The 55,635-nt window shown below is 69.0% G+C and carries 56 protein-coding genes and 2 tRNA genes (1 of these 58 only partly in view); 25 read left to right on the top strand and 33 right to left on the bottom strand.

What is annotated here, in order from left to right; all coding sequences use genetic code 11:
- The first annotated feature begins 8 nt into the window (after positions 1-8).
- Positions 9-85 (top strand) — tRNA-Arg (locus VF592_RS10645).
- Between the two features lie 41 nt (positions 86-126).
- On the opposite strand, the gene VF592_RS10640 is transcribed toward VF592_RS10645, so the two are convergent.
- From VF592_RS10640 to VF592_RS10630, 3 genes are all read right to left on the bottom strand, one after another.
- The gene (locus VF592_RS10640; RefSeq protein ID WP_331005596.1) at positions 127-429 is read right to left on the bottom strand and encodes an SWIB/MDM2 domain-containing protein; all 303 of its coding nucleotides are present in this window, start codon (positions 427-429) and stop codon (positions 127-129) included.
- A gap of 51 nt (positions 430-480) precedes the next feature.
- Entirely contained in the window at positions 481-687 is a 207-nt protein-coding gene (locus VF592_RS10635) for a DUF2945 domain-containing protein (protein ID WP_331005595.1), read from the bottom strand.
- Positions 688-787: 100 nt separating this feature from the next.
- The gene (locus VF592_RS10630; protein ID WP_331005761.1) at positions 788-3,880 is read right to left on the bottom strand and encodes a TonB-dependent receptor; all 3,093 of its coding nucleotides are present in this window, start codon (positions 3,878-3,880) and stop codon (positions 788-790) included.
- Positions 3,881-4,091: 211 nt separating this feature from the next.
- On the opposite strand from VF592_RS10630, the gene folE reads away from it, so the two are divergent.
- The 3 genes from folE to VF592_RS10615 are packed head-to-tail and all read left to right on the top strand — an operon-like array spanning position 4,092 to position 5,816.
- Positions 4,092-4,712, top strand: a complete 621-nt coding sequence (gene folE / locus VF592_RS10625) for a GTP cyclohydrolase I FolE (protein ID WP_331005594.1) — start codon at positions 4,092-4,094, stop codon at positions 4,710-4,712.
- Positions 4,706-5,467: an SDR family oxidoreductase gene (locus tag VF592_RS10620; RefSeq protein ID WP_331005593.1), complete on the top strand. Its 762-nt coding sequence runs from the start codon at positions 4,706-4,708 to the stop codon at positions 5,465-5,467. Before folE ends, VF592_RS10620 begins: the two co-directional genes overlap by 7 nt.
- Positions 5,460-5,816 carry a dihydroneopterin aldolase gene (locus tag VF592_RS10615; protein WP_331005592.1) on the top strand — a complete coding sequence of 119 codons (357 nt, stop codon included), beginning with the start codon at positions 5,460-5,462 and terminating at the stop codon, positions 5,814-5,816. The genes VF592_RS10620 and VF592_RS10615 overlap by 8 nt, the downstream gene beginning before the upstream one ends.
- Here VF592_RS10615 and leuA read toward each other — a convergent pair.
- The 6 genes from leuA to miaA all read right to left on the bottom strand — a co-directional run bounded on the left by leuA (position 5,813) and on the right by miaA (position 12,715).
- Positions 5,813-7,471, bottom strand: coding sequence for a 2-isopropylmalate synthase (gene leuA, locus VF592_RS10610; protein WP_331005760.1), 1,659 nt, complete (start codon positions 7,469-7,471; stop codon positions 5,813-5,815). The two genes, VF592_RS10615 and leuA, sit on opposite strands and share 4 nt — an antisense overlap.
- An 83-nt stretch (positions 7,472-7,554) precedes the next feature.
- Positions 7,555-8,151 carry a YceI family protein gene (locus VF592_RS10605; RefSeq protein WP_331005591.1) on the bottom strand — a complete coding sequence of 199 codons (597 nt, stop codon included), beginning with the start codon at positions 8,149-8,151 and terminating at the stop codon, positions 7,555-7,557.
- Positions 8,152-8,310: 159 nt separating this feature from the next.
- Complete coding sequence (gene ilvC, locus VF592_RS10600; RefSeq protein WP_331005590.1) at positions 8,311-9,330, bottom strand: ketol-acid reductoisomerase; 1,020 nt, start codon at positions 9,328-9,330, stop codon at positions 8,311-8,313.
- Between the two features lie 128 nt (positions 9,331-9,458).
- Positions 9,459-9,974 carry an acetolactate synthase small subunit gene (ilvN, locus tag VF592_RS10595; RefSeq protein WP_331005589.1) on the bottom strand — a complete coding sequence of 172 codons (516 nt, stop codon included), beginning with the start codon at positions 9,972-9,974 and terminating at the stop codon, positions 9,459-9,461.
- Positions 9,974-11,731, bottom strand: coding sequence for a biosynthetic-type acetolactate synthase large subunit (gene ilvB, locus VF592_RS10590; protein ID WP_331005588.1), 1,758 nt, complete (start codon positions 11,729-11,731; stop codon positions 9,974-9,976). The genes ilvN and ilvB overlap by 1 nt, the downstream gene beginning before the upstream one ends.
- A gap of 60 nt (positions 11,732-11,791) precedes the next feature.
- Positions 11,792-12,715, bottom strand: coding sequence for a tRNA (adenosine(37)-N6)-dimethylallyltransferase MiaA (miaA, locus tag VF592_RS10585; protein ID WP_331005587.1), 924 nt, complete (start codon positions 12,713-12,715; stop codon positions 11,792-11,794).
- Here miaA and serB point away from each other — a divergent pair.
- Positions 12,714-13,598 carry a phosphoserine phosphatase SerB gene (serB, locus tag VF592_RS10580; RefSeq protein WP_331005586.1) on the top strand — a complete coding sequence of 295 codons (885 nt, stop codon included), beginning with the start codon at positions 12,714-12,716 and terminating at the stop codon, positions 13,596-13,598. The genes miaA and serB overlap by 2 nt on opposite strands.
- Positions 13,599-13,728: 130 nt before the next feature.
- Complete coding sequence (locus VF592_RS10575; RefSeq protein WP_331005585.1) at positions 13,729-15,342, top strand: methyl-accepting chemotaxis protein; 1,614 nt, start codon at positions 13,729-13,731, stop codon at positions 15,340-15,342.
- A gap of 35 nt (positions 15,343-15,377) precedes the next feature.
- Here the strand turns inward: VF592_RS10575 and VF592_RS10570 are convergent, their stop codons facing one another.
- Positions 15,378-16,391 carry an SPOR domain-containing protein gene (locus tag VF592_RS10570; RefSeq protein WP_331005584.1) on the bottom strand — a complete coding sequence of 338 codons (1,014 nt, stop codon included), beginning with the start codon at positions 16,389-16,391 and terminating at the stop codon, positions 15,378-15,380.
- Positions 16,392-16,545: 154 nt separating this feature from the next.
- Between VF592_RS10570 and VF592_RS10565 the strand changes: the two genes are divergently transcribed.
- Genes VF592_RS10565 through VF592_RS10555 form a run of 3 tightly spaced genes read left to right on the top strand, consistent with a single transcriptional unit; the run spans position 16,546 to position 19,123 of the window.
- Positions 16,546-17,250 (top strand): ParA family protein, encoded by a 705-nt coding sequence (locus VF592_RS10565; protein ID WP_331005583.1) that lies wholly within the window; start codon positions 16,546-16,548, stop codon positions 17,248-17,250.
- Positions 17,247-17,849, top strand: coding sequence for a hypothetical protein (locus VF592_RS10560; protein ID WP_414714204.1), 603 nt, complete (start codon positions 17,247-17,249; stop codon positions 17,847-17,849). Before VF592_RS10565 ends, VF592_RS10560 begins: the two co-directional genes overlap by 4 nt.
- An 8-nt stretch (positions 17,850-17,857) precedes the next feature.
- Positions 17,858-19,123, top strand: coding sequence for an SPOR domain-containing protein (locus tag VF592_RS10555; protein ID WP_331005582.1), 1,266 nt, complete (start codon positions 17,858-17,860; stop codon positions 19,121-19,123).
- 6 nt (positions 19,124-19,129) lie between these two features.
- Here the strand turns inward: VF592_RS10555 and VF592_RS10550 are convergent, their stop codons facing one another.
- Together VF592_RS10550 and VF592_RS10545 are read right to left on the bottom strand one after the other, a co-directional pair.
- Positions 19,130-20,353 (bottom strand): dihydroorotase, encoded by a 1,224-nt coding sequence (locus VF592_RS10550; RefSeq protein WP_331005581.1) that lies wholly within the window; start codon positions 20,351-20,353, stop codon positions 19,130-19,132.
- On the bottom strand, positions 20,350-21,324 hold the full coding sequence (locus VF592_RS10545) for an aspartate carbamoyltransferase catalytic subunit (RefSeq protein WP_331005580.1): 975 nt from the start codon (positions 21,322-21,324) through the stop codon (positions 20,350-20,352). The genes VF592_RS10550 and VF592_RS10545 overlap by 4 nt, the downstream gene beginning before the upstream one ends.
- Positions 21,325-21,490: 166 nt before the next feature.
- Between VF592_RS10545 and VF592_RS10540 the strand changes: the two genes are divergently transcribed.
- Complete coding sequence (locus VF592_RS10540) at positions 21,491-21,775, top strand: helix-turn-helix domain-containing protein (RefSeq protein WP_331005579.1); 285 nt, start codon at positions 21,491-21,493, stop codon at positions 21,773-21,775.
- 3 nt (positions 21,776-21,778) lie between these two features.
- The gene (locus tag VF592_RS10535) at positions 21,779-23,086 is read left to right on the top strand and encodes a type II toxin-antitoxin system HipA family toxin (protein WP_331005578.1); all 1,308 of its coding nucleotides are present in this window, start codon (positions 21,779-21,781) and stop codon (positions 23,084-23,086) included.
- Positions 23,087-23,246: 160 nt separating this feature from the next.
- On the opposite strand, the gene glnA is transcribed toward VF592_RS10535, so the two are convergent.
- From glnA to VF592_RS10500, 7 genes are all read right to left on the bottom strand, one after another.
- A complete protein-coding gene (glnA, locus tag VF592_RS10530; RefSeq protein ID WP_331005577.1) occupies positions 23,247-24,659 on the bottom strand; it encodes a type I glutamate--ammonia ligase in 1,413 nt (470 codons plus the stop codon).
- 58 nt (positions 24,660-24,717) lie between these two features.
- On the bottom strand, positions 24,718-25,056 hold the full coding sequence (locus tag VF592_RS10525) for a P-II family nitrogen regulator (protein ID WP_331005576.1): 339 nt from the start codon (positions 25,054-25,056) through the stop codon (positions 24,718-24,720).
- Between the two features lie 166 nt (positions 25,057-25,222).
- The gene (gene accC / locus VF592_RS10520) at positions 25,223-26,575 is read right to left on the bottom strand and encodes an acetyl-CoA carboxylase biotin carboxylase subunit (protein WP_331005575.1); all 1,353 of its coding nucleotides are present in this window, start codon (positions 26,573-26,575) and stop codon (positions 25,223-25,225) included.
- Between the two features lie 2 nt (positions 26,576-26,577).
- The gene (accB, locus tag VF592_RS10515) at positions 26,578-27,078 is read right to left on the bottom strand and encodes an acetyl-CoA carboxylase biotin carboxyl carrier protein (RefSeq protein ID WP_331005574.1); all 501 of its coding nucleotides are present in this window, start codon (positions 27,076-27,078) and stop codon (positions 26,578-26,580) included.
- 12 nt (positions 27,079-27,090) lie between these two features.
- Positions 27,091-27,525: a type II 3-dehydroquinate dehydratase gene (aroQ, locus tag VF592_RS10510; RefSeq protein WP_331005573.1), complete on the bottom strand. Its 435-nt coding sequence runs from the start codon at positions 27,523-27,525 to the stop codon at positions 27,091-27,093.
- Between the two features lie 11 nt (positions 27,526-27,536).
- The gene (locus VF592_RS10505) at positions 27,537-27,992 is read right to left on the bottom strand and encodes an RES family NAD+ phosphorylase (protein ID WP_331005572.1); all 456 of its coding nucleotides are present in this window, start codon (positions 27,990-27,992) and stop codon (positions 27,537-27,539) included.
- A 10-nt stretch (positions 27,993-28,002) separates the two neighbouring features.
- Positions 28,003-28,413: an antitoxin Xre/MbcA/ParS toxin-binding domain-containing protein gene (locus tag VF592_RS10500; protein WP_331005571.1), complete on the bottom strand. Its 411-nt coding sequence runs from the start codon at positions 28,411-28,413 to the stop codon at positions 28,003-28,005.
- Between the two features lie 88 nt (positions 28,414-28,501).
- Between VF592_RS10500 and thiS the strand changes: the two genes are divergently transcribed.
- The 9 genes from thiS (at position 28,502) to VF592_RS10455 (ending at position 37,441) form a co-directional block, all read left to right on the top strand.
- Complete coding sequence (gene thiS / locus VF592_RS10495) at positions 28,502-29,512, top strand: sulfur carrier protein ThiS (protein WP_331005570.1); 1,011 nt, start codon at positions 28,502-28,504, stop codon at positions 29,510-29,512.
- A gap of 222 nt (positions 29,513-29,734) precedes the next feature.
- Complete coding sequence (locus tag VF592_RS10490) at positions 29,735-30,856, top strand: acyl-CoA dehydrogenase family protein (protein ID WP_331005758.1); 1,122 nt, start codon at positions 29,735-29,737, stop codon at positions 30,854-30,856.
- A gap of 113 nt (positions 30,857-30,969) precedes the next feature.
- Positions 30,970-31,524, top strand: coding sequence for a hypothetical protein (locus VF592_RS10485; protein ID WP_331005569.1), 555 nt, complete (start codon positions 30,970-30,972; stop codon positions 31,522-31,524).
- A 49-nt stretch (positions 31,525-31,573) separates the two neighbouring features.
- Entirely contained in the window at positions 31,574-33,175 is a 1,602-nt protein-coding gene (locus VF592_RS10480) for a carboxyl transferase domain-containing protein (protein ID WP_331005568.1), read from the top strand.
- 110 nt (positions 33,176-33,285) lie between these two features.
- Positions 33,286-33,666 carry an endonuclease domain-containing protein gene (locus tag VF592_RS10475; protein ID WP_331005567.1) on the top strand — a complete coding sequence of 127 codons (381 nt, stop codon included), beginning with the start codon at positions 33,286-33,288 and terminating at the stop codon, positions 33,664-33,666.
- A 9-nt stretch (positions 33,667-33,675) separates the two neighbouring features.
- A complete protein-coding gene (locus VF592_RS10470) occupies positions 33,676-35,607 on the top strand; it encodes an acetyl/propionyl/methylcrotonyl-CoA carboxylase subunit alpha (RefSeq protein ID WP_331005566.1) in 1,932 nt (643 codons plus the stop codon).
- A 67-nt stretch (positions 35,608-35,674) separates the two neighbouring features.
- Positions 35,675-36,130 (top strand): GNAT family N-acetyltransferase, encoded by a 456-nt coding sequence (locus VF592_RS10465; RefSeq protein WP_331005565.1) that lies wholly within the window; start codon positions 35,675-35,677, stop codon positions 36,128-36,130.
- 13 nt (positions 36,131-36,143) lie between these two features.
- On the top strand, positions 36,144-36,617 hold the full coding sequence (locus VF592_RS10460) for a MaoC family dehydratase (RefSeq protein ID WP_331005757.1): 474 nt from the start codon (positions 36,144-36,146) through the stop codon (positions 36,615-36,617).
- A complete protein-coding gene (locus tag VF592_RS10455) occupies positions 36,614-37,441 on the top strand; it encodes a CoA ester lyase (protein ID WP_331005564.1) in 828 nt (275 codons plus the stop codon). The genes VF592_RS10460 and VF592_RS10455 overlap by 4 nt, the downstream gene beginning before the upstream one ends.
- A 147-nt stretch (positions 37,442-37,588) precedes the next feature.
- On the opposite strand, the gene VF592_RS10450 is transcribed toward VF592_RS10455, so the two are convergent.
- From VF592_RS10450 to recJ, 4 genes are all read right to left on the bottom strand, one after another.
- The gene (locus VF592_RS10450) at positions 37,589-39,658 is read right to left on the bottom strand and encodes a TonB-dependent receptor (RefSeq protein ID WP_331005756.1); all 2,070 of its coding nucleotides are present in this window, start codon (positions 39,656-39,658) and stop codon (positions 37,589-37,591) included.
- A gap of 117 nt (positions 39,659-39,775) precedes the next feature.
- On the bottom strand, positions 39,776-40,678 hold the full coding sequence (locus tag VF592_RS10445) for a crotonase/enoyl-CoA hydratase family protein (RefSeq protein WP_331005563.1): 903 nt from the start codon (positions 40,676-40,678) through the stop codon (positions 39,776-39,778).
- Positions 40,679-40,791: 113 nt separating this feature from the next.
- Positions 40,792-40,866: transfer RNA gene (locus tag VF592_RS10440), tRNA-Glu, on the bottom strand.
- A 35-nt stretch (positions 40,867-40,901) separates the two neighbouring features.
- Positions 40,902-42,656: a single-stranded-DNA-specific exonuclease RecJ gene (gene recJ / locus VF592_RS10435; RefSeq protein ID WP_331005562.1), complete on the bottom strand. Its 1,755-nt coding sequence runs from the start codon at positions 42,654-42,656 to the stop codon at positions 40,902-40,904.
- Positions 42,657-42,861: 205 nt separating this feature from the next.
- Here recJ and VF592_RS10430 point away from each other — a divergent pair, with 205 nt between their 5' ends.
- Both VF592_RS10430 and VF592_RS10425 read left to right on the top strand, forming a co-directional pair.
- The gene (locus VF592_RS10430; protein WP_331005561.1) at positions 42,862-43,902 is read left to right on the top strand and encodes a potassium channel family protein; all 1,041 of its coding nucleotides are present in this window, start codon (positions 42,862-42,864) and stop codon (positions 43,900-43,902) included.
- A gap of 65 nt (positions 43,903-43,967) precedes the next feature.
- A complete protein-coding gene (locus VF592_RS10425) occupies positions 43,968-44,312 on the top strand; it encodes a hypothetical protein (RefSeq protein ID WP_331005560.1) in 345 nt (114 codons plus the stop codon).
- A 16-nt stretch (positions 44,313-44,328) separates the two neighbouring features.
- On the opposite strand, the gene VF592_RS10420 is transcribed toward VF592_RS10425, so the two are convergent.
- From VF592_RS10420 to VF592_RS10395, 6 genes are all read right to left on the bottom strand, one after another.
- Positions 44,329-45,021, bottom strand: coding sequence for a 2OG-Fe(II) oxygenase (locus VF592_RS10420; RefSeq protein ID WP_331005559.1), 693 nt, complete (start codon positions 45,019-45,021; stop codon positions 44,329-44,331).
- A gap of 71 nt (positions 45,022-45,092) precedes the next feature.
- The gene (locus VF592_RS10415; protein ID WP_331005558.1) at positions 45,093-46,049 is read right to left on the bottom strand and encodes an RcnB family protein; all 957 of its coding nucleotides are present in this window, start codon (positions 46,047-46,049) and stop codon (positions 45,093-45,095) included.
- Positions 46,050-46,155: 106 nt separating this feature from the next.
- The gene (locus tag VF592_RS10410; RefSeq protein WP_331005557.1) at positions 46,156-46,704 is read right to left on the bottom strand and encodes a (2Fe-2S)-binding protein; all 549 of its coding nucleotides are present in this window, start codon (positions 46,702-46,704) and stop codon (positions 46,156-46,158) included.
- 90 nt (positions 46,705-46,794) lie between these two features.
- Positions 46,795-47,550 carry a class II aldolase/adducin family protein gene (locus tag VF592_RS10405; RefSeq protein WP_331005556.1) on the bottom strand — a complete coding sequence of 252 codons (756 nt, stop codon included), beginning with the start codon at positions 47,548-47,550 and terminating at the stop codon, positions 46,795-46,797.
- A gap of 56 nt (positions 47,551-47,606) precedes the next feature.
- On the bottom strand, positions 47,607-48,728 hold the full coding sequence (locus VF592_RS10400; protein ID WP_331005555.1) for a CaiB/BaiF CoA-transferase family protein: 1,122 nt from the start codon (positions 48,726-48,728) through the stop codon (positions 47,607-47,609).
- Between the two features lie 142 nt (positions 48,729-48,870).
- Positions 48,871-49,995: a CaiB/BaiF CoA-transferase family protein gene (locus VF592_RS10395; RefSeq protein WP_331005554.1), complete on the bottom strand. Its 1,125-nt coding sequence runs from the start codon at positions 49,993-49,995 to the stop codon at positions 48,871-48,873.
- Positions 49,996-50,050: 55 nt separating this feature from the next.
- Between VF592_RS10395 and VF592_RS10390 the strand changes: the two genes are divergently transcribed.
- Entirely contained in the window at positions 50,051-50,683 is a 633-nt protein-coding gene (locus tag VF592_RS10390) for a type II toxin-antitoxin system HicB family antitoxin (protein ID WP_331005553.1), read from the top strand.
- 403 nt (positions 50,684-51,086) lie between these two features.
- Here VF592_RS10390 and VF592_RS10385 read toward each other — a convergent pair whose 3' ends face one another.
- A complete protein-coding gene (locus tag VF592_RS10385) occupies positions 51,087-52,271 on the bottom strand; it encodes an acyl-CoA dehydrogenase (RefSeq protein WP_331005552.1) in 1,185 nt (394 codons plus the stop codon).
- 199 nt (positions 52,272-52,470) lie between these two features.
- On the bottom strand, positions 52,471-53,262 hold the full coding sequence (locus tag VF592_RS10380) for a tryptophan 2,3-dioxygenase (protein WP_331005551.1): 792 nt from the start codon (positions 53,260-53,262) through the stop codon (positions 52,471-52,473).
- A gap of 95 nt (positions 53,263-53,357) precedes the next feature.
- Between VF592_RS10380 and VF592_RS10375 the strand changes: the two genes are divergently transcribed.
- Together VF592_RS10375 and VF592_RS10370 are read left to right on the top strand one after the other, a co-directional pair.
- Positions 53,358-54,233, top strand: a complete 876-nt coding sequence (locus VF592_RS10375; RefSeq protein ID WP_331005550.1) for a dienelactone hydrolase family protein — start codon at positions 53,358-53,360, stop codon at positions 54,231-54,233.
- A gap of 50 nt (positions 54,234-54,283) precedes the next feature.
- Positions 54,284-54,898, top strand: a complete 615-nt coding sequence (locus VF592_RS10370; RefSeq protein ID WP_331005549.1) for a glutathione S-transferase family protein — start codon at positions 54,284-54,286, stop codon at positions 54,896-54,898.
- On the opposite strand, the gene VF592_RS10365 is transcribed toward VF592_RS10370, so the two are convergent.
- Together VF592_RS10365 and VF592_RS10360 are read right to left on the bottom strand one after the other, a co-directional pair.
- A complete protein-coding gene (locus VF592_RS10365) occupies positions 54,895-55,065 on the bottom strand; it encodes a DUF1289 domain-containing protein (protein WP_331005548.1) in 171 nt (56 codons plus the stop codon). The two genes, VF592_RS10370 and VF592_RS10365, sit on opposite strands and share 4 nt — an antisense overlap.
- Positions 55,066-55,073: 8 nt before the next feature.
- Positions 55,074-55,635 carry the 3' end of a DEAD/DEAH box helicase gene (locus tag VF592_RS10360; RefSeq protein ID WP_331005547.1) on the bottom strand. Its footprint extends 842 nt past the window's final position, so only the last 562 of its 1,404 coding nucleotides appear in the window; the start codon falls outside the window, past its right edge; it ends in the stop codon at positions 55,074-55,076.

Raw genomic sequence — 55,635 nt, 5'->3', positions numbered from 1 at the left:
TTGGGTGTGCCCCCGTAGCTCAGCCGGATAGAGCAACGGTTTCCTAAACCGCAGGTCGGAGGTTCAAGTCCTCTCGGGGGCACCACGCGCCGCACATGGCGGGGCACCCCCGGCGAGGACCGATCGTCAGGCCTTGAGATGCGCCGCGATATACTTGTTCATCTCGAACATCGTCACGCGATCCTTGCCGAACACCTTTTTCAGATTTTCGTCGGCGACGATCTCGCGTTTGTTCTCCGGGTTCTGCAGGTCGTTGGACTTGATATAGGCCCAGACCTTGCTGATCACTTCGCTGCGCGGCAGCCGGTCGTCGCCGACGACGGCGCCGAGTTCCTTGGACGGCTGCACGGGCGCGTGGATGCCGGTGCCTTCCTTGGTCTGCTTGGTGGCGGCCTTCTTGGCGCCCTCTTCCTGCTTGGCGGTAGCCATGATCTTCCTTCCCCGTATGAACGCCGCCCGTGGAACCGGGCGACCATGTGATCACGCCTTTTTCAGCGCTTCGCGTTTGTGCGCCGCTTCGCCGCCATTGTCACTCTTGACGAGATATTGCGGCTCTTCCTTCGACGCACGAACCTGATGATCCTTGATCTTGATGTCGCTGGTCAGCTTGCGCTCGACGACGCCGTGCGCGGTGCCGCCATGCGAGTGCCAGCTGACCTTGTCGCCCTTCTTCAACTCGTCCGCCACGGCGCTTCCTCCAGGATGAACGATCGAAGCGCGCGAGCCGTCACTTGGTTGCACCCGAAACGGTCGGCCGCGGGCGACCGTCCCGGGACCGGACGACCCGTCAGAATTTGAACCCCGCGGCGATGCCGTAGCGGCGAGGCTCCACGGTGAAGATGTTGGTGAACAGGCCGGACGACTGGTCGGTCACATATTGGCCGGTGATGGCGTCGTTGCTCGTCAGGTTGGACACGAACGCCCTGGCGTAGAAACGCTCATCGGGTCCGTTGACCTGAAGCTGGGCGTTGACGATCTCATAGCCTTGCACCCGATCGATATTCTGGTTGAAGACCGACGCGGTGAAGCCACCCGTATAGTTGAGATCGGCGCGGGGGACGACCGTCCAGCCGCTCGATCCCAGATCGACCGTATATTGCGCGCCGACCGACACCTTGTAGGTAGGCGCCTGGGGCAGGCGGTTGCCGCGGATGTTCACCTCCACGCCGGAGCCCAGCACGGCGAACGGCAATGCGCCCGTGGGTACGCCGAAGAGCGCGCGAAGGGGCGCGGGCGGCGCGGCGGCGGCGCCCTGCAGCGCCGAGCAGACGCTGAACGCGCCCGTCGTGTTGGTGCCCGGCACCGGCGTCGGCGCACGCAGGCCGATGCTGGAGTTGATCGCGCCCACAAAGGTGTTCACCCCCACCACGTTCCCCGCCGTCGTCGGCACGACCGCGCAGTTGGACGCGTTGGTGATGTCCTTGATGATCACCGCATCGGACCGGCCGCCCGACGGATCGCGCGGATTGGCGAGGAACTTGTCGTCTGATACCTTGGTCTTCAGATAGCTGGCATTCATGTTGACGATCAAGGCGGGCACCGGGCTGATGATCGTTTCCGCCTCGACGCCGTAAATGTCCGCGTTGACATTGTCGTTCACCGACGTGCGCGACACGATCCGGCTGAGCTGCAACCCCTGATATTTGTAGTAGAATCCCGTGAGATTGAAGCGGAAGCTACCGTTGCCGAAGGTGTTCTTCGAGCCGATCTCGAAGGAGTCCACCTTTTCGGGCGCGAAGGTGGTCGGCACCGTGAACACGGCCGACAAGGGAGGATTGATGCCACCCGACTTGTAGCCGCGCGAATAGGACGCGTAGAGCAGGTTGTCCGACGTGATCCTGAAGTCGATCACGGCCCGGCCGGTCAAGCGATCGAAGCCTACCCGTCCCTCGGCGAACTCCTGGATTCCGGGGGTGCTGGCGTCGTAATCGGCCGTGCGATAATTGACGCCCTGGGTGATGGACGCCGAGCCGATCGGTACGTCGACGGCCGCCCCGTTCGCGTCGACGATATAGCTCGTCCGCGCGCGCACGAACTTCTTGTCGTTGTTATACCGAAGGCCCGCGGTGATCTTGAGCCGGTCGTTCAGATCGAAATACGCCTCGCCGAAGACACCGTAGGATCTCAAGCGGAAGAAATCGGTATTGTTGCGAAAGAAGGGAGATGCCCGGAACAGGTTCGGGGTGGTGGGCGCACCGGACAGCCTGGCGCCGATCGTGTCGATCGCGCCGAGCAGGCCCGATGCATAGTCGAGCCCGAAGGCATTCACATAGTAGCTGTTGTTATAGGTCCGCTTATCGACATAGATGCCGCCGATCAGGAAGTTGAAGGGGCCGTCGAACCGGCTGTCGATATGGCCTTCGAGCGCATATTGCTTGTTGGTCTCGCTCGATTCGTCGAAGTCGAGGCTCTGCTGGAAACAGCCGATGCCGTTGCCCCCATAGACGCCGACATTGTTCGGGTCGTTCGCCGACTGGCACACGCCCCCCGCCGGCCCGTTAGGGATCAAGATGTTGCGCACGGCCGCGATCGGGCCCGTGATAACCGGGCCGAGCGGACCAAAGGTCGCCGCCGCCTGAGCCGCGCTCAGGCCGGCGACGGTGTTCAAGGCGACGAGGCCGGGATTGTTCGTGAGCGGATTCTCCACCGCCAGATTGTAATCGGAACGCGAGCTGACGACGTTGCGGGTATAACCGCCGGTCAGGTTGAGCGAGATCGTGCCGAAATCGTGAAAGAACTTGCCCATATATTGTTCTTCTTCGGCGAAGTAGGTCGGGCGGAAATCGACGTTGACGGTACGGTTGTTCGCGGGGTTCACGACGCCCTGGAAGGTGTCGGGGCCGTAGATGCTCTGCAGGCCGAATTGCGCGAACACCGGGCCCAGCGCCGCGAGCGGCGTCGGGCCGAGCGCGATGGGATAGAATTCGCGCGACGACTGCACCGCGGCGAGCGTGGAATTGCCGTTGGTGGTCTCATATTCGAGCCGGTCGGGCGAGCAGCCCAGCACGCCGGTGGCATCGCGGTTGCAGAGCTGCTTCTGGATGCGGCTGCGATTATCGTCCTCGCGGAAATAATAGGCCATGAGGTCGAGGCGGGTGTCGCTGGTCGGCTCGTAGGACACGGTGCCGCGCACCGCGTACAGATCGCGATCGTCGATCCGCGAGTCGTCGAACAGGTTGCGGGTATAGCCGTCGCGCTTCAGATAGGTGCCCGCCAGGCGCACGCCGAGCGTGTCGGTGATCGGCAGGTTGAACATGCCGCGCAGGCGCTTCGAGTCGTAATTGCCATATTCGAACTCGCCGGCGGCGTGGATGCCCGACAGGTCGGGCTTGGCGGTGATGAAATTGACGACGCCGGACGTCGCGTTGCGACCGAACAGGGTGCCCTGCGGCCCGCGCAATACCTCGATCCGTTCCAGATCGAAGAACTCGGTCTCGAACAGGCGCGTCGTGAGCAGCGGCATGTCGTTGACGTGAATCGCGGTGGCGCTGTCGCATGTCACGCCGACGCACAGGTCGCCGATGCCGCGGATCGTGAAGCTGGACGAGGTGAAGTTCGTCTTGGTGAAGGTGATGGAGGGGAGCGACTGCTGGAGCGCGACCGGGTTCACGATCTGCTGCTTTTCGAGATTGTCGGCGGTGAAGGCGGACACCGCGATCGGAACGTCCTGCAGGCGCTGCGACTGGCGCTGGGCGGTGACGACGATGTCGCCCACGCCGCCCTGGGTGGGGCCGATCGCATCCTGCGTCGTCGCTTCCTGGCCCGGCTGGTTGGTCGGCTCCGTATTCTGCGACGTCGTCGTGTCGCCGGTCTGCGCCCAGGCGGGCGAGGCGGTCATGAGCGCCAGCGCCGACACGGCGAGCAGGTGCGAAGATCTGATCACGGGCATCCCCTCCTAAAGGTCGCGGCATCCGGTCTGTTGCCGGTTACGCCTGTTCGTGCTTCTGGTACGGAGCGTAGCGGCGGGAAAACGCCCGCGTCAACCGAGGCGGGTATGCCGAGACATGGTACGGAAGCGGAGTTGCCGAAATGATACAGGTGCGGGCGCGGACTGACTTCCCCTTGCGGAGCGCCGGCCTGGGTGACCGGACATGAACGTCGGCGAGGACGGCGCGTCCGCGGGCGATCTTGTCGCGTCCGGGCCGACCCCGATCGTTCCCGACGCGGTGCGCGACGCGATCCGGACGCTGATCCGCTGGGCGGGCGACGATCCCGACCGCGAGGGACTGCTCGACACGCCGCGCCGCGTCGCCAAGGCGTGGAAGGAATATTGCGGCGGCTATGACGACGAGCCGTCGCTCCACCTGGCGCGTGTGTTCGAGGAAGTGGGCGGCTATGACGAGATCGTGCTGCTGAAGGACATCCCGTTCCAGTCGCATTGCGAGCACCATATGGCGCCGATCATCGGGCGGGCGCACATCGCCTATCTGCCGCGCAATCATGTGGTCGGCATCTCCAAGCTCGCGCGCGTGCTCCATGGCTTCGCCCGGCGATTGCAGGTGCAGGAGCGGCTGACGGCCGAGGTGGCGGACTGTATCTGGGACAATCTCAAGCCGCTGGGCGTGGCCGTGGTGATCGAGGCGACGCACGCCTGCATGACCGCGCGCGGCGTCCGGACGCCGGGGGTCACCATGGCGACGAGCCGGATGATGGGCGTGTTCAAGGAGGACGAGCGGTCACGGCGCGAGGTGCTGGCGCTGATGGGGTGCTGACCGCGCGAACGGTCCTGGTCACGGGCGGCGCCAAGCGACTGGGCGCGGCCATCGCGCGGCGGCTGGCGGAGGATGGCCACCGCTTGGTGATCCATCACGGTCGGTCGGCGGACGAGGCGCGCGCGCTGGTGCGGGAGATCGGCGGCGTCGCGGTCGGCGGCGATCTGGGCGACGAGGCGACGGTGGCGACGCTGGTCGATCGTGCGCGCGACGCGGTGGGCGGCCCGATCGACGGGCTCGTCAACAGCGCGTCGATGTTCGAATATGATCGCCCGCCCGAAGTCGAACCGGCGCTGCTCGACCGGTTGCACCGCGTGAACCTGGCCGCGCCGGTGCGGCTCGCCTGCGCGGTGGCGGCGCAGGAGGATGTCGAGGACGCGGCGGTGGTCAACATCCTGGATCAGAAGGTGGCGAACCCGAACCCGGACTTCTTCTCCTATAGCTGTGCCAAGATCGCGCTGGAGGGAGCGACGACCATGCTCGCCCAGGCGCTGGGGCCGCGCGTGCGGGTCAACGCGGTGTCGCCGGGGCTGACGCTGGCGAGCGGGGACCAGAGCGCGGACGAGTTCGCGCGCGCCGCGGCCAAGAACCTGCTCGGACGCCCGGTCGGCGCGGAGGCGGTGGCGGACGCGGTCGCGTATCTGATCGGGTCGCAGGGCGTGTCGGGCCAGAACCTGTTCGTCGATTGCGGGCAGCGTTTCCTGGCGCGCGGGGGCGACGTGATGTTCGAGGATCGCGAGGTGACCGGTGGCTGAGCGGTACACGACCCTGCTCGACGAGCTGGAGGTGATGATCGGGCTGGGCATCCATCCGGTCGAGCTCGCCGCGCCGCAGCGGGTGCGGTTGTGGGTGCGGATGACGGTCGACTATCCGGGGCCGGTGTCGGCGGACCGGATCGAGGAGGTGCTCGATTACGACTTCGTGCGCGAGGGGGTCCACCGGATGGCGCGCGAGCGGCGCTTCGCGTTGCAGGAGACGTTGTGCGACGCCGTGGCCGCGCTCTGCCTGCGGGACCCGCGCGTGGCCGAGGTGACGGTGCGCTCCGAGAAGCCCGACATCTACCCGGACGCGCGCGTCGGGTGCGAGGTCACGCGGACGCGTTAGGCGCGGTTGGCGGCGCTGAGCACCGCGCGGACCCCGGCGGTCGCCACGTCGGTGTCGATCCCGACCCCGAAGACCGTCGCGCCGTCGCCCAAGCGACATTCGACATAGGCGGCGGCGGTCGCGTCGGCGCCGTGGCCGATGGCGTGCTCGTTATAGTCGACCACGTCGAGCGCGGGGATGCCCGCCGCCGCCAGCGCGGCCACGACGCCCGAGATCAGGCCGTTGCCGCGCCCGGTGATCGAGCGTTCGGCGCCGTCCACCGCGACCCGGCCGACGAATAGCCGGTCGCCCGCCGCGCCGCTCTCATTATAGTCGCGCAGGGCGATGCGGTCGCCGGGGCCGGGGAGATAGGTCGTCTCGAACAGCCGCCAGATGTCGCCCGCGTCGAGCTCGCGGCCCGCCCGGTCGGCGAGCGCCTGGACGTGGCGGCTGAAATCGGCCTGGAGCCGCTTGGGGAGCTTGAGCCCGCGATCCTGCTCGATCACCCAGGCGACGCCGCCCTTGCCCGATTGCGAATTGACGCGGATCACCGCCTCGTAGCTGCGCCCGAGATCGGCGGGGTCGATGGGAAGGTAGGGCACCTCCCAATATTCGTCGTTGCGCTCGGCCTGGGCGGCGAAGCCCTTCTTGATCGCGTCCTGGTGCGACCCCGAAAAGGCGGTGAAGACGAGATCGCCGGCATAGGGCGTGCGCGGGTGGATCGGCAGGTTGGTGCAATAGCCGACGACGTTCACGATCCGGTCGATGTCGGAGAAGTCGAGCCCGGGAGCGACGCCTTGCGTGTAGAGGTTGAGCGCGACGGTCACGAGGTCGCAATTGCCCGTGCGCTCGCCATTGCCGAGCAGGCAGCCCTCGACCCGGTCGGCCCCAGCCATCAGCCCGAGTTCCGCCGCGGCGACGCCGGTGCCGCGATCATTATGGGTGTGGAGCGAGATCAGGCAGGCGTCGCGGTCGCGGATGTGGCGGCCGAACCATTCGATCTGGTCGGCATAGATGTTGGGGGTCGCCGCCTCGACGGTGGCGGGCAGGTTGAAGATGATCGGGCGGTCCGGGGTCGGCCGAAGCACGTCCATCACCGCCTCGCAGACCTCCAGCGAGAAATCGAGCTCGGCGGTGGAAAAGGTTTCCGGGCTGTATTCGAACCGCCAGTCGGTATCCGGGCGCTTCGCCGCCTCGTCGCGCAGGACCTTGGCCCCCTCGACCGCGATCGCCTTTACCTCGGCGCGGTCCATGCCGAAGACGATGCGGCGCCAGGCGGGGCTGACCGCATTGTAGAGATGGACGATCGCGGTGCGCGCGCCCTCCAGGCTGCGGAAGCTCGTCTCGATCAGGTCGCGGCGCGACTGGGTGAGGACCTGGACGGTGACGTCGTCGGGAATCGCGCCGGAGCGGACGAGGCCGGCGATGAAGTCGAACTCGGTCGCGCCCGCGCTGGGAAAGCCGACCTCGATCTCCTTCAGCCCGACCTGGACGAGCAGGTCGAAGAAGCGGCGCTTCTTCTCGGCGTCCATCGGATCGATCAGCGCCTGGTTGCCGTCGCGCAGGTCGGTCGACAGCCAGCGCGGGGCGGCGGTGATGCTGCGACCCGGCCATCGCCGATCGGGCAGGTCGACCTGGGGAAAGGGGCGATATTTGGTCGACGGGTCGCGGCGCATGATGATGGTCCTGTCGAGCATCCCCGCCGACCTGTCCAGCCGCCCCGCTGGCTGGACGGAGCGGCCGGACGATCGGGTGGCGTTTACGCGGCTTCGAAGGCGGCGTTGATCTCCAGCGCGACCCGGTCGGACACGGCGGGGGCCGCCATGCCGAGGCCGAAGTCGGAACGGTTGATCGTGCCCGTCGCGCGGAAGCCGAAATTGGTCTTCTTGCTGCGCGGGTTGGGGCCGGCGCCCACGAAAGTCGCCTGGAGCGTCACGGGTTTGGTGATGCCCTTGATCGTCAGATCGCCGGTGACGGTCGCCGCATCGCCCCGGATCGCGACGGAGCGCGACACGAAGCGCGCGGTCGGATGGGCGGCGACGTCGAAGAAGTCCTTGCTCTTGAGATGGGTCGCGAAGGGCGCGCTGGTCACCGACATCTGGCTCACGTCGAACGTCACCTCGACCTTGTTGGCCGCGGGGCGCGCGGGGTCGATCACCGCCTGGCCGCCCGACGCGCCGAACTGGCCCTGGAGCATCGAGAAGCCGAGATGATTGACCGACCAGGTGACCTGGGTATGGTTGGTGTCGACCCGGTAGGTGCCCGCCGTGACGAGGCGCGGGTTCGGCTGGCCGGGCATCTGCGCGGCGGCGGGAGCGGCGAGGATGAGAGCGAGGACGGGGACGAGACGATGCATGGGGACGGCTCCTGGATCGAAAGTTCACTGGAAGTTCACGCCAAAACAAGCTCGCCTCGTTGCGAACGCTACGCAATAACGGGCCGAGGCGGCTGTTGGATCGGTATGCACCGATAGACGGCTGTAGGACAGAGGCGAGCCGGAAACGGTATGATCGGTTCAGTTCCGGTCGCGGTCGACCAGCTTGTTGGCGCCGATCCACGGCATCATCGCGCGCAGCTCCGCGCCGACCTTCTCGATCGGGTGGGCGGCGGCGCGCTTGCGGGCGGCCTTGAGCTCGGGCTGGCCGGCGCGGTTATCGAGCACGAATTTCGACACGAAGCGCCCGCCCTGGATGTCGTCGAGGACGCGCTTCATCTCGCGCTTGGTCTCATCGGTGATGATGCGCGGACCCGTGGTGATGTCGCCATATTCGGCGGTGTTCGAAATGGAATAGCGCATGTTCGCGATCCCGCCCTCGTACATCAGGTCGACGATCAGCTTCACCTCGTGCAGGCATTCGAAATAGGCCATTTCGGGGGCGTAGCCCGCTTCGGTCAGCGTCTCGAACCCCGCCTGGATCAGATGGGTCAGGCCGCCGCACAGGACCGCCTGCTCGCCGAACAGGTCGGTCTCGCATTCCTCGCGGAAATTGGTCTCGATGATGCCGGAGCGGCCGCCGCCGAGGCCGCACGCATAGGCGAGCGCGAGGTCGTGGGCGTTGCCGCTCGCGTCCTGCTGGACGGCGATCAGGCAGGGAACGCCGCCGCCGCGCTGATATTCGGAACGGACGGTGTGACCGGGGCCCTTGGGCGCGATCATGATGACGTCGAGGTCGGGGCGCGGCTCGATCAGCCCGAAATGGACGTTGAGGCCATGGGCGAAGGCGAGGGCGGCGCCCGCTTTCATGTTGGCCTTGAGGTCGTCGGCCCAGATCGCGGCCTGAAGCTCGTCGGGGGCGAGGATCATGACGATGTCCGCCCAGGCGGCGGCGTCGGCATTGGTCATGACGCGGAAGCCCGCGGCCTCGGCCTTGGCGGCGGTGGCCGAGCCGGGGCGGAGCGCGACCGCGACCTCGGCGACGCCGGAATCGCGCAGATTCTGGGCATGGGCATGGCCCTGGGAGCCATAGCCGACGATCGCGACGCGCTTGGCGGTGACGAGGTTCAGGTCGGCGTCATGGTCGTAGAATACGCGCATATGGTGTTCCCCTTTTCGTCGCCCCGGCCTTTAGCCAGGGTCCCGGTTTTTCGTTCCCGCCGCAGGATGAAGCGGGACCCCGGATCAAGTCCGGGGTGACGGATATGGATGGATTTTGGTCGCTTCCTTCAGGCCGCCTCGCGCCCCCGCGCGATGGCGACGATGCCCGTGCGGGCGATCTCGACCAGGCCGAGTTCGCCCATCAGCGCGACGAAGGTGTCGATCTTGTCGCGCCCGCCCGTCACCTCGAAGACGAAGGACGAGGTGGTCGCGTCGACGACACGCGCGCGGTAGACCTCGCCCAGGCGCAGCGCCTCGATCCGGTGGTCGCCGACGCCGGCCACCTTCACCAGCGCGAGCTCGCGTTCGACATGGGGGCCGAGCGTGGTCAGGTCGGTGACCGAATGGACGGGCACCAGCCGGTCGAGCTGCGACAGGATCTGCTCCATCGTGGCGGCGCTGGCGGCGGTGACGATGGTGATGCGGCTGACCGCGTGGTCCGCCGACACGTCCGACACCGTCAGCGATTCGATGTTGTAGCCGCGGGCGGTGAACAGCCCGGCGATGCGCGCCAGGATGCCGGGTTCATTGTCGACCAGGATCGACAAGGTATGACGCTCGACCGCCTCCTCGCGAATCCGCATCAAACCAGCGCCCGCGCTTCGTCGGTCATCTCGCCCGAGACCTCATTGGCCCACAGGATCATCTCGTCATGCGCCGCGCCGCTGGGGATCATGGGAAAGCAATTGGCGAGCTTGGACACGCGGCAATCGACCATCACCGGGCCGTCATGCGCGAGCATCGCGGCGATGCCGGCGTCGAGATCGGCGCGGTGCTCGATGCGGATGCCCTTCCATCCGTAAGCCTCGGCGAGCTTCACGAAATCGGGGAGGCTGTCGGAATAGCTTTCGGCGTAGCGGGACTCGTAATTGAGCTCCTGCCACTGGCGGACCATGCCCATATATTCGTTGTTGAGGATGAAAATCTTGACCGGCAGCCGGTATTGGGTCGCGGTCGCCAGTTCCTGGATGTTCATCTGGATCGACGCCTCGCCCGCGATGTCGATGACCAACGCCTGCGGATCGCCGAGCTGCGCGCCGATCGCGGCGGGCAGGCCGTAGCCCATCGTGCCGAGCCCGCCCGAGGTCAGCCATTTGTTGGGCAGTTCGAAGCCGAAATGCTGGGCGGCCCACATCTGGTGCTGGCCGACCTCGGTGGTGATGATCGGCTGGCGGTGCGCGGTGGCGGCGTGGAGCGCGCGGATCGCCGCCTGGGGCATGATCGCGTCGCCCGTCTCGTCGAATTCCAGGCAATTGCCCGCGCGCCAGCCGGCGATGCGACGCCACCAGTCGGACAGGTCGGGGCGGGCGTGCTGGCGCGCCTTCCACAGATGCACCATGTCCTCGAGCACATGCCCCGCGTCGCCGATGACGGCGAGGTCGACGCGCACCGTCTTGTTGACGGACGAGCGATCGATATCGATGTGGATCTTGCGGCTGCCGGGGCTGAACGCGTCGAGCCGACCAGTCACGCGGTCGTCGAAGCGGCTGCCGACCGCGACGAGCAGGTCGGCCTTGTTCATGGCCATGTTCGCCTCGACCGTGCCGTGCATCCCCAGCATCCCGAGCCAGGCGTCATGGCTGGCGGGAAAGGCGCCCAGGCCCATCAGCGTCGAGGTGACGGGGGCGCCGCACAGCCGTTGCAGCTCGCGCAGGAGCTGGCTCGCGCCGGGGCCGGCGTTGATGACGCCGCCACCGGTGTAGAGCACGGGACGCTCGGCGGCGGCGAGCATCTCGACCGCGGCCTCGACGTCGGCGCGGGGCGCCTTGAGCTGGGGGCGGTAGGTCTTGTGGCGGATGGGGCCGGGCTTGACGTAGCGGGCGGTGGCGACCTGGACGTCCTTGGGGATGTCGACGACGACGGGGCCGGGGCGGCCGGTGGTGGCGATGTGGAACGCCTCGTGGATCACCTCGCCCAGCCGCGCGGGATCCTTGACCAGGTAATTGTGCTTGGAGCAGTGGCGGGTGATGCCGACGGTGTCGGCCTCCTGAAAGGCGTCGGTGCCGATCAGCGAGGTGGGGACCTGGCCGGTGATGACGACCATGGGGATCGAGTCCATCAGCGCGTCGGTGATGCCCGTCACCGCGTTGGTGGCGCCGGGGCCGCTGGTCACCAGCACCACGCCGGGCTTGCCCGTCGAGCGCGCATAGCCTTCGGCGGCGTGGGTGGCGGCCTGTTCGTGGCGGACGAGGATGTGGCGGATGCGGCCGCCATTGCCGCCATGCCGGAACAGCGCGTCGTAGATGGGCAGGACGGCGCCGCCGGGATAGCCGAAGACGAGCTCGACCCCCAGGTCGCACAGCGCGTCGACAAGGATGTCCGCGCCGCTCTTCTCGGTCATACCGCCTCCGCCACCTTCATGAACCCGATCCATCCCGTGGCGAGTAGGAACAACAACTGTTCACGTCAACGCACAATCGCGCAACATTGTTATAATTTGCTGCGGAACAGCATCGGGCGTGTCGGAGATGGTCCAGCCGGGCGGGCTCTGGTGGTGGAACCAGGTGCGCTGGCGCTTGGCGTAGCGGCTGGTGTCGAGCCGGGTCCGCGCGATCGCCTCGTCGCGGGTCGTGGCGCTCGCCAGCAGCGCCGCGATCGGCGGCACGCCGATGGCGCGCATGACGGGAAGGTCGGGGTCGAGATCGCGCGCCAGGAGCACGGCGACCTCGTCGATCGCGCCCTCGTCGAACATGGCCCGGAGGCGTGTGTCGATGCGGGGCGCCAGCGTGTCGCGGTCGGGCAGGAGGACGACGCCGGCGACGTGATGCGCCTCGCCGATCCCGCCTGCGCGCTCCCGCTGCCAGTCGCACAAGGGGCGGCCGGTGGCGCGGACTACCTCCAGTGCGCGGGCGACGCGGCTGGTGTCGGCGGGGGCGAGGCGCGCGGCGGCGTCGGGATCCGCCGCGGCGAGCAGGCGGTACGCCTCGGCGACGGGAAGGGCGCGGACTTCCGCGCGCAGGGCGGCGTCGATGGCGGGGACGGGGGCGATGCCGTCGAGCAGGGTGCGCAGGTAGAGGCCGGTGCCGCCGACCAGGATCGGGAGCGATCCGCGCGCGGTCGCGTCGGCGACCGCGGCGCGGGCGTCTGTGGCCCAGCGCGCGGCGGAGCAGGGCTCGGCGCCGTCAATATGGCCGAACAGCCGGTGCGGCGCGCGCGCTTCCTCGACGACCGACGGGCGGGCGGAGAGAATGCGCAGGTCGCGGTAGACCTGGGCGGAATCGGCGTTGATCACCGTGCCGCCGGTCGCCTGGGCGAGCGCGAGCGCGGCGGCGGACTTGCCGCTCGCGGTCGGGCCTGCGATCACCACCAGAGGAGGGCGACTCATGTTCACGGCCACGCTGATAGCAGCCGACCGGATCGGCGCGGGCGATATTTCGGCGGCGCTCGACCGGCTGCGCGCGGCCGGCTGCGCGCCCGCGACGAGCGGCTGGATCGACGAGGGCGTCGCGGCGGACCTGTTCTTCGGCATGGCCCCCGACGTGGCGCGCGGCGCACTGGAGGGCGCGGTCCTGCGGACGGACGTGATCGTGCAGGCGGTGGCCACGCGGATGCACCGCGTGCTGGTCGCGGACATGGATTCGACGATGATCACCGTCGAGTGCATTGACGAACTGGCGGATTATGCCGGCATCAAACCCGAGGTCGCGGCGATCACCGAGGCGGCGATGCGGGGCGAGCTGGATTTCGAAGGAGCGCTGGACGCGCGGGTCGCGCTGCTCGCGGGAATGGACGCCGGGGTGGTCGATCGCTGCCTGGCCGAGCGGGTGCGCATCATGCCGGGGGCCCGTGCGCTGGTGGGGACGATGCGGGCGCGGGGCGCCCTGTGCGTGCTGGTGTCGGGCGGCTTCACGCGCTTCGCCGAGCCGGTGGCGGCGACCATCGGCTTCACCCGCGCGGTCGCCAACGTGCTGGAGGAAGCGGACGGACGGCTGACCGGGCGCGTCCTGCGGCCGATCGTCGGGGCGGCGACCAAGGAGCTGGAGCTGGAGCGCGCGGCGGCGCAGGCGGGGGTGGGGATGGAAGCGTGCCTGGCGGTGGGCGACGGCGCCAACGACCTGCCGATGATCCGCCGCGCGGGATTGGGCGTGGCGTATCGCGCCAAGCCGGTCGTCGCGGCGGCGGCGGGCGCGAAGGTGGAGCATGGCGACCTGAGCGCGCTGCTCTACGCGCAGGGGCTGGCGCGAGCCGAGTGGGTGGATGGGCTGTGACACGGTCCCGGGGCAGCGGCAACGCTGCCGACGAAGCCGATGATCGCACACGTGTTTAACGTGATCTCAACCGTCGCTGATCCAAAGCTCCGCCATGGGGAATGTCAGTCCGGTTAGCGAGGACCATCGCGTGGAAGCGCCGAGCGGCGACGCCCGAGGCTGGCGACGTTTCCTGCGGCTGAGCGGCCTGGCGCGCGGGAAAGACAAGCTGGCCGACGCGCTGATGGCGGCGCAGCTTCTGACGGTGCGAAAGAGCGTGCCCAAGACCATGGTCGCGACGCTGATAGCCAGCATGTTCGTGGTCGCCGCGAGTCGCGGCGCGAACAACATCGTGCAGATCGCCGGCGCCGCGATGCTGATGTGGATCGTCATCGGGGTGAACCTTTCATCCTGGTGGCGGCAACGGTCGCGCGGCTGGCGGTTCGACGATCCCCAAGCCGATATCGTGCAGACCGCGCTGATCGCGCTGGTCCTGTCGACGGCGTGGGGCCTGTTGCTGGCCGTGTCGATCATCGACGCGTCTCCCGAACGACTGCTGTTGATGGTATGCGTGATCGTCGGCGTCATGGCCGCCGGCGTGCTCCACTATGCGACGGTGCCGCTGGCGAGTTTCGCGTTTCTGGCGGGATCGCTGGCGACGATCATGGTCGACGTGTTCCTGCTAGTGGTGCTTCCCTGGCAGGTATTGGGCCTGTTGATGGTGTTCGTCTTCGTCCTGGGGCGGTCGATCATCGATCAGGCGGCGCTGTTCGTCGGGCATTTCGAGCAATCGTCCGAATTGCTGGCGGCGAGTCATGAACGCGAGCAACTGGCGGAAACCGCGCAGGCGGAGCGCGACCGCCTCACCGCCGCCGAAGCCGGGGAGCGCGCGGCGCGGGAGCGGCTGATCGAACATCGTCGCCGCGACATGATCTCGCTCGCCGAGAAGCTGGACCGCACCATCGGCCTCGCCTTGACGAGCCTGGGCGAAGCCGCCGCGTCGAGCCGGGAAGCGGCGGCGGCGCTGGCCGCCACGACGACCGCGAACGCCCTGGACGCGGGCGTGATCGCGCAGACCGCGCAACGCACGGTGCAATCCGCCGACGCGCTGAGCCGGACCGCGAATGTGCTGCGCGAGTCGGTGACGGCGGTGGCCGCCCGCGTCGAGCACCAGTCGGGGCTGACCGCCGACGCGGCATCGCAGTCACGCAGCAGCGAGGAAGCGATTTCCGTGCTGGTCGACCATGCGCGCGATGTCGGCACGATCGTCGCCCTGATCGACGACATCGCCAGCCAGACCAACCTGCTCGCGCTGAACGCGACGATCGAGGCGGCACGAGCGGGCGAGGCGGGACGAGGTTTCGTCGTCGTGGCGAACGAGGTGAAAGGCCTGGCCAACGAGACCCGGCGGGCTACGGAGGAGATTCGGCGCCGGGTCGACGAGATCCAGCGCCGGGTCGATTCGGTCGCGGCGAGCACGCGCGCTATCACCGCGCAGGTCGGTGAGGTCACGCGCATCGCCGGTGAGATCAACGAAGCGATGATCGTCCAGAACAGGGTCACCACGTCGATCGAAGCCGATGCGGCGAGGGCGTCGGAGGGGATCGACGATCTGTCGGCCGGCGTCGACGAAAGCGCGCGCACCGCCGACCAGACCTGTGCGCTGACCAGGGAGGTCGCGGCGGCGACCACGTTGATCTACGACCGCGTGAGTGATCTGTCCGCGGCTACCCAGTCGCTGCTTGGGGAGCTTCGGGCGGCCTAGCCGTCGCGGAATGGTCTCGATCCGGCCGGCCCCGGTCAGGGGCCGACCACCACACAGGCCGTCCGCGTCGCGGCGCAGGCACGGGCGGCGTCCGCGCGGGTGCGGAAGGGGCCGGCCTGGAGGCGCGTGACGCCGTCCGCCTGCGGATAGCTGGGGCGGCCCGATATGCGACCGCCGACGCGGTTCCAGAGCGCACGGGCATTGGCGGCGTCGCGGAATGCGCCGAGCTGGATGCGGTAGCCGCCCGTGGCGACGGTCGCCACCGCGCCGGCCGCCGGCGCGCGCGGGGCTGGTCTTGCCCGCGTGCCGGGCGGCACGCCGGGTATAGGCACGGGTGTGGGCTGCGCGCGGGGCATCGGCTTCGCGCCGGGCGTCGGGGAAGGGGCGGGACGGGTCGCGCCGGCGACGGGACGGACCGCGGGTCCGCCGGCGCGCACGATCGCGCGCGTGGGCAGGGCGGGCGCGGGCGAGGCGGCGGCAAGCCGGGTGCGCGCTTCATCGGCCCGGGCGAGTTCCAGACCCCGCTGGCGATCCGCCGGGGTGATATGCGCGTCCATCTGGGCAAGCGTTTCCGAAGCCGATTTGAGGTTGGCGGCGGAAGCGCGCGTCATCAGCCCATAGGCACGCGCATGATCGCGCTTCACCGCGTCGCCGTTGAACAACATCGTGCCCAGCACGAGCTGGGCGCGGGGCTCGCCGCGCGCGACCGCCTTTTCCAGCCAGGGAACCGCGTCGGCCTTCTTGCCGGCCTGGAACAGCGCCAAGCCGTAATTGTCCTCGGCCTGGGCATGGCCCTGGAGCGCGGCGCGGCGGAACCAAGACTCGGCCAGCGCGGGATCGTCGGGAACGCCGCGCCCGAGCTTGTACGCCTGGCCCAGGTTGAACTGCGCGTCGGGGTCGCCCGCCACCGCCAGCGGGCGCCATTCCTCGACCGCGCGGCGATATTCGCCCGCCGTCCAGAAATCGACGCCGGCCTTCACGTCCGCCCCAGCGGGCACCGCCAGCGCCAGCGCCGTCGCGGCCGCGCCGGTCATCATCAAGCCGCGCATGAACACTGACATCTCCCCGTTGACCACGCGCGATCATGCCCGCGAAACGGCCGGCGGCAAAGCCCCTTCGCGGGAGAGGCCGCACGGCCATTCACCATTTCTTAGCGCCCCCCGTGGCACGCCGTCGGTCGAACAGGGGGAGTATCGGAAAACCATGCGCGTTCTCGCGATGGCGTCGCAAAAAGGGGGTTCGGGCAAGACGACCTTGTCCGGGCACCTGGCCGTGCAGGCGCAACTGGCAGGGCATGGCCCCGTCGTCCTGATCGACATCGACCCGCAAGGGAGCCTGGCCGACTGGTGGAACGAGCGCGAGGCGGAACTGCCCGCCTTCGCGCAGACCACGGTCGCGCGGCTGGCCGCCGATCTGGAGTCGTTGCGCCAGCAGGGTTTCAAGCTGGCGATGATCGACACGCCCCCCGCCATCACCATGGCGATCCAGAGCGTGATCCAGGTCGCCGAGCTGATCGTCATCCCGACCCGGCCCTCGCCGCACGATCTGCGCGCCGTCGGCGCCACCGTCGACCTGTGCGACCGGGCGGGCAAGCCGCTGATCTTCGTGGTCAACGCCGCCACGCCCAAGGCGCGGATCACGTCGGAGGCCGCCGTGGCCCTGTCGCAGCACGGCACCGTGGCGCCGATCACCATCCACCAGCGCACCGATTTCGCCGCGTCGATGATCGACGGGCGTACCGTGATGGAAACCGATCCCAAGGGTAAATCGGCCGCCGAGGTCACCGCCTTGTGGACCTATATCGCCGATCGGCTGGAGAAGAATTTCCGGCGCACGGTGTTCTCGGTGCCCGCCGCGGCGTCGCCCCGCCCGGGCGTGGGCGGCTTCGGCCGGCGGGTGGCGGGATGAGCGCGATGTTCGGCGCCAAGCCGCTTGCCAGCCTGTCGTCGCAACTGCTGGCGCGCAAGGGCCAGGCCAAGCCCGCGATGCGGAGCCAAGGCTATGGCGGGTTCGCCGCGTCGGCGGCCACCGCCGGGGACGATCTGGGCTGGAACGACATGGGTCATGGCGTCGGGGCGGCGGAACCGCCCGCGCCGGGACCGGTGCTGGTGACGCCGGTGCCGCCCTCGGAGAACGCCGCGCCTGTGCCGGTGCCGCCGGTGGTGACGATGCGCGAGGCGCTGAGCGAGAAGGTGCAGGCGCAGTCGGACGGCGCCGCGTCGGAGCCGGTCGCGCCATCGACCGGGCCGATCGAGCCGCGTCCCGTATCGCTCGCGACCGCGGCGCGCATCGGCCGCGACTCGGCCAAGCAGACCAAGGGCGGCAAGGCCGCGTTCACGCTTCGGCTCGATGCGCGGCGGCACCTGCGGCTGCGGCTCGCCAGCGCGCTCGCCAATCGGTCCGCGCAGGCGATCGTCGCGGATGCGCTCGACCGGCTGCTCGACACCATGCCCCAGGTGGACACGCTGATCGCGCAACTGCCTGAACCCAAAAGTCGCCGAGGATGACAATCATCATGAAGACGCGCGCTCTCGTCAATCTGACCCTGCCGGTGCTGCTGCTGGCCGGCGGGACGGTGGCCGTGGCCTCCGCGCGCGACGCGGCGAGCGACGCCAAGGCGGCCCAGGCCGTCGCGGCCAAGGCGGGCAAGGCGCTGGGCAAGCGCGACGCCGCCCGGGCGGTGCTGTTCGCCGAACAGGCCGTCCAGCTGTCGCCGCACGATGCGGGCCACCGCGCGTTGCTGGGGCAGAGCTATCTGCAGGCCGGGCGCTTCGCGTCGGCGCGCGCGACGCTGGAGGAGGCGGTGCAGCTCGACCCGCGCAACGGGCGCGCGGCGCTGAACCTCGTGCTGGCGCAGATCGCCACCGGGGACTGGGCGCTGGCGCGGCGGACGCTCGATGTCCATGCCAATTTGATCCCGGACGGTGATCGGGGGCTCGCCCTCGCCCTGGCGGGTGATCCGGCGAGCGCGGTGGGACTGCTGACCCAGGTCGCGCGCCAGCCGGGCGCAGCCGTCAAGACGCGCCAGAACCTCGCTTTGGCGCTCGCGCTCGCGGGCCAGTGGCAGGCCGCCAAGGTGATCGCGGCCGCCGACATGTCGCCCGCCGATGTCGATGCGCGGATGACCGAATGGGCCGGCTTCGCGCAACCGCGCACCGCATCGGATCAGGTGGCCGCGCTGCTCGGCGTCCAGGCGGTGGCCGACACCGGGCGTCCGGTGACGCTGGCGCTCAACGCGCCCGCCGCCGCGGTCGCGACGGTCCAGGCGTCGGCCGTTCCGACCACCGCGCCCGTCGCCCCGCCCCCCGTGGCGGCGACGGTGAACGCGCCGCCCCGCATCGTCTTCGGCGCCCGGCGGGAGGTCGTGCAGCAGCTGCCCGTCGCGACCATCGGCGCCGATGCGGGAGTCGCCAAGGTCGCGCTGACCGCGCGCCCCCAGGCGGTCCCCGCCGCGGCGAAGCGCGTGGTCGCGTCGCCCGCCAAGGGTGACTTCTTCGTCCAGCTCGGTGCGTTCCAGTCGGTCGGGGTCGCGCGCGACGCCTGGGGCCGGGCGACGCGGCGCTTCACCGCCTTTCAGGGGCGGACGCCCACGGGAGTTCGCTTCGCCAAGGGCGACAAGGCGTTCTACCGTCTGTCGGTGGGCGGCTTCACCCGCGCCGACGCGGTCGCGACGTGCCGCCAGTACAAGGCCAAGGGAGGCGTCTGCTTCGTGCGGGTGGGCGCGGGCGACCAGATGGCGCAGTGGCTGCGCAAGCCCGCGGTCCAGCTCGCGTCGCGCTGAGCCGCGCTAAAGGACCTCGCGCCCGCCCTTCCACAGGCGCCGCGCGCGGCCCTGGACGGGCAACCCGTCGAACGGCGTGTTGCCCGCCAAGCCCTCGTGACGCTCGGCATCGATGCGCCAGGGCGCGTCGGCGTCGAACAGGAGCAGGTCGGCGGGTTTGCCGACCTCCAGCGTCCCCGTGTCGAGCCCGAGCACCTGGGCGGGGTGCCGTGCCAGCATCGCGAACAGCCGGGCGGGCGTGAGATGGCCGTCGCGCACCAGCCCCAGCGCCAGCGCGAGCAAGGTCTCCGCGCCCGCCATCCCCGCTTCCGAATCGGCGAAGGGCAGGCGCTTGGCTTCGGGGCCGTGCGGGTGATGGCCCGAACAGAGCACATCGATCGTCCCGTCCGCCACCGCCGCCAGGCAGGCCCGCCGGTCGCCCTCGTCGCGCAGCGGCGGGGAGAGATGGGCGAAGGTGCGGAAATCGCTGACCGCGATGTCGGACAGCAGCAGATGCGCGGGGGTGATGCCGCAGGTGACGCGCACGCCCCGGCGCTTGGCGGCGCGGACCAGGTCGAGCGCGGCGGCGGTGGTCACCTGGCGCAGGTGGAGCCGGGCGCCCGTCTCCTCCGCCAGCAGAAGGTCGCGCGCGACCGCCAGCGCCTCGGCGAGGGCGGGGGCGGCGGGGAGGCCCAGCCGGGTCGCGGTTTCGCCCTCGGTCGCGACGGCGCCGTGGGTCAGCCCCGCATCCTCGGCATGGGTGATCACCGTCAGGTCGAGGTCGCGGGCGTAATGGAGGACGCGGCGCATCACCCCCGAATCGGCGATCCAGCGGGCGCCCGTACCCGCCGCGCGCGCGCCCGCCGAGCGGCAGAAAGCGAGCTCCGCCAGTTCCTCGCCGCGCAAGCCCCGCGTGGCGGCGGCGATTGGGTGGATCCAGAGATCGGGTTTGCCGACCAGGCTGGCGCGCTGGACCATGCCGGGATCGTCCAGGGGAGGCGACTGGTCGGGCATCAGCGCGACGCGCACGATCCCGCCGGCGCGGAACGCCCGGCGGTCGACGCGGAACACCCCCAGATCGACGATGCCGGGGGCGAGCGCCAGCCCGCCGCAATCGACCACCGCCGCGCCTTCGGGCACCGCGAAGCCGCCGGTCGCGGCGATCGCGCCGTCCCGCACCAGCAGCCCGCCTGCGGACGGGCCGGCGACGGGGCAGATCAGCTGCGCGTTGAGAAAGGCGGTGACGCTCATGCCCAGCCCGCCACGCCGCGCGCGCGACGGGTGAGCACGTCGAGGCACGCCATGCGCACCGCCACCCCCATCGCCACCTGTTCGGTGATCGCCGATTGCGGGCCGTCGGCGACGCTCGAATCGATCTCGACGCCCCGGTTCATGGGGCCGGGATGCATGACCAGCGCGCCGGGCGCCCGGGCGAGTCGTTCGGGCGTCAGGCCGTAGCGCAGCCGGTACTCACGGGGCGAGGGTACATAGGCGCCGTCCATCCGCTCGGTCTGGAGGCGCAGCATCATCACCACGTCCGCGCCCTCGATCGCCCGGTCGAAATCGCCGAACGGGGTCACGCCCATCCGCTCGATCGCGGCGGGCATCAGCGTCGCGGGGGCGCAGACCCGCACCTCGGCCGCGAGCGCGGTCAGCGCGAGGATGTTGGACCGCGCGACGCGGCTGTGGAGCAGGTCCCCGCAGATCACCACGCGCTGATTGGCGATCGCCCCGCGCCGCCGCCGGATGGTGAGCGCGTCGAGCAATGCCTGGGTGGGATGTTCGTGCCGCCCGTCGCCCGCGTTGAGCACGGGGCAATCGACCTTGTCGGCGATCAGCCGCACCGCGCCCGAGCTCTGGTGACGGATGACCAGCACGTCCGCGCGCATCGCGTTCAACGTCTGCGCGGTGTCGATCAGCGTCTCGCCCTTCTTCACCGACGATTGCGCCGCGTGCATGTTGACCACGTCCGCACCCAGCCGCTTGCCCGCGATCTCGAACGACAGGAGCGTACGCGTCGAGTTCTCGAAAAAGGCGTTGATCTGGGTCAGCCCGGCGAGGCGCCGGTCGGGCTCCGCGCGCTGTTCGATCCACGTCTCGGCCTCGTCGAGCAGGAACGCGATCTCGTGCGGCTGAAGCCCGTCGATGCCGGTCAGGTGACGGTGCGGGAACACGGCCCCACCCTGGATCATCGTCTGGGGGCGGTGGTCGGAGCGCAGCATCAGGAGCGGGGGGTAGCGGGACCGGAACATAGGGGCAAGACGGAGGGCGCCGGTGCCCGCGATCGGAAGCCGCGATGGTCCGGGCGGTGAAAACGAACGCTTGCACCAAATTTTGTAAGCGCTAGCTTGCATATGCAATTGAAAGCTATCGCGTGCAGGAGCTCCGATGATCATTCGGTCGGCCGACGAACTCGGTCTTCTCATCAAGGATCGCCGCCGCGCGCGCGGATGGGATCAGCAGACGCTCGCGGATCATATCGACGCCAGCCGCCTATGGGTGAGCGAGATGGAGAATGGCAAGCAGAGCGTCCAGCTGAACCTCGTTCTGAGAACGCTCGCCGCGCTGAAGATCGAGCTCTCCGTCCGCGACACGGCCGGTCCCGAACCGGCGCCCGGCTCGGCCATGGGAAGCCGGTCGGCGGCGCTGATCGCCCAGATCCTGGACGAATAGCCCATGGCCGAACTGATCGTCCTGCTGGAGGAGCGTATCGCGGGTCGGCTGGCATTCGAGAATAACCGCCTGTCCTTTACCTATGACGAAGCGTGGCGGACCGCGCCCGACGCCTATCCGCTGTCGCTGTCCATGCCGCTCGTCGTATCGCGCCACGCTCACGCAGCGGCCGATGCGTTCATCTGGAACCTGCTGCCCGACAATGAGCGGACGCTCGACCGCTGGGCGCGGCAGTTTCAGGTCTCCGCGCGCAACCCGTTCGCGCTGATCGGCGCGGTGGGGGAGGATTGCGCGGGCGCGGTGCAGTTCGTCCGACCGGAGCGGCTGGACACGGTCCGGGCGCGCGACCGGATCGACATCCGGTGGCTGGACGACGCGGAGATCGGCGCCAGGCTGCGCTCCGTCGCGACCGAGGCGGCGACCGGCCGCACGGCGGGCGAAAACGGCCAGTTCAGCCTCGCCGGGGCGCAACCCAAGACCGCCCTGCTGCTGGACGGCGACCGATGGGGCGTGCCGGCGGGGAGGACGCCCACCACCCATATCCTGAAACCCCCTGCACGTGACCTGCCCGGCCATGCGGAGAACGAGCATTTCTGCCTCAACCTGGCGCGCGAACTCGGTCTGCGCGCGGCCCGGTCGACCGTTCGCGCCTTTGATGGCCAACCCACCATCGTGGTCGAGCGATATGACCGGCGGCATCTGGGCGGGTCGGGCCCCGAGCATCTGGTCCGGGTGCATCAGGAGGATATGTGCCAGGCGCTGGGCGTCGTTCCATGGAAGAAATACCAGTCGGACGGAGGGCCGGACCCCGCCGGTCTGCTCCGGCTGATCCAGGCGCGAGTCGCCTCGCCGACGACCGACGGGAGGCCCGCCGAAAGGCCGGCGGAGCGGGATCGGTGGCTGTTCGTCGACGCGCTGATCCTGAACTGGCTGATCGCCGGGACCGATGCGCATGCCAAGAATTACAGCCTGCTGATCGGCAGCGCGGGCACGGTCCGGCTGGCGCCATTATACGATATCGCCAGCGCGTTCGGCGTGCCCGACCTCCAGCGGCAGCGCATGAAGCTGGCGATGAAGATCGAATATTATCGACTCGATCAGATAAGGCGCCGGCATTGGGAGCGATGGGCCGGGACCGCCGGCGTCGATCCCGGCGCCGTCATCGCCCGTATCGACACCATGGCGCGCGCGATGCCGGACGCTGTGGCGCGCGTCGCGGCGAGGGTGCGGGCCGACGGGCTGGACCATCCGGTGATCGATATGGTGGAGCGCGTGTTGCCGGAGCGGGCGCTGGCGGTGATCGGGGACTGAGGCGTGTCGGGAGTGGGAGCTGCGTCCGACACTTCCGATACCCCCCCAAGAGTGCCGCCGCGGCAAAGCCGCGCCGTCAGTCCTCGCTTCGGCGAGGCCGGCCGATAGCGGCGGTGGCGACCAGCTTCGCTCGTCGCCACCGGTCGGCGGCTCGCCGACCTCAGCCGCTATAATACATCTCATATTCCACCGGGCTGGGGGTCATCTCCCAGCGCGCGACTTCTTCATATTTCAGCTCGATATAGGCCTCGATCTGATCCTTCGAGAAGACCTCGCCCTTGAGCAGGAACTCGTGATCCGCCGCCAGGCTCTCCAGCGCCTCGCGCAGCGACGCGCAGACGGTGGGGACGTCCGCGAGCTCGGCGGGGGGCAGGTCGTACAGGTTCTTGTCCATCGCCTCGCCCGGATGGAGCCGGTTCTGGATGCCGTCGAGCCCGGCCATCAGCAGCGCCGAATAGGCCAGATAGGGGTTGGCGAGCGCATCGGGGAAACGCACCTCGACGCGCTTCGACTTGGCGCCCGTACCGTACGGGATGCGGCACGACGCCGAGCGGTTGCGGCTGGAATAGGCGAGGAGCACGGGTGCTTCGTAGCCGGGGACGAGGCGCTTGTAGCTGTTGGTCGACGGGTTGGTGAAGGCGTTGAGCGCCTTGGCATGCTTGATGATGCCGCCGATGAAATACAGGCACATGTCGCTCAGCCCGGCATAGCCATTGCCCGCGAACAGCGGTTCCTTGCCGTTCCAGATCGAGAAATGCGTGTGCATCCCCGATCCGTTATCCTCCTTGATCGGCTTGGGCATGAAGGTCGCGGTCTTGCCGTACGCATGGGCGACCTGATGGACGACATATTTGTACACCTGCATCCGGTCGGCGGTCGTCAGCAGCGTGCCGAAGGTGAGGCCCAATTCGTGCTGGCCGGCCGCGACCTCATGGTGATGCTTGTCGCAGGGCAGGCCCATCTCCAGCATGGTCGAGACCATCTCGCCGCGGATGTCGACCGCCGAGTCGACGGGGGCGACGGGGAAGTAACCGCCCTTGGCGCGCGGGCGGTGCGCCAGGTTGCCGCCCTCATATTCGCGGCCCGAATTGGTCGGCATCTCGACATCGTCGACCTTGAAATAGCTGGTCGTATAGGAGTTCTCGAACCGCACATCGTCGAACATGAAGAACTCGGCCTCGGGACCGACATAGACGGTGTCGCCGATCCCCGTGCTCTGGACATAGGCCTCGGCGCGCTTGGCGGTGGAGCGCGGGTCGCGGGCGTAGAGCTCGCCGGTCGAGGGCTCGACCACGTCGCAGATCACGATCAGCATCGGCGTCGCCGAGAAGGGATCGGTGTAGACCGCGTCCAGATCGGGCTTGAGCACCATGTCCGACTCGTTGATCGCCTTCCAGCCGGGGATGGACGAGCCGTCGAACATCAGCCCGTCGTCGAACTCGTCCTCGCCCAGGATCGACGCGACCATGGTCAGGTGATGCCATTTGCCCTTGGGATCGGTGAAGCGGAGGTCGACCCATTCGATCTCCTCTTCCTTGATGCGGTTGAGGATGTCCTGCGCGGTGGTGGCCATTGCTGATTCCTTGTCGACGCCCCGGCGAACGCGGGGCGTGTGTTGGGTCCGTGGGGAGCTAGATCGCGTCCTCGTCGCGTTCGCCGGTGCGGATGCGCAGCGCGGCCTCGATGGGGATCACGAAGATCTTGCCGTCGCCGATGCGGCCGGTCTGGGCGGCGGCGGCGATCGCCTCGACGACGCGGGGCGCGAGGCCGTCGGCGACGACGACCTCCAGCTTCACCTTGGGCAGGAAATCGACGACATATTCGGCGCCCCGGTAGAGCTCCGTATGCCCCTTTTGCCGCCCGAAGCCCTTGGCCTCGGTGACGGTGATGCCGGACACGCCGAGTTCGTGAAGCGCCTCCTTCACCTCGTCGAGCTTGAAGGGTTTGATGATCGCTTCGATCTTTTTCACGTGTGCGTCCGCCCCCGATGCCGTTGATCGCCCCTGGGCGACCTTGCACCGAACGTGCCATCCCGCGCGCCCATCGGCAACCGGGGAAAAGCGGCACATGACCGGGCGGAGGCTGCCCGCCAAATGGGCAGGTCGGCGCGCGCTGCCCGATCGGCGGGCAGCATCGTCACGCCGCCTGCCTGGCCAGCCATTCCTCCAGCCACTTGATCGTGTACTCGCCGCGCTGGAATTCCGGATCCTCGATCAGATCGCGGTGGAGGGGGATGGTGGTCTTCATCCCCTCGATCACGAACTCCTCCAGCGCGCGGCGGAGGCGGGCGATGCAGCGGTCGCGGGTGGTGCCGTAGACGATCAGCTTGGCGATCATGCTGTCGTAATAGGGGGGCACCTTGTAGCCGGCATAGAGCCCGGAGTCGACGCGCACATGCATCCCGCCGGGGGCGTGGAACTGCTTCACGAGCCCTGGCGAGGGGGCGAAGGTGCGCGGGTCCTCGGCGTTGATGCGGCATTCGATCGCGTGGCCGGTGAAGCGGACATCCTCCTGACGGCAGGACAGAGGATGCCCTTCCGCCACGCGGATCTGCTCGCGTACCAGATCGATGCCGGTGATCATCTCGGTCACGGGATGTTCGACCTGGAGCCGCGTGTTCATTTCGATGAAATAGAACTCGCCGGCTTCCCACAGGAACTCGATCGTCCCGGCGCCGCGATAGCCCATATCGGCCATGGCCTTGGCGACGACGCCGCCCATGCGGTCGCGCTCCGCCGGGGTCAGGACGGGGGAGGGCGCCTCCTCCAGCACCTTCTGGTGGCGGCGCTGGAGCGAGCAGTCGCGCTCGCCCAGATGGATGGCGTGGCCGCTACCGTCGCCGAACACCTGGAATTCGATATGGCGCGGATTGCCGAGATATTTCTCGATATATACCGTGGCGTCGCCGAAAGCGGCTTTGGCCTCGGAGCCCGCCTGCGCCATCAGCGTTTCGAGCTGATCGTCGGAAACGCACACCTTCATGCCACGCCCGCCGCCGCCCGACGCCGCCTTGATGATCACGGGATAGCCGACACGCGCCGCGATCGCCTTGGCCTTGTCCAGGTCCGATACCGCGCCGTCGGAGCCCGGCACCAGCGGCAGCCCGAGCGCGCCGGCGGTGCGCTTGGCCTCCACCTTGTCGCCCATGGTGCGGATATGTTCGGGCTTGGGGCCGACGAAGAGCAGGTCGTGGAGCTCGACGATCTCGGCGAACTGCGCATTCTCGCTCAAGAAGCCATAGCCGGGGTGGATCGCGTCGGCGCCGCTGATCTCGGCGGCCGAGATGATGTTGGGGATGTTGAGATAGCTGTCGGTCGCCGACGGTGGGCCGATGCAGATCGCCTCGTCGGCGAGGCGGACATGCATGGCGTCGGCGTCGGCGGTGGAATGGACCGCGACGGTCTTGATGCCCATTTCGTGGCAGGCGCGGTGGATGCGCAGCGCGATCTCGCCGCGATTGGCGATCAGCAGCTTCTTGATCGGACGCATGGTCAGGCGACGACGATCAGCGGCTGGTCGAACTCGACGGGTTGTCCATTCTCCACCATCACCGCGGTGACGGTGCCGGCGGCGGGGGCGAGGATGGGGTTCATGACCTTCATCGCCTCGACGATCAGCAGCGTGTCGCCCGCCTGGACCTTCTGGCCCACGCCCGCGAACGGCTTCGAACCCGGCTCGGCGGCGAGATAGACGGTGCCGACCATGGGCGAGCGGACCGCGTTCGCGTCGGGCGCGGGGGTGGACGCGCCCGTTTCGGTCGGGGGAGGCGCGGCGGGCGGGTGCGACGCGGTCATCGGCGGCGGCGCATAGTGGGCGGGGGCCGGTGCCGCAGCGGGCGCGGCCTTGCGCGCCACGCGGATGCGGCGCGGACCGTCCTCCACCTCGATCTCGGTCAGGTGCGTGGCGTCGAGGATGCCGGCGAGCTGGCGCACCAGATCGACATCGACCTGCATCGCGCCCTGCTGGGCCCCCTTGTCAGTATCCTGTGTCATCGGGCGCTCCTGTCAGAAGCGGGCGGCGGCTTCAAGCGCGAGCAGATAGGATAGCGCGCCGAACCCCGCGATCGTGCCGCGCGCGGCCTGGCCCACCAGCGACACGTGGCGAAACGCCTCGCGCCGGTGCGGGTTGGACAGGTGGACCTCGATCACCGGGGTGGTGACCGCCTTGATCGCGTCGTGGATCGCCACCGATGTATGGGTGAACCCGCCCGCGTTGAGCAGCACCGCGCGCGCTCCGCTCGCCTGCGCCTCGTGGAGCCAGTCGACCAGATGCCCTTCGTGGTTCGACTGGCGCAGGTCGATCTGCAGGTTCAGTTCGCGGGCGCGATCTTCGAGCAGCCCGGCGATGTCGTCGAGCGTGTCGTGGCCGTAGATGTCGGGCTCGCGCAGGCCCAGCAGGTTGAGGTTGGGGCCGTTCAGGACGAGGATGGTGTCGGACATGGCGCGGGGTCTTACCGCGCGGTGGACGCCCCGAACAGCCGTGTATCCCAGGGCCAGCGCGCGGCGTGGACCAGCTCGATGCGGGCCGCGTCGGGATGGAGCGGGTTGAGCAGATAGTTCCAGCTCTCCGGCGCGACGGCCGACGGTACGCGCGCGAGCGGGGCGTGGTTGGCGCGCAGAAAGGCGTCGCCCCAGTCGGCGGTGAGCAGCTTGTCGCGATGGTCCTGATCGACCGGCCAATGGGTCACGTCCAGATTCCCCGGTGCGACGATCTCGAGCAGTTGATAAGGAGGAGGAAGATGGGGTCCGCTCCGCCGGACCAGTGATTCCAGCAGCGCCAGCGCGCTGGACTCGGCCGTGTAGACGATCGGCCGGCCGATTCGATTCCAGCGGCCACCCGCATGAAGACCGCCCGCGCCATCGAGGGACCGGTGCTCCGAGATGCGCCAGAGTTTCAAAAGCTGCACGACGTGCGGTTCAGGCGAGCATCCCGTGCTGGATCAGGCGAAGAAGATTCAGCACCAGATCGCCGCCCGAATGCGTTCGCATCAGATCGATCGGCGGCGTCCCATCGAAGTCGAACTGCGGCGCGCGGAGCCACTCCATCGCCTCCATGCGGCCGCCCATGACATGGGTCGCGAGCGCGAGTATCTCGGCGAAGCGCGCCAGGCGATCGCTCTCCTCGGTCGACAAGGGCGCGTTTTCAGCCAGGCGGCGGTCGAGGGTACGGCGCGATCCGACGATGCCGACCAGGTCGGACATCGTCACCACCTTGCCATCGACCAATGAGCGGAGGGCATCGGCGGGCAGACCATCCTCGATCTCGCGGGCTCGTGCGAGCAGGGGAGCTTGAAGAAAACGATCGAGCGAGAAGGCCGGGATTGCCATGTGGCAATTACTTATGTGCCATATGACGGTACGTCAAGGTCGACGGCAAGGGTTCAACAATCCGCCGGAACAGCCTAGATCGCGCCGCATGACCCAGCACACCGACGGCACCGTCTCCATCACCGTCAATGGCGAGCACAAGCGCGTCGCCGCCGGCCTGACGCTCGCGCAGCTCGCGACCGATCTCGGGCTCGTCGCGGAAAAGGTCGCCGTGGAGCGCAACCTGGAGGTGGTGCCGCGATCGACGCTGGCGCAAGTGTGCGTGGAGGACGGCGACGACCTGGAGATCGTGCATTTCGTCGGCGGGGGCGACCACGCGGCGGCGATCGACCAGGACCGCTGGACCGTCGCGGGGCGGTCCTTCCGGTCGCGCCTGATCGTCGGCACGGGCAAGTACAAGGATTTCGCGCAGAACGCCGCCGCGCTGGAGGCGAGCGGGGCGGAGATCGTCACGGTCGCGGTGCGCCGGGTCAATGTGTCGGACCCGGGAGCGCCGATGCTGACCGACTTCATCGACCCCAAGCGCTTCACCTATCTGCCCAACACGGCGGGCTGCTTCACCGGCGACGAGGCGATCCGCACGCTCAGGCTGGCGCGCGAGGCGGGCGGGTGGGACCTCGTCAAGCTGGAGGTGCTGGGCGAGGCCAGGACGCTCTATCCCGACATGGTCGAGACGCTGCGCGCGACGGAGGTGCTGGCCAAGGAGGGCTTCCTGCCGATGGTCTATTGCGTCGACGATCCCATCGCGGCCAAGCGGCTGGAGAATGCGGGCGCGGTCGCGATCATGCCGCTGGGCGCCCCGATCGGGTCGGGGCTGGGCATCCAGAACCGCGTGACGATCCGCCTGATCGTCGAGGGAGCGGGGGTGCCCGTGCTGGTCGATGCGGGCGTCGGCACCGCGTCGGACGCGGGCGTGGCGATGGAATTGGGCTGCGACGGCGTCCTGATGAACACCGCCATCGCCGAGGCCAAGGACCCGGTGATGATGGCCGCGGCGATGCGCCTGGCGGTGGAGAGCGGGCGGCTGGCCTACCGCGCGGGGCGGATGGGACAGCGCCGCTACGCCGATCCGTCGAGCCCGCTCGCGGGGCTGATCTGACGCCGGAACCGGCCCGCGCACCGCGAGTTGATGCAGGATAACGAAGCTCCCAAGGTTCGTCACGGACGGCCGCTTCGGGGCGACCCGGGGCGGCCTTTCGCAGTCGGGACCCTTGACGCGTCGGCGGCGATGTTCGACCGCCCGGCCGGGCCCGCGCGAGCCGGGCCGTGATGGAGAGCAGGTTTGAGCGGTTTCGACTTCGCCCTGGGCGAGAATGCGGACATGATCCGCGACACCACCCACCGCTTCGCGACCGACCGCATCGCGCCGTTGGCCGCGCGGATCGACGCGGAGGACTGGTTCCCGCGCGACGAATTATGGCCCGCCATGGGCGAATTGGGCCTTCACGGCATCACCGTGCCGGAAGAGGATGGCGGGCTCGGCCTGGGCTATCTGGAGCATGTCGTCGCCTGCGAGGAGGTGAGCCGCGCTTCCGCCTCGATCGGCTTGAGTTATGGCGCGCATTCCAACCTGTGCGTCAACCAGATCGCGCGCTGGGCGAACCCCGAGCAGAAGGCCAGATACCTGCCCAAGCTCGTCTCGGGCGCGCATGTCGGCTCGCTCGCCATGTCGGAGGCCGGGGCGGGTTCGGACGTGGTGTCGATGAAGCTGCGCGCCGACGCCGTGCAGGGCGGTTACGTGCTCAACGGCACCAAATTCTGGATCACCAACGCGGCCTATGCGGACACGCTGGTCGTCTATGCCAAGACGGGTGACGGATCGCGCGGGATCACCGCCTTCCTGATCGAGCGGGACACGCCCGGCTTCTCCATCGGGCAGAAGATCGACAAGATGGGGATGCGCGGATCGCCCACCGCCGAGCTGGTGTTCCAGGACTGCGAGGTGTCCGACGCGCAGGTGATGGGGCCGGTCAACGGCGGCGTCGGCGTGCTGATGAGCGGGCTCGATTACGAGCGCGCGGTGCTGGCGGGGATCCAGCTGGGCATCATGCAGGCCTGTCTCGACGTGGTGCTGCCCTATATCCGCGAGCGGAAACAGTTCGGCCAGGCGATCGGCGGGTTCCAGCTGATGCAGGCGAAGGTCGCCGACATGTATGTCGCGCTCAATTCCGCGCGCGCCTATGTCTATGCGGTGGCGCGCAACTGCGACGCGGGCAACACAACGCGCTTCGACGCGGCGGGGGCGATCCTGCTGGCATCCGAGAATGCGGTGAAGGTCGCGCTGGAGGCGATCCAGGCGCTGGGCGGGGCGGGTTACACCAAGGACTGGCCCGTCGAGCGCTTCCTGCGTGACGCCAAGCTGCTCGACATCGGCGCGGGCACCAACGAGATTCGGCGGATGCTGATCGGGCGCGAGCTGATCGGCGCCGCGCCCGCGCACTAGTTCGAGGTTCGATCGCCGCGCTGCACAGGAAAACACTCGACTATGTTTTGGGGCCGTCTTACCCACCGGGAGTCGCGCCGTAGGGGCGGCGCGGAACATGGGGGGGGAACAACATGAATATCGTGAAGATGATGCTCGTCTCGGCCGCGCTGTCGGCGACGCCGGCTGTGGCCCAGCAGGTGACGATGGCCGCGCCGACGAGCGACGTGCTGCGCACGGGGACGCCGGTCGTCCTGCGTGTGGTGCAGGGGATCACCACCAAGGACAAGATCGCCAAGATCAACGACCGCGTCCGGCTGGAAGTCGCCGAGCCGGTGATGATGAACAACGTCGTCGTCATCCCCGCCGGGAGCCCGGCGGTCGGCGAGCTGACCGATGTCCGTTACAAGGGCATGTGGGGCAAGTCGGGGCGGATCGTCGGACGCATCCTGACCGTCAACGCCAATGGCCGCACCATCCGCCTGTCGGGGACGTTCGACACCAAGGGCGGGTCGGGCACGGCGGGCGCGGTGGCCGTGTCGGCGATCGTGTTCCTGCCCGCGGGTTTCTTCATGACGGGCAAGAGCGCCGAGCTGCCGGTGGGTGCGACGGTGCGCGGCTTCATCGACGAGGACGTGCCGCTGTCGATCGCGGCGTCCGCGACGCCCGCCGCGATGGTCGTTCGATAAGCGCCATGTCGTCCGGCCCGGCGGCTTGCGCCCTGTGCGGGGCAGCGCGATGAGCGCGCCCGTCCTGTTGTCCGCGCTCGACGTGGAGAGCGAGAGTTTCCGGGCCACGGGCGCGATCAATCGCGAACTGAACGACGCGCTCCGCGCGCGGGTGGCGAGCGCCGCCCTCGGCGGCAGCGCGGCGTCGCGCGAGCGCCACGTCGCGCGCGGCAAGCTGTTGCCCCGCGACCGGGTGGAGCGCCTGCTCGATCCGGGGTCGCCGTTCCTGGAGATCGGGCAGCTCGCCGCCAACGGAATGTACGATGACGAGGTGCCGGGCGCCGGGATGATCGCGGGCATCGGCCGCGTGTCGGGGCGCCAGGTTATGATCCTGTGCAACGACGCCACCGTGAAGGGCGGCACCTATTATCCGCTGACCGTCAAGAAGCATCTGCGCGCGCAGGAGATCGCCGAGCAGAACCGGCTGCCCTGCGTGTATCTGGTGGACAGCGGGGGCGCGAACCTGCCGCACCAAGCGGAGGTGTTTCCCGATCGCGACCATTTCGGGCGGATCTTCTTCAACCAGGCCAATATGTCCGCGCTCGGCATCCCGCAGATCGCCTGCGTCATGGGGTCGTGCACGGCGGGCGGCGCGTACGTCCCCGCCATGTCGGACGAGACGGTGATCGTGCGCGGGCAGGGGACGATCTTCCTGGCGGGCCCGCCGCTGGTCAAGGCGGCGACGGGCGAGGTCATCTCGGCGGAGGAGCTGGGCGGGGCGGACACGCATGGCCGGCGGTCGGGCGTGGTCGACCATGTCGCCGAGAATGACGAGCACGCGCTGACCATCGTGCGCGACATCGTGTCGACCTTGCAGCCGCAGGCGGGCGCGGCCGTGAACCTGCGCGAGCCGCGCCCGCCCAAGTTCGACGGCGAAGAGCTGTACGGCATCGTGCCGAGCGACGTGCGCGCGCCGTACGATGTCCACGAGATCATCGCGCGGCTGGTCGACGGGTCGGAGTTCCACGAGTTCAAGGCGCTGTACGGCCCGTCGCTGGTGTGCGGCTTCGCGCACCTCTGGGGGATGCCGGTCGCGATCCTGGCGAATAACGGCGTGTTGTTCTCGGAATCCGCGCAGAAGGGCGCGCATTTCATCGAGCTCGCGCAGCAGCGCCGCGTGCCGCTGCTGTTCCTCCAGAACATCTCCGGCTTCATGGTCGGCGGGCGGTACGAGGCGGAGGGTATCGCCAAGCACGGGGCCAAGCTCGTCACCGCCGTCGCCACCGCGACCGTGCCCAAGATCACCGTGCTGATCGGCGGCAGCTTCGGCGCGGGCAATTACGGGATGTGCGGGCGGGCCTATTCGCCCCGCTTCCTGTTCACCTGGCCCAATGCCCGCATCAGCGTGATGGGCGGCGAGCAGGCAGCAAGCGTGCTGGCCACCGTCCACCGCGATGCCGACCGCTGGACGCCCGAGGAGGCCGAGGCGTTCAAGGCGCCCGTCCGGCAGAAATACGAGGACGAGGGCAACCCGTACTACGCCACTGCGCGGCTGTGGGACGACGGGGTGATCGACCCGGCGCAGACGAGGGATGTGCTGGGGCTGGCCTTCGCCGCGACGCTGAACGCGCCGATACCGGAGCGGCCGAGCTTCGGTGTGTTCCGGATGTGAGGGGAGAGTATGCGCCCATTCCTCCCCGGAACGGGGAGGGGGACCGCCCGGCGCAGCCGGGTGGTGGAGGGGGCCCATGTCCGCCGGTACTGCGCGCTCCGATAAGGACCGTGAAGGCCGCGCGACGCGATCGCCAGGCGGGCAACCTGCCCGAGGTGCTGCTCCTTCAACAGCTTCGCAAACGGCCCGGCGGCTTCAAGTTTCGCTACCAGTTTCCCTGCCACCCCTACCGTCTCGACTTCGCCTGCCTCAGTGTCAGGCTCGCGATCGAGATCGATGGCGAGGTGCACGCGCGGGGCGACCAGCCTTTGCGCGACGAGCGACGCGACCTGTTCCTGGCCGACCATGGATTCGCGACCTTGCGTATCCCGGCCCGCGACGTGCTGCGCGACATGGACTCGGTCGTCGCGGCGATCGTCGGCGCCTGTCGCGAGCGGGGCCCCCTCCACCAGCCTTTGGCTGGTCCCCCTCCCCGTTCCGGGGAGGAATAGGAAAGCGCAGTGATCAAATCCCTTCTCATCGCCAATCGCGGCGAGATCGCGTGTCGGGTGATCCGCACCGCGCGCAGGCTCGGTGTCCGCACCGTCGCGGTGTATTCCGACGCCGACGCCAACGCGCTCCACGTCCGTCAGGCGGACGAGGCGGTGCATATCGGCCCCAGCCCGGCGCGCGAGAGCTATCTGGTAGGCGAGCGGATCATCGCCGCCGCGCTGTCCACCGGGGCCGAGGCGATCCATCCGGGGTATGGGTTCCTGTCGGAGAACGCCGACTTCGCGCAGGCGGTGATCGACGCCGGGCTGGTGTGGGTGGGGCCGAAACCCGACTCGATCCGCGCCATGGGGCTGAAGGACGCGGCCAAGACGCGGATGATCGCGGCGGGCGTGCCCGTCACGCCGGGCTATCTGGGCGAGAACCAGTCGCCCGCGCGGCTCCAGGCCGAGGCCGACGCGATCGGCTATCCCGTGCTCATCAAGGCGGTCGCGGGCGGGGGTGGCAAGGGGATGCGGCGCGTCGAAGACGCCGCCGGGTTCGGGGACGCCCTCGGCTCGTGCAAGCGCGAGGCCGCGAGCTCGTTCGGCGACGACCGGGTGCTGATCGAGAAATACATCCTGTCGCCCCGTCATATCGAGGTGCAGGTGTTCGGCGACGCGCACAGCAACGTCGTCCACCTGTTCGAGCGCGACTGCTCGCTCCAGCGCCGCCACCAGAAGGTGATCGAGGAAGCCCCCGCGCCCGGCATGGACGAAGCGACGCGCGAGGCGGTGTGTTCGGCGGCGGTGCGCGCGGCCAAGGCGGTCGACTATCAGGGCGCCGGCACGATCGAGTTCATCGCCGACGCCAGCGAGGGCCTGCGCGCCGACCGCATCTGGTTCATGGAGATGAACACCCGCCTCCAGGTCGAGCATCCGGTCACGGAGGAGATCACCGGGCAGGATCTGGTCGAATGGCAGCTGGGGGTCGCATCGGGCGAGCCCCTGCCCAAGCGGCAGGAGGAGCTGAAAATCAATGGCTGGGCGATGGAGGCCCGGTTGTATGCGGAAGACCCCGCCAAAGGGTTCCTGCCATCGACGGGTAAGCTCGACCATTTCGAATTGCCAAAACTCTACCGTGGCAAGAGCTTCCGAATCGAAACTGGGGTCGAGCAGGGCGACGCTATCTCGCCCTTTTACGATCCCATGGTTGCAAAGCTCGTGACGCACGCTTCCTCTCGTGAAGCTGCGATCAGCAATCTACGGGAAATGACCTCCCGAGTTCGCTGTTGGCCGGTCAAGACCAACGCTGGCTTCCTCAACCTTGCGCTTTGGAGCGCCGATTTCGAAGCCGGCCTAATGGACACCGGCTTGATCGCGCGTGAGGGCGACGACCTTGTTCCTGATGCGGAAGCACCTGAAGCCGTTTTACAGGCTGTTGCGCACTTAATCGTCGACAACGCGCTCGGCGGTGATGCAACCGATATCAGAGAAACGTGGCTACGAACGAACAAAGGACCGTGGAGCAATCGCGGTTTCCGATTGAACCGTGATAAAGCTCCGACAGCGGTGCGCCTCGAAGAGGGCGGCCGGCGCTATAATGTGACGTTCAGTGACAGAAGCATCGATGATTGTCCTTGGGTGGAACAGCTCGGTGATGGTTGGGTCGTTACGGAAGACGGGGTGACCCGGCTGTTCACTGTTCAGCGCGCAAGTGGAGAAGCGAGCGGCGGCGGCGCCGACGGCGCGATCCTGTCGCCGATGCCCGGCCGCGTCATCGCCGTCGACGTGGTGGCGGGGGAGGTGGTCGCCAAGGGGCAGAAGCTCGTCACGCTGGAGGCGATGAAGATGGAGCACAGCCTGGTCGCGCCCTTCGACGGCGTGGTCGCCGAGCTCGCCGCGACTGCGGGCGGGCAGGTGGCCGAGGGGACGCTGCTCGCGCGGGTCGAGCGCGCGGGATAGGCCCGCGCCCGGTTTCGCGACGAACCGAGCTAGGCTTGATCCATGTTGCTGGTGTAGGTGCGCGGGCATGACATCGTTCCGTCCCGCCCGCCATTCCGACCTGGAGGCGATCGTCGCGCTGCTCGCCGACGATGCGATGAGCGCCGGTCGCGAGGCGCCCGACCCGCCGCTCGCCGCCGCCTATGAGACCGCGTTCGAGGAGATGGCCGCCGACCCGCGCCAATTGCCGCTCGTCGCCGAGGAAGCCGGGCGACTGGTCGGTTACCTCCAGCTTTCGATCATCCCCGGCCTGGCGTTTCGCGGGCTCAAGCGCGGGCTGATCGAGTCGGTCCGCATCGCCTCCGACCGGCGCGGGCAGGGCCTGGGCGCGGCGTTGATCGCCGAGGCGGTGGCGCGGTGCCGGACCAACGGCTGCCGTCTGGTCCAGCTCACCTCGACCAACGAGCGTGTCGACGCGCACCGCTTCTACGAGCGGCTGGGCTTTGCGGCGTCGCACACGGGGTTCAAGCTGGCGCTCGATTGAGCTAGCGCCGCCGCTGGACAGGCGGGAGTGGATGATGGCCGGGCGTTTCTACGAGGACTGGACGGTCGGCGACCGGATCGCGCACGAGATCCGGCGCACGGTGACCGAGACCGACAACCTCCTGTTCTCGACCATGACGCACAACCCGCAGCCGCTTCACCTCGATGTCGAGGCGGCGAAGGCCGGCGAGTTCGGGCGCATCCTCGTCAACGGCACCTTCACCTTCGCGCTGATGGTCGGCTTGTCGGTGGGTGACACGACTCTGGGCGTGCTCGTCGCCAATCTGGGTTACGACAAGCTCGTCATGCCGCACCCGGTGTTCATCGGCGACACGATGCGCGCCTCGACCGAGGTGGCCGAATTGCGCGAAAGCCGGTCGCGGCCGGCCGCCGGGCTGGTCACCTTCCGGCACGAGCTGCACAACCAGCGCGACGAGATCGTCTGTCAGTGCCTGCGGACCGCGCTCGTCCGGCGGCGGCCGGCATGAGGCTCCGCTCGCTGCTGTTCGTGCCCGGCGATCGGCCGGACCGCTTCGCCAAGGCCGTTGCCAGCGGGGCCGACGCGGTGATCCTCGACCTGGAGGACTCGGTCGCCGCGTCGCGCAAGGACCTCGCGCGCGAGGCGGCGGCGGCGTTCCTCGCCGGGCCCGGAACCGGCGTATGGCGCTTCGTGCGGATAAACCCGGTCGATTCGGGGATGCTGGACGCCGATCTGGCCGTCGCACGGGCCGCCGACGCGGTAATGCTGCCCAAGGCGGAGGGGCTCCCGACGCTCATCGCGCTGGGGGAGGGGCTTCCTCCCATCCTCCCGATCGCGACCGAAACGCCCGCCGCGATCTTCACGCTCGGGGACTATGTGCGCAGCCCGGTCCCGCTCGCCGGGCTGACCTGGGGCGCGGAGGACCTGCCCGCCGCGATCGGCGCGCGGACCGCCCGCGAGGCGGACGGGCGCTATACCGCGCCCTATGAGCTGGCGCGCTCGCTCACCTTGTTCGCGGCGCACGCGGCGGGGGTGCCCGCGATCGAGACGGTGTTCCCCGCGATCGGGGACGAAGCCGGGCTCGCCGCCTATGCCGCGCGCGGCTGGCGCGACGGGTTCACGGGCATGATGGCGATCCACCCGGCCCAGGTTTCCGTCATCAACGCCGCCTTCACCCCCGATGCCGAGGCGATCGCCCATGCGCGCCGCATCGTCGACGCCTTCGCCGCCCGGCCGGACGCGGGCGCGCTCCAGCTGGACGGGCAGATGGTCGACCTGCCGCACCTGAAACAGGCGCGGCGGGTCCTGGCGCTGGCGGGTTGGATCGGGTGAACCCGTTCGTCCTGAGTAGCCACTGAGCCTGTCGAAGTGGCGTATCGAAGGACCTGAGGGAGGGGCCAGTCCTTCGATACGGGTCTTCGACGAGCTCAGCCCCTACTCAGGACGAACGGAAATGGGCAAAGCTGAAGTCATCATGCTTCAAAGCCCGACCCGGATCGTCGCGCGGATGTCGCGCCCGGCGAGCGGGGCGAAATCCTTGAGGAAGCTCGCATGGCGCCGCGCGACCACGTCGAACAGGTTGTTCGCGCTCAGGAGCAGGCTGGTGCGGTTGCTCGTGCCGAAGGGCATGAGGTTGAGCGACGCGTTGACGACCGTGTAGCCGGCGGTGCGCGTTTCGAAAGCGGCGATCCGGTCCTGTTCGAACACCCGCTCGACCTCGACCCGCGCCGATGCGCGGTCGCCCTGCGCCTCCAGTCCGCCGAGCAGGCGGAGCGGCGGGATGCGCGGCGCGGGACCCTGGCGGCCGATCGTGGCCCGGACGTAATCGGCGATCAGGTCGGCATTGACCCGGTATCCGCCGGCCTCGAACAGCCGTGCCGAGGCGTCGACCTCGAACCCGTAATAGCGCGCATCGCCCTGGGCGAACTGGAAGCAGGGCAGGTCCACCTCGCGCCCCGACGGGTCGGCCGCCGCCTGGCAAACGCTGGGGTCCACCTGTGATTCGGAGATGAAGTCGGTGAAGTCGTTGTAGAAGACCGACGCGTCGAGGCTGAACCCCTCGCCATGCGCATGGACGGTGCCCTCGATGCCCCAGGACTTCTCCAGCCGGAAATCGGGACTGCCCAGTTCATAGGCCTGGGTGCCGGCATGGGCGCCGTTGGAGAATAGTTCCTCCGCCGAGGGCGCGCGTTCGGTGTGCGACAGGTTCACGCCCAGGCTGATGTCTTCGGCGATCTCGTATGCGCCGCCCAGCGATCCCGACACCGCCTGGAACGCGCGCTTGCCGCGCGGGTAGCGCAGGTCGTCCGCCGGGCTGCGCGAGGCGAGATCGGTGCGTTCGTACCGCACCCCGCCCTCGGCGCGGAAGCGGCCGAGTTCGAGTTGCTGGAGCGTGAAGAAGCCCACCTGATTGGTCTCGTTGCGGGGCAGGAACGCTTCCTCGCCCTCGACGTCGAACAGCCGGTTGAAGAACTGGACGCCGGACGCGCCCTGCCAGCCGCCGCGCCTGGCCTGGACGAGCTCCAGCCGCGCCTCGGTGCCGTTGCTACGAAACTGGGTGCCGATCTCGCCACTCTCCTCCAACTCGTTGTGGCGATATTTGGCGTGACCGATGCGGACGCGGATGCGGTCGAGAAAGGCGCCGCCCGTCTCCACCTCGCCGCGCAGGTCGACGCGGTCCTGCACCACGTCGAGCCGCGGGCCTTCCTGCTCCTGGCCGACCTCGGTCGCGTAGCGCAGCGGGATGCCGTACAAGCTGTCATAATGGCTGTACGACAGGCCGAGCGAGCCGGTTTCGGTGATGAGGGAGGCGCCGACCCCCGCCGTCCAGGTCTCGGCCGCCGAGTTGGGGATCTTGCCGCGCAACGCGGCGTTCGCGGCGAAATCGATCGGTTCGTCGCTGTCCTGGGGAAGGCCGACCTGCGACAACGACGCCGCCCGTGCCGCGCGCGACAGGACATAGCCGCCCGAGCGCAGATCGCCCGATTTCAGATAGGAGCCGTCGGCGTGGAGCACGAGCCGTCGGCCGACCGCGACGTCGCCCGCGACCGAGCCCGAGCGCTCGTTCGCGGCCGAGCCGTAATTGGCGATCGCGTCCAGCCGCACGCCATTGTCGGGCAGGCGCCGCGGGATGCGGCGGTCGAGGACGTTGACGACGCCGCCCACCGCCGACGATCCGAACAGCAGCGCGGAGGGGCCGCGCAGCACCTCCACCCGCTCGGCGAGCAGCGGGTCGATGACGACGGCGTGGTCGACCGAGGTGTTGGACACGTCGAACGAGCCGATGCCGTCGGTCAGCACGCGGATACGCTCGCCCTGGAAGCCGCGCAGCACGGGGCGCGAGGCGTTGGGACCGAAGGAGGTCGCCGACACGCCCGGCTGGCGTGCAAGCGTCTCGCCGATGGTCGGGCGCAGCTCGCGGGTGAGCTCCGCCCCCGACAGGATCGACACGCCCTGAAGCACGTCATTCTCGTTCTGGCGGACGGGGGCGGTGACGATCACCTCGTCCGCCGCGGTCCCGCTCTGCTGCGCGGCGACCGGGGTGGACAGGGTGGCGGCGAGCACGACGAGGCTCGCGCCGAGGAACTTGTTGATCACTGGATACTCCCACTCTTCGCGGTGGGCCTAGCGGTCATGTAATGTTATCTCAATCCCTGAAATGACGCTTCAGCGATATTCGGGTTCGTCCCACCAGGGGAAGAAGTCGGGCATGTCGCGGCTGACCCGGTCGGCGAAGACGGGCGGACGTTTGTCGAGGAAGCTGGTCACTCCCTCGCGCGCGTCGGGGGCACCGCCGCGCGCGTAGACGGCGCGGCTGTCGACGCGGTGCGCCTCCATCGGATCGGCCATGCCGAGCCCGCGCCACATCATCTGGCGGGTGAGCGCGACCGATACCGGCGCGGCGTTGTCCGCGATCTCGCGGGCGAGCGCGCGGGCGGCGGGAAGGAGATCGGCCGCGGCGTGGACGGAGCGGACCAGTCCGCCGCTCAACGCCTCCTCGGCGGGGATCAGGCGGCCGCTGAGCGACCATTCGAGCGCGCGGGCGATGCCGGCGACACGGGGCAGGAACCAGCTCGCCGCGCCGTCGGGGGCGATGCCGCGCCGGGCGAAGACGAAGCCGATCCGCGCGCCCTCCGCGATCAGCCGCATGTCCATGGGCAGGCACATGGTCGCGCCGATGCCGACCGCCGGGCCGTTGATCGCCGCGATGAGCGGTTTGAGGCAGCGGAACAGCCTGAGCGTCAGCATCCCGCCCGTGTCGCGCACCGACGGATGGGCATAGTCGACCGACCCGTCGGGGCGAACCGGCGAGTCCTGGCCGAGCGCGGCATAGTCGAAGGTCGCCCCGCCCGCCGCCAGATCGGCGCCCGCGCAAAAGGCGCGACCGGCACCCGTGACGATCACCGCGCGCACATCGTCATCGGCGTCGGCCCGGTCGACCGCGTCGATCAGCTCGCGCATCATGGTGCCGGTGAACGCGTTCAGGCGATCGGGGCGGTTCAGGGTCAGGGTGAGGATATGGTCCTCGACCCGGTAGAGGATCGTTTCATAGGGGGACGGGTCAGGCACGGCCTTCTCTCCCAGACGGGGCGCCGCGGTTAAGCCGCGGCATCGGACGGGCCGTGCCCGCCGGCCGCGCTTGTCGCGTGGGAGCGGCTCGCCGCTCTCCCGCGACCGCGCGATGGTGACCCCTACGGGGCTCGAACCCGTGTTTCAGCCGTGAAAGGGCCGCGTCCTAACCACTAGACGAAGGGGCCAACGGCGCGTCGTCTATGGGCGATCCTTCCCCCCGTCAAGTTACCCAGGCGGCATCCTCGACATGAAGTTCGGCGGCGGGCTTGGCGCTCCAGTCGTCCAGCTTGGCGCGGCCCGCCAGCCAGAGGCGGCGGTGCGGCGGGGCGCCGAGCAGCGCTTGGCCCAGCAGCGTGTCGGCCTGGCGGAAGGCCATGACCTTCAGGCTGCGACCGTCCTCGCCCGCGACGACCGCGCGGACATGGCCGTTGCCGACCACATCGGCGCGCACCACGCGCACGGGGCCAGCCGCGACGCGGGGGGCGGGCCAGCCCGCGCCGTACGGGCCGCCGGCCTCCATCGCCTCGACCAGGTCGCGGGTGACGCCGCCGGTCGCGAGCACCGCGTCGACGAGCAGCGCGCGGTCGGCGGTCGCCCGCTCCACCGCGTCGCCGAGCCGGTCCTCCAGAAAGGCGGTGAAGTCGGCGATGCGGTCGGCGGCGATCGTCAGCCCGGCGGCCATGGCGTGGCCCCCGCCCGCGACGAGCAGGCCGTGCTCCCTGGCCGCGAGCACCGCCGCGCCGAGATCGACGCCGGTGATCGAGCGCCCCGAACCCTTGCCGACGCCCTGCCCGTCGAGCGCGATGACGATCGCGGGGCGGCCGAGCTTCTCCTTGAGGCGCCCCGCGACGATGCCGATCACGCCGGGATGCCAGCCATGGCCGGAGACCACGGCTACGCGGTTGCGGGTGTTCGCCAGTTCCTCGGCCGCGCCCTGGACGCCCGCCTCGACCGCGCGGCGCTCCTCGTTGAGGCGGTCGAGCTCGGCGGCGATCCGGCGGGCTTCATCGGGGTCCGACGTGGTGAGGAGGCGCACGCCGAGATCGGCGCGACCGACCCGGCCCCCCGCATTGATGCGGGGCCCAAGCGCGAAGCCGAGATCGGAACAGGTCGGTGCGCGCGTCAGCCGCGACGCCTCGATCAGCGCGGCCAAGCCGATATTCCGGCGCCGGTCCATGACCTTGAGCCCCTGGGCTACGAAGGCGCGGTTGAGGCCGCGCAGCTGGGCCACGTCGGCGACGGTGCCGAGCGCGACCATGTCGAGCAGCTCGATCAATCTGGGCTCGGCGCGGGTCGCGAAAAAGCCGCGCGCCCGGAGCGTCCGTACCAGCGCGGCGGCGAGGAGGAAGCAGACCCCGACCGCGGCCAGATGGCCGTGCGCCGCGCCGCCCTGCTCGTCGAGGCGGTTGGGGTTGACCAGCGCATGGGCATGGGGAAGCTCGGCGGCGCATTTGTGATGGTCGACGACGACCACGTCGACCTGCGCGTCGCGCGCGGTCGCCAGCGCCTCGAACGCCTGGGCGCCGCAATCGACGGTGACGATCAGCGTCGCCCCCTCCGCCGCCAGGCGCACCAGCGCGGCGCCCGAGGGGCCGTATCCCTCCAGCAGGCGGTCGGGGATGTAGGGCCGCGCCTTCAGCCCCAGATCGCGCAGCACGCGGATCATCAGCGCCGCGGAGGTGGCGCCGTCGACATCGTAATCGCCGAAGATCGCGACCTGCTCGCCCGCCTGGACCGCGTCGGCGAGGCGGTCGGCGGCGCGGTCCATGTCGCGGAAGATGCTGGGGTCGGGCATGAAGCCGCGGATGGAGGGAAGGCGGTGCTCGTCCAGCCCCTCGCGCGGGCAGCCGCGCGCGAGCAGCAGCTGGGTCACCAGATCGTCGGGGGTCATGCCCTCGCGCGCGTCGGCGGCGAGCGCGCGCCAGCGCCAGGGCTGGCCGAGGATGGAGCGGGCGACGCCGAGCACGGGGGTCATGTCGCGCGTCCGACGGTGCACGCGTTCAGGAGAGCATCGGCACGCGCATATGTGCGACGAAGGTCGGGCACCGCGCGCGAGCGGGGGCGGGGAGACGGGATGGACGGCATTTGTTCCGCCTATGCCCCGCAATGTCGCCAGGGGACAGGGGCTTCGCGCGATCACCGATCGACAGCGCCGCCGGGGAGGTCCTAGACAGGCGTCCATGCGCACGCCGTCCACCGGCCCGACCCGTATCATCGACCTGCGCCGGCGCAGCCGTACCCCGGCCTGGGCGTCGCTGACGCTGCGCGTGGTGGCGGTGATCGTGCTGATCGGGATCGCGCTGGGCGGGCATTGGTTCGACCGCGAAGGGCTGCGCGACAATATCGACGGGCATATCAGCTTCGTCGACGTGCTGTATTTCACGACGATCACCGTCACCACGGTCGGCTATGGCGACATCACGCCCGTCACCGATCAGGCGCGTTTGTTCGATGCGCTGGTGGTGACGCCGATCCGGCTGTTCGTGTGGCTCATTTTCCTGGGGACCGCTTATGACTTCCTGCTCACGGGCGTGTGGCGACGGTGGCGGATGCGGATGATCGAGCGCGGGCTGAAAAACCATGTGGTCATGGTCGGCTACGGCGTCACCGGGGTCGAGGCGGTCGGCGAGCTGATTCGGCGCGGGGTCGATCCGCACATGATCGTCGTCGTGGACGGGGACGAGGCGCGGACCCGCCAGGCCGAGGCGTGCGGGGTCAACGTGCTGACCGGCGACGCGACGCGCGACCAGGTGCTGGAGACGGCGCAGGTCGGCCGCGCGGCATCGGTGGTGGTCGCCACGGGCCGCGACGACACGTCGATCCTGGTGGTGCTGACCGCGCGGCGGCTGGCGCCCGTGGTGCCGATCAGCATCGTGGTGCGATCGGAGGACAATGAGGCGATCGCGCGCCAGGCGGGGGCGAGTACCGTCATCAACCCGGCCAGCCTGGCGGGGCTGCTGCTCGCCGGATCGACCCAGGGCGAGCATATCGCCGACTACCTGGCCGATCTGGCGGCGTGCGACGGCGAGGTGCACCTGCAGGAACGCCCCGTGACGGCGGCGGAGGTGGGTCGATCGCTGAACGAGGTCACGCCGGGACTGGGCGTCCGTATCCAGCGCGGCGGGCGGGCTTATGGCTATTGGCGTGACGAGGCCAGGAAGCTGGAAGCGGGCGACGTGCTGGTCGAGATCGTGCCGAACAAGGCGGTGGTGCCACAATAGCGCGTCGGGGAGCCGAGTTCCCGGATCGTGCGTTGAAGCGGCGAAGCCCCGGATGGAGAACGACCATGGACCAATCCAGCCACCCCCTGATCGCCGACGAGATGCTCGACGAGCAATTGGCCGCCGACGATGCGGAGGAGGCGGAGGACCCGCGGGTCGTTCCCTACAGCCCCGATCCCCAGACGCTATGGGGATTGGAGCTGGCGCGCGGGATGATGGTGGTGCTCACCCGGCGGTTCGGGCCCGATTTCGCGCGGGAGGTCAGCGACGAGCTGTCGTCGCGCGCGTTGGCCTATCAGGCGGGCTGCCCCGACGACCGCCGCGACGGCAACGAGTTGCAGGGCCTGGTGTGCGACCGGTTCTGGGACGAGCTGTTCGCGGGGGATACGCCGCCGGAGGGAAAGGCATAGTCGGCCGGGACACCCGCTATTCCTTGAGCCAGCTTTCCTCGCGAAACCATTTGGTGACGATATATTTGACCCCCTCGACGACGGGCATTCCCTCGTGGATGGTGCCGTCGTTCGGACTGCCGTCGGGTTTCATGTTGTTCCATGCGAGCAGCAGCCCGCGCCGCGGCGCGACGCGGACGCCGGCCCGCGGAAACCAGGTCGCGCCGCCTTCGGGTACGTCGTTCAGATAGATCATCGCGGTCCAGGTGCGCTGCCCACCCGACGCGGCCATGGCGGGCCAATAGCTTTCGCGGTCGTTGAAGAAGTCGTGATGGGCGCGGAACTGTTGGCCCGGCGCGTAACGCTGCCCTTGCATCGTCTCGCCATGCGCGGGGTCGATGCCGAGCAGCGCGGCGATCGCTTCGTCGATGGCGCGGACCTGGGGCGACCAGCGATCCATGTCGCAGCTCTCGCTGGTGCGAAAGCCGGTGCCGGCGCGGCCGGACAGCAGCGTCGAGGGTCGGCGATCGGCATCGATCACGGCGATCAGCGACCGGCATTGCGCCGCGTCGAGAAAGTCGGCGCATTGGAACATGCTCGCCGCGTCGGTGGGCGTGCGGACGAGGCGGGGATCGGCGGAGAGGCGGGCGGCCACCTCGTCGCCCCAGCGCGCGCGCAGCGGCGAGGCGGTGGAAGCGGACGACGCCTTGGGCTTGCGGGAGAAGAACATCGCGGCCCAAGATGCTGGCCGCCGCGCCGCGAGGCAAGAGGGGGTTGGGCAAAAGCCCGACCTCCTTCCGCTCAGTAGAAGATGTCGTACACCACGTCGATCACGCGCCCGGTGCGCAGATCGACCAGCAACGCGTCGCCATGATAGCGGACCCAGCGATAGGGGCCGTAGGCGGGCGGCAGGCGATAGGCGAACGGGTCGTCGAGCCAGTAATTCTGCGCGAAGAGCGACCGCGAAAGCTGAATGCCGATGCCGAAGCGACGATAACCATAGCCCGCACCCTGGGGAGCATAATAGCGGGGGAGGCGATAGGCACCGCGATTGCGGTCGCGATAGCGGTTCCAGTCATAGCGGTCGTCATTGCGCCAGCCGCGGTTCCAGACCTGGCCGCCGCGATAGAGATCGGCGCTCCGGCCGTTCCAGTCGCGCCCGTCGCGGCGATCGTCGAACCGGTCCTGGCGGTTCTCGAAGCGATCCTGACGGTTCTCGAAACGATCCCGGCGCAGGTCGCGCGTGTCCGGGCGGACGACGCCACCCCGGTATCGGGGCTGGTCCCGGCGATCCTCGACCCGCTCCTGGCGCCGGTCGCGACGACCCTCGATCCGGTCGCGCCGATCCAGCCGCTGGGCGGCGTCCTCACCGTTTCCGAGGAAGGGCGCATCGACATCGCGGCGCGGACGAACCCGATCGGGGCGGGGCGCCGCATCGACGACCGGGGCGGGCGCATCGGCGCGGTCGCGGCGGCGATCGGGCTGGCCGTCGCCGTCCCGGTCGCGACGCGGGCGATCCATGCCCGGTCCACGCGCCCGGGCACCGGCCTGAACGGGGGCACCAGGCTGAACGGCAAGACCAGGCTGGGCCGCGGCGCGGGCGGCGCGTCGTTCCTGGCGCGCGGCCTGGCGCTGCTCGCGCGCGGCGTCATTGTCGTCCCGAATCCCTTGGCCGGCGGCGTCGCGACGCTGCGCACCTGCTGCGAGCGGCGCAAAGGCGGTCGCCGCGAGCAATAATCCGATCACAAGACGCTTCATGGCTGCACTCTCCGCTCGGCCGGCCGAATGCCGGGATCGATGGGAGCGGAATAGGCGATCGCGATTGATCGACGGCTGAACCGGATCGTCAGCGAAACGACAGAAATCAGCGGGCGGGCGCGGACGGAGGGGCGAGCGCGGGCACGGCACGGGCCGCGTCGTCGGCGTCGATCCCCGGACGCGCGCCTGCCGGGATCACCTCCTCGCCCCGCATCGCGCGCGCGGCCCGGCCGATCGCCTCGACCAGGCGCGGGTAGATGCCGCAGCGGCACAGATTGGTGATGCGCGCGCGGATCACCGCCTCGCTCGGCGACGCGTCGCGGCGGAGCAGCGCCTGCGCCGCCATGATGATGCCGGGGATGCAGAAGCCGCACTGGACGACATTGTCGTGGAGAAAAGCGAACTGGAGCGGATGGGTACGCTCGCGCGACAGCCCCTCGATCGTGGTCACCGCGCTGCCCTCGATCGACCCCACGGGCACGCGGCAGGAGGCGCGTGCCTCGCCGTCGATGTCGACGATGCACGCGCCGCAATGACCGGTGCCGCAGCCGAACTTCGTCCCCGTCAGGTTGGACGCGTCGCGCAGCGCCCAGAGCAGGGGCGTTTCCGGGTCGAGGCGATATTCGACCGGCTGGTTGTTGACGGTGAGGCGCATAGGGGGGCGTTCAGACCGGCTGGCGGCGCCGGCGGCCAAGCCGCCGTCGGACGGGTTCGGCGAGCCGGCCCGCCGTCCGGGCTGGCGCGATCAATCGCGCCAGCCGGTATCGATCTTGTCGACGCGGCGCACCATCGCGGCGAAATCGGCGGCGCCCGGCTGGGCCGAGGCCTGCGCCTTGTGCAGGTCGCGCTGGTGGGTGGCGACGATCTCGGGCGCGACCTCCAGCGGGGTGCCCATGCTGAGCGTGGCGAGCTGGATCTCGCAGGCGCGCTGGAGCGCCCAGTGCTTCACGAACGCCTCGGGCAGGGTGCGGCCCATGACGAGGATGCCGTGGTTGCGCAGGAACATGACGCGCTTGGAGCCCAGATTGGCGACCAGCCGTTCGCCCTCCTCGGAGCGGACGGTGACGCCCTCGAAGTCGTGATACGCGATCTGCCCCGCGAAGTTGCAGGCGTAGAAGTTCAAGGGGCGCAGGCCGCCCTCGACCGAGCTGACCGCCATGCCCGCCGTGGTGTGGGTGTGCATGATGCAATGCGCGTCGGGCAGGTTCTTGTGGAACACCGCATGCTGGACGAACCCGGCCAGGTTGACGGGGTAGGGGCTGTCGTCGAGCTTGTTGCCGTCGATGTCGATCTTGACGAGGTTGGACGCGGTCACCTCGGAGAAATGCAGGCCGAACGGGTTGATGAGGAACGCGCCCTCTTCCTCCAGCTTCACCGTGATGTGGTTGTAGATCATCTCGGACCAGCCGAGCATGTCGAACACGCGGTAGCAGGCGGCGAGCTCCTGGCGGGCCTCCCACTCGGCGGTGGACATTTGCGGCTTGCGAAGTGCGGTGGCCATGGCGTGCTCTCCTGACGTGTTGCTTTTGACATCGCATTTCTCGATGCGCCGGGCAATCAATGGCCGAGCGCGGCGATCTCGTCGGCGTCGAAGCCCAGATCGGCGAGCACGGCGCGGTCCTCGCGCGCGCCGGCCATGCGCGGCGGCACGGTGACGCTGGCGGAGTAGCGCGGCGCGGGGGCGGGCTGGGGAACGCCGCCCGCCTCGACGAACGCGCCGCGCGCGACATTGTGCGGGTGGGCGCGCGCGTCGTCGAAACCGAGCACGGGGGCGAAGCAGACCTCGTGACCCTGGAACGCCGCCACCCATTCGTCGCGGGTGCGGGTCAGGAAGCGGGCGGTCAGATCCGTCTTGAGATCGTCCCAGACGCGCGGGTCCATCTGACGGTCCCACTTGGCCTCGTCGAGCGCCATGACGCGGCGGAACTCGGCATAGAATTGCGGCTCGATCGCGCCCAGCGACACGTAGCGACCATCGGCGCATTCATAGGTGTCGTAGAAATGCGCGCCGGTGTCGAGCAGGTTGCGCCCGCGCTCGTCGCTCCATTGGCCCATGGCGCGAAAGCCCCAGATCATGCCCGCGAGCACCGCAGACCCCTCGGTCATCGCCGCATCGACGACCTGACCCTGGCCGGTCTTCCGAGCATGAAGCAGTGCGGCGAGCATCCCGAAGGCCAGCATCATCCCGCCCCCGCCGAAATCGGCCGCCAGGTTGATCGGCGGCGTCGGCTTATCGCCCGCGCGACCGAGCGCGTGCAGCGTGCCCGAGAGCGCCAGATAATTGATGTCGTGACCCGGTTCCTGCGCCATCGGCCCGGTCTGACCCCAGCCGGTCATGCGACCATAGACGAGGCGCGGATTGTCGCGGAGCAGCGCCTCCGGGCCGAGGCCGAGGCGTTCGGTGACGCCCGGGCGGAATCCCTCGATCAGGCCGTCCGCCTCGGCCACGATGCGGCGGACCGCCGCGACGGCTTCGGGGCGCTTGAGGTCCAGCGCGACCGAGCGGCGCGAGCGGAGCAGCGGGTCCATGGCGTCGATCCTCAACCCGACCTTGCCCGGCCGGTCGATGCGGATCACCTCCGCTCCGTGATCGGCGAGCATCATGCCCGCGAAGGGGCCGGGGCCGATGCCGGCTAGCTCGACGATGCGGATGCCGGTGAGGGGGGCGGGAGTGGTCATGGCAATCCTTGCTCCCCTCCTTGGACAGGGAGGGGTCGGGGGTGGGTGGACGGGATGCGGTTCGGTGCGTGTTCGCGGGGGTTCTACCCGGCAGGCGTTGTACGTCCACCCACCACGACTTCCCCCTGTCCGGGGAGGGAAGTCACGGCCGGGACGGGGCCGCCTTTCCCAGCGCCAGCTCCGCGTCGCCGAAGCGGATCGGCGTGCGCAGGCCGGGCAGGGTGGTGCCATCCTCGCGCACGACCTCGATGCGCATGCCCCGGTGCGCGACCTGCGGGTCCTCCAGCGCCTGCGCCACCGTGTTGATCGGGCCCGCGGGAACGCCCACCGCTTCCAGCCGGGCGAGCAGATCGTCGCGCGCGAAAGGCGCGACGGCCGCGGCGATCTCGGCGAAAAGCGTCTCGCGATGTTGGAGGCGAAGCGCGTTGGTGACGTGGTGCGGGTCGTCGGGATCCATCCCGACGAGCGCCGCGAACCGGCGGTACTGCGCGTCGTTGCCGACCGCGAGGATGAACCAGCCATCGGCGCACGGAAACACCGCATAGGGGCAGACGTTCATATGCGCATTGCCGATACGGGGCGGCGTGACGCCGGTGAGCATGTAGTTCATCGCCTGGTTGGCGAGCACGCCCGTCATGGTGTCGAGCAGCGCCATGTCGATCTGCTGGCCGCGCCCCGTCCGCTCGCGCATGTGGAGCGCGGCCTGGATGCCGATCACCGCGTACAGTCCGGTGAAGATGTCCGCGAACGCCACGCCGGTCTTTTGCGGCGCCCCGTCGGGTTCGCCCGTCAGGTCCATGATCCCGCCCATGCCCTGGATGATGAAGTCGTAGCCGGGGCGGCTCGCATAAGGCCCGTCCTGGCCGAAGCCGGTGATCGAGCAATAGACGAGCCGGGGATTGAGCGCCGATAGCGAAGCGTAGTCGAGCCCATATCGGGCGAGCCCGCCGACCTTGAAATTCTCGATCAGCACGTCGGCGTCGCGCACGAGGTCGCGGACGAGCTGCCGCCCCTCCGGCGTGGCGAAATCGGCGACGACGACACGCTTGCCGCGGTTGCAGGCGTGGTAATAGCCGGCGGTGCGCCCCCCGTCCGGCTCGGGCACGAAGGGCGGACCCCACTCGCGCGTGTCGTCGCCGTCCGGCCCCTCCACCTTGACCACCTCCGCGCCCAGATCGGCCAGCACCTGCCCCGCCCAGGGGCCGGCGAGGATGCGCGCGAGCTCGACGACCTTGATGCCGTGGAGAGGATAGGGGCTGTCGGTCATGGGGGGCGTGTAGCAAGGGCGGGCGCTTGACCCTATAGACACAAACGTCTACTTTTTGGACGCGAACAGCGATCAGTTCCGCCGCTATCTGGCCAAGCAGGGCTGCACGTTCGAACCGGGCAGGGGTGGGCACCTGAACATCGCGCGTGGGGATCGCAAGAGCTTCATACGGGTCCGCCAAGCAGCTCGGCACCGGCCTGATGCGCAAGATCAAGAAGGATTTGGGGATCGCGTGATCCCGATCGGTTCGGAGGACAGGATGTACGACTACCCCGTGAAACTCACTCCCGACGACAATGATACCGTGCTCGTGACGTTCGTCGATCTGCCCGGCGCGACCTCTGGCGAGGACGAGCAGGACGCGCTTGATCACGCGGTCGACGGGCTGGAGACCATGCTCAACGCATATATGGCAGACCGGCAGGACATCCCCGCTCCATCACCCGCGAATGGCCGCCCGACCGTCGCGCCGACGCTGCTGGGGGCTTTGAAGCTCTCCGTCTATCAGGCGATGCGCGCGCGCGGCTGGCGCAAGGCGGACCTGGCGCGGTCAATGGGGCTCAACCCCCGCCAGATCGACCGGCTGCTCGACCTGCGGCACGCCTCGACGGTCGCGCAGCTCGATCAGGCGATGTGGGTGTGCGGGCAGCGGTTCGATGTCGCGGGGGTTGAGCGGCAAGCAGCTTAAACTACTAGTTCACTGTGCTAAATATGAGCACCCGCTTAAGCCAGCGTTATAAACTAGTTACGTCTTTCAGCCGGTCGTTCTGCACGATGATTCTATCAGAAGTATCGAGAGAACCATAACGCTCAACGAGAGCGGTAGGATCCCTTTCCGTGTTACCAAAGTCGACTTGGCCGCCGGACCTCAAGATAAAAGGCGAAACGTCGTTGCTGTTCGCACGTCCCTACCATCCGCCAGTTGGAACTCTCGCGACCCAGCGACGACGATCATCTATAAGCAAATCCACAATGAGATTGCTTGTGGCATCGTCAGCACAGCGGAAGAAAGCTCGATAGAACGCAGTCATTTTTCTTTCTAAATTTGTCGAATTGCCGAAAGCGACGGACTGCCGATCCAAGTAGCGTTTTTAGAACGCCGCCAGTCCCGTGATCGCCCGCCCCAGGATGAGCGCATGGACGTCATGCGCGCCTTCATAGGTGTTGACGGTCTCCAGGTTCATCAGGTGGCGCATCATGTGATATTCGCCCGAGATGCCGTTGCCGCCGTGCATGTCGCGGGCGGTGCGGGCGATGTCGAGGGCCTTGCCGACATTGTTGCGTTTGACGAGCGAGACCATCTCGGGGGCGAAGCGGCCTTCGTCCATCAGGCGGCCGACGCGGAGAGACGCCTGGAGGCCGAGCGCGATCTCGGTCTCCATGTCGGCGAGCTTCTTCTGATAGAGCTGGCGGCCCGCGAGCGGGGTGCCGAACTGCTTGCGGTCGAGGCCATATTGGCGCGCGGCGTGGAGGCAGAATTCGGCGGCGCCCATCGCCCCCCAGCTAATGCCGTAGCGCGCGCGGTTCAGACAGCCGAAGGGGCCTTTCAGCCCCTGCACGTCGGGCAGGAGCGCGTCCTCGCCGACCTCCACCTCGTCCATCATGATCATGCCGGTGATGGAGGCCCGAAGCGACAGCTTGCCCTCGATCTTCGGCGTCTCGAGGCCCTTCGCGCCGCGTTCAAGCACGAACCCCCTGATCTGGTCGTCATGGGCATCGGACTTGGCCCAGACGACGAACACATCGGCGATGGGCGAGTTCGAGATCCAGGTCTTGGCGCCCGACAGGCGATAGCCGTCGGCGGTTCTGGTCGCGCGCGTCGTCATCGATCCGGGGTCGGAGCCGGCATCGGGCTCGGTCAGGCCGAAACAGCCGATCCATTCGCCGCTGGCGAGCCTGGGCAGGTATTTGCGCCGCTGTTCCTCGGAGCCGAAAGTCATGATCGGGTACATAACGAGGCTCGACTGAACGCTCATCATCGAGCGATAGCCGCTGTCGATCGCCTCCACCTCGCGCGCGACCAGGCCATAGGCGACATAGCTCGCGCCGACGCCGCCATATTCCTCGGGAATGGTGGGGCCGAGCAGGCCGAGCGCGCCCATTTCGCGGAAGATCTCGGGATCGGTGCGCTCATGCGCGAAGGCGTCGACGATGCGGGGGAGGAGCTTGTCGCGGGCGTAACCGCGCCCGGTGTCGCGCACCATGCGCTCGTCCTCGGTCAGCTGATCGTCGAGGAGGAAGGGGTCTTCCCAGTCGAACCGGCCCATGCCCGCCATTTACGTCTCCTTTGTCGGGAAGCGGATGGGGATGGCAGGGACCGTTGTCCAGTCCTTCCATGCTCCCCTCCCTGGACACAGGGAGGGGTTGGGGGTGGGTCGACGGGATGCGGCCTGGATAAGCGAGAAGGCCGGTGCGCGGGCGAAGCTATTCACGTCCACCCACCCCCAACCCCTCCCTGTTCCAGGGAGGGGAGAGTTAAAGCGACGAGCGCACGTTGAGCAGTTCGGGGAAGAAGCGCTGTTCGACCACGCGGGCGAGATAGGGCACCCCCGCCGTGCCGCCGGTGCCACGTTTGAAGCCGATCACGCGCTCCACCGTCTTGAGATGGCCGAAGCGCCAGATCTGGAAATGATATTCGAGGTCGACGAGCTTTTCGGCGAGTTCGTACAGGTCCCACCAGCGATCGGTGTCGGCATAGATCGTCGTCCAGCACGCTTCCACCGCGGGCGCGGGATCGGCCATGTGCGACCAGTCGCGATCCGTGCGTCCGGCGGGGAGGGGCAGGCCGCGGCGGGCGAGGAGGCGGAGCGCCTCGTCGTAGAGGCTGGGGCGGGCGAGTTCTTCGCGCAACGGGCCCTGGAGTTCGGGCTCGGCGTCGAAGATCGCGACCATCCTGGCGTCGCGGGCACCCATGACGAATTCGAGCCGGCGATAGGCGTCCGACTGGAAGCCCGAGCTGCCGCCGAGCCCGCCGCGCATCCGCGCGTAATCGGCGGGCGTCATGGTGGCGAGCACCTCCCAGCTCTGGATGAGCTGCGCTTGGATGCGGCTGACGCGGGACATCATCTTGAGCGCGGGCTGGAGATCGTCGCTCGCGATGCGGACCCGCGCCTCGTCGAGTTCGTGGAGCATGAGCTTGATCCACAGCTCGCTCGCCTGGTGGACGGTGATGAACAGCAGCTCGTCATGCGCGCCGGTGCGCGGGGTCTGCAGGTCGAGCAGCTCGGGGAGGCGCAGGTACGAGCCATAGGTAAGAGGCTTGGTCATGGCCCCGGTTACGCGACTCGCCGATGGAGCGCGAGGGTGCTGTGCTTCTTGCGCGCGTCGGCTAGGATGACAGGGCCACGCCCAGGAGCCCCGCCATGACCGACATCCGCGACCGCGCCGTCCAGCTTTACGACGCCTACACCCACGAGCATCGCGACCGGCGGCGATTGCTGCGCGAAATAGCGGCGATGGCGGGATCGGTCGCGGCGGCGGAGGTGCTGATCGCGGGGATCGGCGCATCACCCGCCGCCGCGGCGGTGATCGCGCCGGACGACAAGCGGCTGCGGGCCGAGACGCGGACGATCGGCACGGGTGCCGCGTCGCTGACGGGCTATCTGGCGCAGCCCCGCCGGGGTCGCGCGCGGCGGCCCATGGTACTGGTGGTCCATGAGAATCGCGGGCTCAACGAGCATATCCGCGATGTCGCGCGGCGGGCCGCGCTGGCGGGCTTCACCGCCTTTGCGCCCGATTATCTGGCGGGGGCGGGCGGAACCCCCGCGGACCAGGACCAGGCGCGGACGTTGATCGGCCAGCTCGACCTGGGCGCTGCGATCGCGACGACGGTGGCGGTTATGAACGGGGCGCTGGCAGCGGCGGACGGGCCGCGGCGGATCGGCGCGGTCGGGTTCTGCTGGGGCGGGGCGTTCGTCAATCGGCTCGCGGTCGCCGCCGGGCCCGCGCTGGCGGCGGGGGTGCCTTATTACGGCTCCGCGCCGAACCCTTCGGAGGCGGCGAAGGTGCAGGCCGCCTTGCTGATCCAGTTGGCGGGCAAGGACGCGCGGGTGAACGCGACGGCGGTGCCCTGGGCCGAGGCGTTGAAGGCGGCGGGGAAGCGGGTGGAGGCGTTCACCTATCCGGGCGTCGACCACGCGTTCAACAACGACACCTCCGCCGAACGCTACGACAAGGCGGCGGCCGAGCTCGCCTGGGGACGGACGATCGCGTTCCTCAAGCGCGAGCTTGACGCGTGAGCCGACCCATATTCCTGCTACGTCCCTGACCGCATCGCGAGGACCGACCCATGGCCGCCGACCTGATTCTCTACACCAATCCCATGTCGCGCGGGCGCATCGCGCGCTGGATGCTGGAGGAGGTCGGGGCCGAGTACGACACGGTGTTGCTCGACTATGCGGGGGCGATGAAGGCGCCCGATTTCCTGGCCATCAACCCGATGGGCAAGGTGCCGGCCATCGTCCACCGGGGGCAGGCGGTGACGGAGACGGCGGCAATCTGCGCCTATCTGGCGGATGCCTTTCCCAATGCCGGGCTGGCGCCGCGCGAGGACGAGCGGGCGCTCTACTATCGCTGGCTGTTCTTCGCGGCAGGGCCGCTGGAGCACGCGATCACCAATCGCGCGCTCGGCGCCTCGACCGAGGGCAAGGAGCAGATGGCGGGCTATGGCAGCTACGACCGGGTCGTCGACGTGCTCGAACAGGCGGTGTCGGCGCATCCCTATATCGCGGGCGAGCGGTTCACGGCCGCGGACGTCTATGTCGGCAGCCACCTGATGTGGGGGCTGCAATTCGGGACGCTGCCCAAGCGCGAGGCGTTCGAGCGATACTGGGAGCGGCTGGCCGACCGCGACGCGCACAAGCGCGCGACGGCGCTGGACGACGCGGCGATGCCCGCCGGCTAGGGCACGCGGCGCGCGGGCAGGGCGCGCATCACCCTATCGCGCTCGGCGGGGGTCATGGTGCCCCAGCGGGCGATCTCGTCCAGGGTACGGGCGCAGCCTTCGCAGGTGTCGGTGACCTCGTCGATACGGCAGCGATCGACGCACGGGCTGTCCACCCGCGCGGGCATGATCCTGCTCAGACGGTGAAGGCGACGTGGAGGAAGTCGGGGACGGGGCCGTTCCAGCCCTCGTCGGCACCGCCCTGATCCTGATCGCGCGGGCGGTCCTGATTCCGGTCGCGGCCGCCGCGCTCGGGTCGGGCGGCGCGCGGCTGCTCGGCGGGAATGGAAGCCTCGTCGCGCTCGGGCGCTTCGACCGGGGAGGCCGCTTCGGCGCGGGGCCGGTATTCGGCGCGGGCGGGACGTTCGCGGCGGGGAGCAGGCGCTTCCTCGACCGGCGCGCGCGGCACGGCGGGCGTGGAAACGGCTTCGACGCGTTCGATCTTGTGACCGGTCAGCTTCTCGATCTCGGCGATGTTCTCGGCATCGGCTGGGGTGACCAGCGTATAGGCGGTGCCCGTCGCGCCCGCGCGGCCGGTGCGGCCGATGCGGTGGACGTAATCGTCGGGATGCCAGGGCGCGTCGAAATTGAAGACGTGGGAGACGCCCTTGATGTCGAGCCCGCGCGCCGCGACATCGGAGGCGACGAGGATGTTGACCGTGCCAGCCTTGAACAGGTCCAGCTCGGCGATGCGCTGC

Origin of the sequence: Sphingomonas sp., assembly GCF_036388435.1 — a bacterium.
Lineage (GTDB): Bacteria > Pseudomonadota > Alphaproteobacteria > Sphingomonadales > Sphingomonadaceae > Sphingomonas.
The sequence above is the reverse complement of the archived record's forward strand: the minus strand, read 5'-3'. Positions and strand labels throughout refer to the sequence as shown.

Bases quoted from the DNA above. Each gene is read 5' to 3' on its own strand.
- VF592_RS10640 (WP_331005596.1), bottom strand. From the start codon at position 429: ATGGCTACCGCCAAGCAGGAAGAGGGCGCCAAGAAGGCCGCCACCAAG.
- folE (WP_331005594.1), top strand. From the start codon at position 4,092: ATGAACGTCGGCGAGGACGGCGCGTCCGCGGGCGATCTTGTCGCGTCC.
- leuA (WP_331005760.1), bottom strand. From the start codon at position 7,471: ATGCGCCGCGACCCGTCGACCAAATATCGCCCCTTTCCCCAGGTCGAC.
- VF592_RS10605 (WP_331005591.1), bottom strand. From the start codon at position 8,151: ATGCATCGTCTCGTCCCCGTCCTCGCTCTCATCCTCGCCGCTCCCGCC.
- ilvC (WP_331005590.1), bottom strand. From the start codon at position 9,330: ATGCGCGTATTCTACGACCATGACGCCGACCTGAACCTCGTCACCGCC.
- ilvN (WP_331005589.1), bottom strand. From the start codon at position 9,974: ATGCGGATTCGCGAGGAGGCGGTCGAGCGTCATACCTTGTCGATCCTG.
- ilvB (WP_331005588.1), bottom strand. From the start codon at position 11,731: ATGACCGAGAAGAGCGGCGCGGACATCCTTGTCGACGCGCTGTGCGAC.
- serB (WP_331005586.1), top strand. From the start codon at position 12,714: ATGTTCACGGCCACGCTGATAGCAGCCGACCGGATCGGCGCGGGCGAT.
- miaA (WP_331005587.1), bottom strand. From the start codon at position 12,715: ATGAGTCGCCCTCCTCTGGTGGTGATCGCAGGCCCGACCGCGAGCGGC.
- VF592_RS10570 (WP_331005584.1), bottom strand. From the start codon at position 16,391: ATGCGCGGCTTGATGATGACCGGCGCGGCCGCGACGGCGCTGGCGCTG.
- VF592_RS10565 (WP_331005583.1), top strand. From the start codon at position 16,546: ATGCGCGTTCTCGCGATGGCGTCGCAAAAAGGGGGTTCGGGCAAGACG.
- VF592_RS10560 (WP_414714204.1), top strand. From the start codon at position 17,247: ATGAGCGCGATGTTCGGCGCCAAGCCGCTTGCCAGCCTGTCGTCGCAA.
- VF592_RS10555 (WP_331005582.1), top strand. From the start codon at position 17,858: ATGAAGACGCGCGCTCTCGTCAATCTGACCCTGCCGGTGCTGCTGCTG.
- VF592_RS10550 (WP_331005581.1), bottom strand. From the start codon at position 20,353: ATGAGCGTCACCGCCTTTCTCAACGCGCAGCTGATCTGCCCCGTCGCC.
- VF592_RS10545 (WP_331005580.1), bottom strand. From the start codon at position 21,324: ATGCTGCGCTCCGACCACCGCCCCCAGACGATGATCCAGGGTGGGGCC.
- VF592_RS10540 (WP_331005579.1), top strand. From the start codon at position 21,491: ATGATCATTCGGTCGGCCGACGAACTCGGTCTTCTCATCAAGGATCGC.
- VF592_RS10535 (WP_331005578.1), top strand. From the start codon at position 21,779: ATGGCCGAACTGATCGTCCTGCTGGAGGAGCGTATCGCGGGTCGGCTG.
- glnA (WP_331005577.1), bottom strand. From the start codon at position 24,659: ATGGCCACCACCGCGCAGGACATCCTCAACCGCATCAAGGAAGAGGAG.
- accC (WP_331005575.1), bottom strand. From the start codon at position 26,575: ATGCGTCCGATCAAGAAGCTGCTGATCGCCAATCGCGGCGAGATCGCG.
- accB (WP_331005574.1), bottom strand. From the start codon at position 27,078: ATGACACAGGATACTGACAAGGGGGCCCAGCAGGGCGCGATGCAGGTC.
- aroQ (WP_331005573.1), bottom strand. From the start codon at position 27,525: ATGTCCGACACCATCCTCGTCCTGAACGGCCCCAACCTCAACCTGCTG.
- VF592_RS10500 (WP_331005571.1), bottom strand. From the start codon at position 28,413: ATGGCAATCCCGGCCTTCTCGCTCGATCGTTTTCTTCAAGCTCCCCTG.
- thiS (WP_331005570.1), top strand. From the start codon at position 28,502: ATGACCCAGCACACCGACGGCACCGTCTCCATCACCGTCAATGGCGAG.
- VF592_RS10490 (WP_331005758.1), top strand. From the start codon at position 29,735: ATGATCCGCGACACCACCCACCGCTTCGCGACCGACCGCATCGCGCCG.
- VF592_RS10485 (WP_331005569.1), top strand. From the start codon at position 30,970: ATGAATATCGTGAAGATGATGCTCGTCTCGGCCGCGCTGTCGGCGACG.
- VF592_RS10480 (WP_331005568.1), top strand. From the start codon at position 31,574: ATGAGCGCGCCCGTCCTGTTGTCCGCGCTCGACGTGGAGAGCGAGAGT.
- VF592_RS10465 (WP_331005565.1), top strand. From the start codon at position 35,675: ATGACATCGTTCCGTCCCGCCCGCCATTCCGACCTGGAGGCGATCGTC.
- VF592_RS10455 (WP_331005564.1), top strand. From the start codon at position 36,614: ATGAGGCTCCGCTCGCTGCTGTTCGTGCCCGGCGATCGGCCGGACCGC.
- recJ (WP_331005562.1), bottom strand. From the start codon at position 42,656: ATGACCCCCGTGCTCGGCGTCGCCCGCTCCATCCTCGGCCAGCCCTGG.
- VF592_RS10430 (WP_331005561.1), top strand. From the start codon at position 42,862: ATGCGCACGCCGTCCACCGGCCCGACCCGTATCATCGACCTGCGCCGG.
- VF592_RS10425 (WP_331005560.1), top strand. From the start codon at position 43,968: ATGGACCAATCCAGCCACCCCCTGATCGCCGACGAGATGCTCGACGAG.
- VF592_RS10420 (WP_331005559.1), bottom strand. From the start codon at position 45,021: ATGTTCTTCTCCCGCAAGCCCAAGGCGTCGTCCGCTTCCACCGCCTCG.
- VF592_RS10415 (WP_331005558.1), bottom strand. From the start codon at position 46,049: ATGAAGCGTCTTGTGATCGGATTATTGCTCGCGGCGACCGCCTTTGCG.
- VF592_RS10410 (WP_331005557.1), bottom strand. From the start codon at position 46,704: ATGCGCCTCACCGTCAACAACCAGCCGGTCGAATATCGCCTCGACCCG.
- VF592_RS10405 (WP_331005556.1), bottom strand. From the start codon at position 47,550: ATGGCCACCGCACTTCGCAAGCCGCAAATGTCCACCGCCGAGTGGGAG.
- VF592_RS10400 (WP_331005555.1), bottom strand. From the start codon at position 48,728: ATGACCACTCCCGCCCCCCTCACCGGCATCCGCATCGTCGAGCTAGCC.
- VF592_RS10395 (WP_331005554.1), bottom strand. From the start codon at position 49,995: ATGACCGACAGCCCCTATCCTCTCCACGGCATCAAGGTCGTCGAGCTC.
- VF592_RS10385 (WP_331005552.1), bottom strand. From the start codon at position 52,271: ATGGCGGGCATGGGCCGGTTCGACTGGGAAGACCCCTTCCTCCTCGAC.
- VF592_RS10380 (WP_331005551.1), bottom strand. From the start codon at position 53,262: ATGACCAAGCCTCTTACCTATGGCTCGTACCTGCGCCTCCCCGAGCTG.
- VF592_RS10375 (WP_331005550.1), top strand. From the start codon at position 53,358: ATGACCGACATCCGCGACCGCGCCGTCCAGCTTTACGACGCCTACACC.
- VF592_RS10370 (WP_331005549.1), top strand. From the start codon at position 54,284: ATGGCCGCCGACCTGATTCTCTACACCAATCCCATGTCGCGCGGGCGC.
- VF592_RS10365 (WP_331005548.1), bottom strand. From the start codon at position 55,065: ATGCCCGCGCGGGTGGACAGCCCGTGCGTCGATCGCTGCCGTATCGAC.